69 protein-coding genes, 3 tRNA genes and 1 riboswitch (2 of these 73 cut by a window edge) are annotated in these 52,503 nt (G+C 59.9%); of the genes, 17 read left to right on the forward strand and 55 right to left on the reverse strand.

The genetic code is table 11. The features are described 5' to 3' along the window. The 3 genes in view from LJF34_RS09330 to LJF34_RS09340 are tightly spaced (at most 42 nt apart) and all read left to right on the forward strand, a layout consistent with a single transcriptional unit that may run on beyond the window. On the forward strand, positions 1–133 hold the 3' portion of the coding sequence (locus LJF34_RS09330; protein WP_231184697.1) for a hypothetical protein. It extends 170 nt beyond the left edge of the window; the window shows 133 of its 303 coding nt (coding positions 171–303); its start codon lies off the left edge, out of view; its stop codon occupies positions 131–133. Positions 134–175: 42 nt separating this feature from the next. Next, complete coding sequence (locus tag LJF34_RS09335) at positions 176–1,477, forward strand: ribonuclease R family protein (RefSeq protein WP_231184698.1); 1,302 nt, start codon at positions 176–178, stop codon at positions 1,475–1,477. A gap of 33 nt (positions 1,478–1,510) precedes the next feature. Continuing rightward, the gene (locus LJF34_RS09340; RefSeq protein WP_231184699.1) at positions 1,511–2,119 is read left to right on the forward strand and encodes a uracil-DNA glycosylase family protein; all 609 of its coding nucleotides are present in this window, start codon (positions 1,511–1,513) and stop codon (positions 2,117–2,119) included. Here LJF34_RS09340 and LJF34_RS09345 read toward each other — a convergent pair whose 3' ends face one another. Both LJF34_RS09345 and LJF34_RS09350 read right to left on the reverse strand, forming a co-directional pair. Next, positions 2,120–2,428: a HalOD1 output domain-containing protein gene (locus LJF34_RS09345; RefSeq protein WP_231184700.1), complete on the reverse strand. Its 309-nt coding sequence runs from the start codon at positions 2,426–2,428 to the stop codon at positions 2,120–2,122. Between the two features lie 108 nt (positions 2,429–2,536). Continuing rightward, positions 2,537–3,013, reverse strand: coding sequence for an Lrp/AsnC family transcriptional regulator (locus LJF34_RS09350; RefSeq protein WP_231184701.1), 477 nt, complete (start codon positions 3,011–3,013; stop codon positions 2,537–2,539). A gap of 569 nt (positions 3,014–3,582) precedes the next feature. Between LJF34_RS09350 and LJF34_RS09355 the strand changes: the two genes are divergently transcribed. After that, complete coding sequence (locus LJF34_RS09355; RefSeq protein WP_231184702.1) at positions 3,583–3,855, forward strand: hypothetical protein; 273 nt, start codon at positions 3,583–3,585, stop codon at positions 3,853–3,855. A 152-nt stretch (positions 3,856–4,007) separates the two neighbouring features. On the opposite strand, the gene LJF34_RS09360 is transcribed toward LJF34_RS09355, so the two are convergent. The 3 genes from LJF34_RS09360 to LJF34_RS09370 all read right to left on the reverse strand — a co-directional run bounded on the left by LJF34_RS09360 (position 4,008) and on the right by LJF34_RS09370 (position 6,183). After that, a complete protein-coding gene (locus tag LJF34_RS09360; RefSeq protein ID WP_231184703.1) occupies positions 4,008–4,688 on the reverse strand; it encodes a hypothetical protein in 681 nt (226 codons plus the stop codon). 1 nt (position 4,689) lies between these two features. Then, positions 4,690–5,619, reverse strand: a complete 930-nt coding sequence (locus tag LJF34_RS09365) for a hypothetical protein (RefSeq protein ID WP_231184704.1) — start codon at positions 5,617–5,619, stop codon at positions 4,690–4,692. 252 nt (positions 5,620–5,871) lie between these two features. Then, positions 5,872–6,183, reverse strand: a complete 312-nt coding sequence (locus tag LJF34_RS09370) for a hypothetical protein (RefSeq protein WP_231184705.1) — start codon at positions 6,181–6,183, stop codon at positions 5,872–5,874. Here LJF34_RS09370 and LJF34_RS09375 point away from each other — a divergent pair. After that, complete coding sequence (locus tag LJF34_RS09375) at positions 6,178–6,363, forward strand: hypothetical protein (RefSeq protein WP_231184706.1); 186 nt, start codon at positions 6,178–6,180, stop codon at positions 6,361–6,363. The genes LJF34_RS09370 and LJF34_RS09375 overlap by 6 nt on opposite strands. Positions 6,364–6,562: 199 nt before the next feature. Here LJF34_RS09375 and LJF34_RS09380 read toward each other — a convergent pair whose 3' ends face one another. Then, the gene (locus tag LJF34_RS09380) at positions 6,563–7,564 is read right to left on the reverse strand and encodes a site-specific integrase (protein WP_231184707.1); all 1,002 of its coding nucleotides are present in this window, start codon (positions 7,562–7,564) and stop codon (positions 6,563–6,565) included. 774 nt (positions 7,565–8,338) lie between these two features. On the opposite strand from LJF34_RS09380, the gene LJF34_RS09385 reads away from it, so the two are divergent. Both LJF34_RS09385 and LJF34_RS09390 read left to right on the forward strand, forming a co-directional pair. Further along, positions 8,339–8,542 carry a hypothetical protein gene (locus LJF34_RS09385; protein WP_231184708.1) on the forward strand — a complete coding sequence of 68 codons (204 nt, stop codon included), beginning with the start codon at positions 8,339–8,341 and terminating at the stop codon, positions 8,540–8,542. Positions 8,543–8,687: 145 nt separating this feature from the next. Continuing rightward, the gene (locus LJF34_RS09390; RefSeq protein ID WP_231184709.1) at positions 8,688–9,431 is read left to right on the forward strand and encodes a DUF4145 domain-containing protein; all 744 of its coding nucleotides are present in this window, start codon (positions 8,688–8,690) and stop codon (positions 9,429–9,431) included. A 180-nt stretch (positions 9,432–9,611) separates the two neighbouring features. Here the strand turns inward: LJF34_RS09390 and LJF34_RS09395 are convergent, their stop codons facing one another. From LJF34_RS09395 to LJF34_RS09500, 23 genes are all read right to left on the reverse strand, one after another. After that, the gene (locus LJF34_RS09395) at positions 9,612–10,010 is read right to left on the reverse strand and encodes a hypothetical protein (protein WP_231184710.1); all 399 of its coding nucleotides are present in this window, start codon (positions 10,008–10,010) and stop codon (positions 9,612–9,614) included. Beyond that, positions 10,010–10,375 carry a hypothetical protein gene (locus tag LJF34_RS09400; RefSeq protein WP_231184711.1) on the reverse strand — a complete coding sequence of 122 codons (366 nt, stop codon included), beginning with the start codon at positions 10,373–10,375 and terminating at the stop codon, positions 10,010–10,012. Before LJF34_RS09400 ends, LJF34_RS09395 begins: the two co-directional genes overlap by 1 nt. 1 nt (position 10,376) lies before the next feature. Beyond that, positions 10,377–11,312: a hypothetical protein gene (locus LJF34_RS28910; RefSeq protein ID WP_255665803.1), complete on the reverse strand. Its 936-nt coding sequence runs from the start codon at positions 11,310–11,312 to the stop codon at positions 10,377–10,379. Then, on the reverse strand, positions 11,313–11,738 hold the full coding sequence (locus LJF34_RS09410; protein ID WP_231184712.1) for a hypothetical protein: 426 nt from the start codon (positions 11,736–11,738) through the stop codon (positions 11,313–11,315). Next, entirely contained in the window at positions 11,722–12,078 is a 357-nt protein-coding gene (locus LJF34_RS09415) for a hypothetical protein (RefSeq protein WP_231184713.1), read from the reverse strand. Before LJF34_RS09415 ends, LJF34_RS09410 begins: the two co-directional genes overlap by 17 nt. After that, a complete protein-coding gene (locus LJF34_RS28915) occupies positions 12,078–12,203 on the reverse strand; it encodes a hypothetical protein (RefSeq protein WP_255665804.1) in 126 nt (41 codons plus the stop codon). The genes LJF34_RS09415 and LJF34_RS28915 overlap by 1 nt, the downstream gene beginning before the upstream one ends. Beyond that, positions 12,196–12,405, reverse strand: coding sequence for a hypothetical protein (locus LJF34_RS09420; protein ID WP_231184714.1), 210 nt, complete (start codon positions 12,403–12,405; stop codon positions 12,196–12,198). Before LJF34_RS09420 ends, LJF34_RS28915 begins: the two co-directional genes overlap by 8 nt. After that, positions 12,402–12,650, reverse strand: coding sequence for a hypothetical protein (locus LJF34_RS09425; RefSeq protein ID WP_231184715.1), 249 nt, complete (start codon positions 12,648–12,650; stop codon positions 12,402–12,404). Before LJF34_RS09425 ends, LJF34_RS09420 begins: the two co-directional genes overlap by 4 nt. Continuing rightward, positions 12,647–13,219 carry a hypothetical protein gene (locus LJF34_RS09430; protein WP_231184716.1) on the reverse strand — a complete coding sequence of 191 codons (573 nt, stop codon included), beginning with the start codon at positions 13,217–13,219 and terminating at the stop codon, positions 12,647–12,649. The genes LJF34_RS09425 and LJF34_RS09430 overlap by 4 nt, the downstream gene beginning before the upstream one ends. A gap of 1 nt (position 13,220) precedes the next feature. Continuing rightward, the gene (locus LJF34_RS09435) at positions 13,221–13,772 is read right to left on the reverse strand and encodes a hypothetical protein (protein ID WP_231184717.1); all 552 of its coding nucleotides are present in this window, start codon (positions 13,770–13,772) and stop codon (positions 13,221–13,223) included. 43 nt (positions 13,773–13,815) lie between these two features. Then, the gene (locus LJF34_RS09440) at positions 13,816–14,043 is read right to left on the reverse strand and encodes a hypothetical protein (protein ID WP_231184718.1); all 228 of its coding nucleotides are present in this window, start codon (positions 14,041–14,043) and stop codon (positions 13,816–13,818) included. A 6-nt stretch (positions 14,044–14,049) separates the two neighbouring features. Then, positions 14,050–14,796, reverse strand: coding sequence for a hypothetical protein (locus tag LJF34_RS09445; RefSeq protein ID WP_231184719.1), 747 nt, complete (start codon positions 14,794–14,796; stop codon positions 14,050–14,052). Positions 14,797–14,801: 5 nt separating this feature from the next. Continuing rightward, positions 14,802–15,350 carry a hypothetical protein gene (locus LJF34_RS09450; protein WP_231184720.1) on the reverse strand — a complete coding sequence of 183 codons (549 nt, stop codon included), beginning with the start codon at positions 15,348–15,350 and terminating at the stop codon, positions 14,802–14,804. A 2-nt stretch (positions 15,351–15,352) separates the two neighbouring features. Continuing rightward, a complete protein-coding gene (locus LJF34_RS09455; RefSeq protein WP_231184721.1) occupies positions 15,353–15,652 on the reverse strand; it encodes a hypothetical protein in 300 nt (99 codons plus the stop codon). 70 nt (positions 15,653–15,722) lie between these two features. Next, positions 15,723–15,887 carry a hypothetical protein gene (locus tag LJF34_RS09460; protein WP_231184722.1) on the reverse strand — a complete coding sequence of 55 codons (165 nt, stop codon included), beginning with the start codon at positions 15,885–15,887 and terminating at the stop codon, positions 15,723–15,725. A gap of 31 nt (positions 15,888–15,918) precedes the next feature. Further along, positions 15,919–16,722 carry an ATP-binding protein gene (locus tag LJF34_RS09465; protein ID WP_231184723.1) on the reverse strand — a complete coding sequence of 268 codons (804 nt, stop codon included), beginning with the start codon at positions 16,720–16,722 and terminating at the stop codon, positions 15,919–15,921. Further along, positions 16,719–16,970: a hypothetical protein gene (locus tag LJF34_RS09470; protein ID WP_231184724.1), complete on the reverse strand. Its 252-nt coding sequence runs from the start codon at positions 16,968–16,970 to the stop codon at positions 16,719–16,721. The genes LJF34_RS09465 and LJF34_RS09470 overlap by 4 nt, the downstream gene beginning before the upstream one ends. After that, the gene (locus LJF34_RS09475; protein ID WP_231184725.1) at positions 16,967–17,230 is read right to left on the reverse strand and encodes a hypothetical protein; all 264 of its coding nucleotides are present in this window, start codon (positions 17,228–17,230) and stop codon (positions 16,967–16,969) included. The genes LJF34_RS09470 and LJF34_RS09475 overlap by 4 nt, the downstream gene beginning before the upstream one ends. Then, positions 17,227–17,805: a hypothetical protein gene (locus LJF34_RS09480; protein WP_231184726.1), complete on the reverse strand. Its 579-nt coding sequence runs from the start codon at positions 17,803–17,805 to the stop codon at positions 17,227–17,229. The genes LJF34_RS09475 and LJF34_RS09480 overlap by 4 nt, the downstream gene beginning before the upstream one ends. Then, the gene (locus LJF34_RS09485; protein ID WP_231184727.1) at positions 17,805–18,329 is read right to left on the reverse strand and encodes a hypothetical protein; all 525 of its coding nucleotides are present in this window, start codon (positions 18,327–18,329) and stop codon (positions 17,805–17,807) included. The genes LJF34_RS09480 and LJF34_RS09485 overlap by 1 nt, the downstream gene beginning before the upstream one ends. Beyond that, on the reverse strand, positions 18,326–18,610 hold the full coding sequence (locus LJF34_RS09490; protein WP_231184728.1) for a hypothetical protein: 285 nt from the start codon (positions 18,608–18,610) through the stop codon (positions 18,326–18,328). Before LJF34_RS09490 ends, LJF34_RS09485 begins: the two co-directional genes overlap by 4 nt. Further along, positions 18,607–19,101: a hypothetical protein gene (locus LJF34_RS09495; RefSeq protein WP_231184729.1), complete on the reverse strand. Its 495-nt coding sequence runs from the start codon at positions 19,099–19,101 to the stop codon at positions 18,607–18,609. Before LJF34_RS09495 ends, LJF34_RS09490 begins: the two co-directional genes overlap by 4 nt. Continuing rightward, positions 19,098–20,306: a hypothetical protein gene (locus LJF34_RS09500; protein WP_231184730.1), complete on the reverse strand. Its 1,209-nt coding sequence runs from the start codon at positions 20,304–20,306 to the stop codon at positions 19,098–19,100. Before LJF34_RS09500 ends, LJF34_RS09495 begins: the two co-directional genes overlap by 4 nt. Positions 20,307–20,517: 211 nt before the next feature. On the opposite strand from LJF34_RS09500, the gene LJF34_RS09505 reads away from it, so the two are divergent. Next, a complete protein-coding gene (locus tag LJF34_RS09505) occupies positions 20,518–21,180 on the forward strand; it encodes a recombinase family protein (protein WP_231184731.1) in 663 nt (220 codons plus the stop codon). Between the two features lie 17 nt (positions 21,181–21,197). Here the strand turns inward: LJF34_RS09505 and LJF34_RS09510 are convergent, their stop codons facing one another. The 7 genes from LJF34_RS09510 to LJF34_RS09540 form a co-directional block, all read right to left on the reverse strand. Further along, positions 21,198–21,740, reverse strand: coding sequence for a hypothetical protein (locus LJF34_RS09510; RefSeq protein WP_231184732.1), 543 nt, complete (start codon positions 21,738–21,740; stop codon positions 21,198–21,200). A gap of 86 nt (positions 21,741–21,826) precedes the next feature. After that, positions 21,827–22,930: a hypothetical protein gene (locus LJF34_RS09515; protein ID WP_231184733.1), complete on the reverse strand. Its 1,104-nt coding sequence runs from the start codon at positions 22,928–22,930 to the stop codon at positions 21,827–21,829. A gap of 195 nt (positions 22,931–23,125) precedes the next feature. Further along, complete coding sequence (locus LJF34_RS09520) at positions 23,126–23,839, reverse strand: hypothetical protein (RefSeq protein ID WP_231184734.1); 714 nt, start codon at positions 23,837–23,839, stop codon at positions 23,126–23,128. A gap of 180 nt (positions 23,840–24,019) precedes the next feature. Beyond that, a complete protein-coding gene (locus tag LJF34_RS09525; RefSeq protein WP_231184735.1) occupies positions 24,020–24,544 on the reverse strand; it encodes a hypothetical protein in 525 nt (174 codons plus the stop codon). Continuing rightward, the gene (locus tag LJF34_RS09530) at positions 24,545–24,958 is read right to left on the reverse strand and encodes a hypothetical protein (RefSeq protein ID WP_231184736.1); all 414 of its coding nucleotides are present in this window, start codon (positions 24,956–24,958) and stop codon (positions 24,545–24,547) included. A 301-nt stretch (positions 24,959–25,259) separates the two neighbouring features. Continuing rightward, positions 25,260–25,871 carry a hypothetical protein gene (locus LJF34_RS09535; protein ID WP_231184737.1) on the reverse strand — a complete coding sequence of 204 codons (612 nt, stop codon included), beginning with the start codon at positions 25,869–25,871 and terminating at the stop codon, positions 25,260–25,262. Next, positions 25,868–26,197, reverse strand: a complete 330-nt coding sequence (locus LJF34_RS09540) for a hypothetical protein (RefSeq protein ID WP_231184738.1) — start codon at positions 26,195–26,197, stop codon at positions 25,868–25,870. Before LJF34_RS09540 ends, LJF34_RS09535 begins: the two co-directional genes overlap by 4 nt. On the opposite strand from LJF34_RS09540, the gene LJF34_RS09545 reads away from it, so the two are divergent. After that, complete coding sequence (locus tag LJF34_RS09545; RefSeq protein ID WP_231184739.1) at positions 26,196–26,393, forward strand: hypothetical protein; 198 nt, start codon at positions 26,196–26,198, stop codon at positions 26,391–26,393. The genes LJF34_RS09540 and LJF34_RS09545 overlap by 2 nt on opposite strands. On the opposite strand, the gene LJF34_RS09550 is transcribed toward LJF34_RS09545, so the two are convergent. The 7 genes from LJF34_RS09550 to LJF34_RS09580 all read right to left on the reverse strand — a co-directional run bounded on the left by LJF34_RS09550 (position 26,375) and on the right by LJF34_RS09580 (position 33,120). Next, positions 26,375–26,446 (reverse strand) — tRNA-Ala (locus LJF34_RS09550). The genes LJF34_RS09545 and LJF34_RS09550 overlap by 19 nt on opposite strands. Positions 26,447–26,451: 5 nt before the next feature. Continuing rightward, entirely contained in the window at positions 26,452–27,069 is a 618-nt protein-coding gene (locus LJF34_RS09555; protein ID WP_231184740.1) for a rhomboid family intramembrane serine protease, read from the reverse strand. A 114-nt stretch (positions 27,070–27,183) separates the two neighbouring features. Continuing rightward, the gene (rpsJ, locus tag LJF34_RS09560; RefSeq protein ID WP_007979652.1) at positions 27,184–27,492 is read right to left on the reverse strand and encodes a 30S ribosomal protein S10; all 309 of its coding nucleotides are present in this window, start codon (positions 27,490–27,492) and stop codon (positions 27,184–27,186) included. A gap of 3 nt (positions 27,493–27,495) precedes the next feature. Beyond that, positions 27,496–28,761 carry a translation elongation factor EF-1 subunit alpha gene (gene tuf / locus LJF34_RS09565; protein WP_231184741.1) on the reverse strand — a complete coding sequence of 422 codons (1,266 nt, stop codon included), beginning with the start codon at positions 28,759–28,761 and terminating at the stop codon, positions 27,496–27,498. 145 nt (positions 28,762–28,906) lie between these two features. Continuing rightward, positions 28,907–29,857 (reverse strand): homoserine dehydrogenase, encoded by a 951-nt coding sequence (locus LJF34_RS09570; RefSeq protein WP_231184742.1) that lies wholly within the window; start codon positions 29,855–29,857, stop codon positions 28,907–28,909. Further along, positions 29,854–30,393 (reverse strand): amino acid-binding protein, encoded by a 540-nt coding sequence (locus tag LJF34_RS09575; protein ID WP_231184743.1) that lies wholly within the window; start codon positions 30,391–30,393, stop codon positions 29,854–29,856. Before LJF34_RS09575 ends, LJF34_RS09570 begins: the two co-directional genes overlap by 4 nt. A gap of 540 nt (positions 30,394–30,933) precedes the next feature. Further along, positions 30,934–33,120, reverse strand: coding sequence for an elongation factor EF-2 (locus tag LJF34_RS09580; protein WP_231184744.1), 2,187 nt, complete (start codon positions 33,118–33,120; stop codon positions 30,934–30,936). A gap of 141 nt (positions 33,121–33,261) precedes the next feature. Here LJF34_RS09580 and LJF34_RS09585 point away from each other — a divergent pair, with 141 nt between their 5' ends. Further along, the gene (locus LJF34_RS09585) at positions 33,262–34,020 is read left to right on the forward strand and encodes a DUF5781 family protein (RefSeq protein WP_231184745.1); all 759 of its coding nucleotides are present in this window, start codon (positions 33,262–33,264) and stop codon (positions 34,018–34,020) included. A 53-nt stretch (positions 34,021–34,073) separates the two neighbouring features. On the opposite strand, the gene LJF34_RS09590 is transcribed toward LJF34_RS09585, so the two are convergent. The 9 genes from LJF34_RS09590 to LJF34_RS09630 form a co-directional block, all read right to left on the reverse strand. Further along, positions 34,074–34,691, reverse strand: coding sequence for a 30S ribosomal protein S7 (locus LJF34_RS09590; RefSeq protein ID WP_231184746.1), 618 nt, complete (start codon positions 34,689–34,691; stop codon positions 34,074–34,076). A 2-nt stretch (positions 34,692–34,693) separates the two neighbouring features. Beyond that, entirely contained in the window at positions 34,694–35,122 is a 429-nt protein-coding gene (locus tag LJF34_RS09595) for a 30S ribosomal protein S12 (RefSeq protein ID WP_007979666.1), read from the reverse strand. Between the two features lie 151 nt (positions 35,123–35,273). Further along, positions 35,274–35,843, reverse strand: coding sequence for a hypothetical protein (locus tag LJF34_RS09600; protein ID WP_231184747.1), 570 nt, complete (start codon positions 35,841–35,843; stop codon positions 35,274–35,276). A 331-nt stretch (positions 35,844–36,174) separates the two neighbouring features. Continuing rightward, complete coding sequence (locus tag LJF34_RS09605; protein ID WP_231184748.1) at positions 36,175–36,606, reverse strand: NusA-like transcription termination signal-binding factor; 432 nt, start codon at positions 36,604–36,606, stop codon at positions 36,175–36,177. Next, positions 36,606–37,787 (reverse strand): DNA-directed RNA polymerase subunit A'', encoded by a 1,182-nt coding sequence (rpoA2, locus tag LJF34_RS09610; protein ID WP_231184749.1) that lies wholly within the window; start codon positions 37,785–37,787, stop codon positions 36,606–36,608. Before rpoA2 ends, LJF34_RS09605 begins: the two co-directional genes overlap by 1 nt. A 44-nt stretch (positions 37,788–37,831) precedes the next feature. Further along, positions 37,832–40,762 carry a DNA-directed RNA polymerase subunit A' gene (locus LJF34_RS09615; protein ID WP_231184750.1) on the reverse strand — a complete coding sequence of 977 codons (2,931 nt, stop codon included), beginning with the start codon at positions 40,760–40,762 and terminating at the stop codon, positions 37,832–37,834. Between the two features lies 1 nt (position 40,763). After that, a complete protein-coding gene (rpoB, locus tag LJF34_RS09620) occupies positions 40,764–42,590 on the reverse strand; it encodes a DNA-directed RNA polymerase subunit B (RefSeq protein WP_231184751.1) in 1,827 nt (608 codons plus the stop codon). Next, positions 42,590–44,146, reverse strand: coding sequence for a DNA-directed RNA polymerase subunit B'' (locus LJF34_RS09625; RefSeq protein ID WP_231184752.1), 1,557 nt, complete (start codon positions 44,144–44,146; stop codon positions 42,590–42,592). The genes rpoB and LJF34_RS09625 overlap by 1 nt, the downstream gene beginning before the upstream one ends. Continuing rightward, complete coding sequence (locus tag LJF34_RS09630) at positions 44,146–44,373, reverse strand: DNA-directed RNA polymerase subunit H (RefSeq protein ID WP_231184753.1); 228 nt, start codon at positions 44,371–44,373, stop codon at positions 44,146–44,148. Before LJF34_RS09630 ends, LJF34_RS09625 begins: the two co-directional genes overlap by 1 nt. A 285-nt stretch (positions 44,374–44,658) precedes the next feature. Between LJF34_RS09630 and LJF34_RS09635 the strand changes: the two genes are divergently transcribed. From LJF34_RS09635 to LJF34_RS09660, 6 genes are all read left to right on the forward strand, one after another. Continuing rightward, a tRNA-Asp gene (locus tag LJF34_RS09635) sits at positions 44,659–44,731 on the forward strand. A 133-nt stretch (positions 44,732–44,864) separates the two neighbouring features. Further along, positions 44,865–45,284, forward strand: a complete 420-nt coding sequence (locus LJF34_RS09640; RefSeq protein WP_255665806.1) for a group I intron-associated PD-(D/E)XK endonuclease — start codon at positions 44,865–44,867, stop codon at positions 45,282–45,284. Between the two features lie 119 nt (positions 45,285–45,403). Next, positions 45,404–45,476 (forward strand) — tRNA-Asp (locus LJF34_RS09645). 366 nt (positions 45,477–45,842) lie between these two features. Beyond that, complete coding sequence (locus tag LJF34_RS09650) at positions 45,843–47,444, forward strand: COG1361 S-layer family protein (RefSeq protein WP_231184755.1); 1,602 nt, start codon at positions 45,843–45,845, stop codon at positions 47,442–47,444. 6 nt (positions 47,445–47,450) lie between these two features. Then, positions 47,451–49,901, forward strand: a complete 2,451-nt coding sequence (locus LJF34_RS09655; RefSeq protein ID WP_231184756.1) for an MMPL family transporter — start codon at positions 47,451–47,453, stop codon at positions 49,899–49,901. A gap of 81 nt (positions 49,902–49,982) precedes the next feature. After that, positions 49,983–50,420, forward strand: a complete 438-nt coding sequence (locus tag LJF34_RS09660) for a universal stress protein (protein ID WP_231184757.1) — start codon at positions 49,983–49,985, stop codon at positions 50,418–50,420. Here LJF34_RS09660 and crcB (LJF34_RS09665) read toward each other — a convergent pair. From crcB (LJF34_RS09665) to LJF34_RS09675, 3 genes are all read right to left on the reverse strand, one after another. Then, positions 50,417–50,779, reverse strand: coding sequence for a fluoride efflux transporter CrcB (gene crcB / locus LJF34_RS09665; RefSeq protein WP_231184758.1), 363 nt, complete (start codon positions 50,777–50,779; stop codon positions 50,417–50,419). The two genes, LJF34_RS09660 and crcB (LJF34_RS09665), sit on opposite strands and share 4 nt — an antisense overlap. Beyond that, positions 50,776–51,168 (reverse strand): fluoride efflux transporter CrcB, encoded by a 393-nt coding sequence (crcB, locus tag LJF34_RS09670; RefSeq protein ID WP_231184759.1) that lies wholly within the window; start codon positions 51,166–51,168, stop codon positions 50,776–50,778. The genes crcB (LJF34_RS09665) and crcB (LJF34_RS09670) overlap by 4 nt, the downstream gene beginning before the upstream one ends. Before the next feature lie 9 nt (positions 51,169–51,177). Next, a riboswitch (Fluoride riboswitch) is annotated at positions 51,178–51,246 on the reverse strand. Positions 51,247–51,255: 9 nt separating this feature from the next. Continuing rightward, positions 51,256–52,344 (reverse strand): DUF87 domain-containing protein, encoded by a 1,089-nt coding sequence (locus LJF34_RS09675; protein WP_231184760.1) that lies wholly within the window; start codon positions 52,342–52,344, stop codon positions 51,256–51,258. Between the two features lie 76 nt (positions 52,345–52,420). On the opposite strand from LJF34_RS09675, the gene LJF34_RS09680 reads away from it, so the two are divergent. Then, on the forward strand, positions 52,421–52,503 hold the start of the coding sequence (locus LJF34_RS09680; RefSeq protein WP_231184761.1) for a carboxypeptidase-like regulatory domain-containing protein. Its footprint extends 403 nt past the window's final position; 83 of the gene's 486 nt are visible here — the first part of the coding sequence; it begins with the start codon at positions 52,421–52,423; its stop codon lies off the right edge, out of view.

Consider the following 52,503-nt stretch of genomic DNA (forward strand, 5'->3'; position numbering starts at 1 on the left):
TCAACCACGCGACGAACTGGAGGGGTTGTTGGTGGACATCGACGCGGGGGGTGTCGAGCAGATGGAATTTCTGGCCCGGTACGAAACGGCCGTCAAAGACCGTTACGGCCCACTGGGAGAACGGGAAGGGTAGTCAGTCGATACGCCTAACTTCCCGAGACCCTTACCAGCGGCCATGACGAGCGATGCACAGGCCGAGGCGGGAACCGCCGAAGGCCAAGGGCCGGTCGAAATCTCCGAGGACCTCGCCGAGCGACTGGACAGCAAGCGCGAAACGCTGTTCGAGAAGTTCGAAATCAGGGACGGGTTTCCGGGGGCCGTGATGACCGAGGCGGAGAAGCGAACGGAGAACATCCAGCAGGAGATTCAGGACGAGGCCGACGAGCGAACCGACCTGCGGGACATGACGACGTGGACGACGGATCCCATCGACGCACAGGACTTCGACGACGCGATTTCGGTCGAAGAGCGCGACGACGAGTACGTCCTCTGGGTCCACATCGCCGACGTGACCCACTACGTTCACCCCGAATCGAACATGTGGGAGGAGGCGGTCAAACGCGGGAACACGGTGTACCTCCCCGGGTACACGATTCACATGCTGCCGCCGATGCTCGCGGAGACGGTCTGTTCGCTCGTCCCGAACGAAGACCGCCTCGCACACACCGTCGAGATGCACCTCGACAAGGAGAACCTCTCCTACGAGACCATCGACATCTACAAATCCGTCATCCAGAGCGACGAGCGACTCACCTACTCGCAGGCCGAGGAGCGACTCGACGACGAGGATGCGCCGCTTCACGAGGAGTGTAAACTCTCGTTCGAACTCGCGGACCGGATGCACGAACAGCGGAAGGAGGACGGCAGCCTCGTCCTGAACCCGCGACGCGACCGCGCCCACACCATCATCGAGGAGTCGATGCTGAAGGCGAACAAGGCCGTCACGCACGAACTGATGTGGGGCCGCGGCGTCGAGGCGATGTACCGCGTCCACCCGCAACCGACGCCCGACGAGTGGGGGAAGGCGCTGCAGGAGATTCAGGATTTGAACGGCGTCTCGATTCCGGGCAGCACGTGGGACGACCCGCGGATGGCCGTGAACGCCACGCTCGAGGACGCACCGGGGCGACAGCTCGACAAAATCCAGTGGGCCGTGATGAAGGTGATGCCCCGCGCCCGCTACATGAGCGACCCGTTCGGGGGGCACCACGCGCTGAACTTCGAAATTTACGGCCACTTCACCAGCCCGATCCGACGACTTTCGGACCTCATCAACCACTGGATCGTCTACACGAACGACGTGCCGGAGGACCTCGTGGCGCTGTGTGACCGCGCCAGCGACAAACAGGCCGACGCCGAAGCCTGCGAGCGCGAATACAAACAGTTCCTCGAAGAGGTCGGCCTCGACCCCAACGCGGTCAACAACCGCGGTATCGAAATCGTCGAAGACGACGAAGACGACGAAAACGAGGGCTGAAGCGGTCGGACGGCTGATTCCACGCTTTTATCCATGTTCCCCGACTCGCGCACCGTCCTCGAATCGAACTGTTCGCGGTGTCCCGAACTCGTCGAGTGTCGAAACCGTATCTCCTGGGGGACCGGCCCGCTTTCTGCCGACGTGATGGTCGTCGGCGAGGCACCCGGCGCTGGAGAACCGGACGCCGAGCGGTGGCAGGGCGGCAACTGGACGGGGATGGCCTACACCACGCGCCACTCGGGGCGCAAAATCCGGTCGTTGTTTGCCGACCTCGGCCACGAGGCGTACTTCACGAACGCCGTGAAGTGCTTCCCCGAGGGAGACGACGGGTCGAATCGGGAGCCGCACGCTGGGGAGTTGGAGAACTGTTTCGACCACCTGCGAACCGAAATCGAACGAGTCGGCCCCTCCGTCGTCGTCTCGACGGGAAAGTCCGCCACCGAAACCGTCCTCGGTTTCGAGTCGATTCCCGTGGACGGCTTCCTCGACCGGGTGCTGTCACCGGTCGAGTGCGAACGGCTCGGCGTGACGCTGTTGCCACTCTTACATCCATCCTACGAAAACATCTGGCGTGAACGACTCGGTTACGACCGGTCGGGGTACGTCGCTGCCATCGAGTCCGAGCTCACGGCTCTCGTTTGATCACTCGTCTGCAGGGGCCGCTCCGGACGTACCCGACGTCGAAGTCGGGTCATCCGCGATTCGAATCCATCCGTCGCTTTCGTACGTAATCTCGTAGCCACGGTATCTGAACACCGCTTTGCCACCGTCTCGAATCTTCCCATCGACCCGCTGTCGGAACAGCGAGTCGAGTGCGTCCGGGTCCACGGCGTCGTACAGGCGCGGCCCGATGTCGTTGGGTGATGACGTGCCCTCGTGCTCCGCGATCGCGTTGACGACGGCGGTACTGGGCCGTTCACCGTCCTGCAAACGGTAGGAAGTATGTTCCATTCCAGTACCTGCTTTAAGATTCGTCAATGGATAAGTATGTCGGATAAATCTGTGTAAATCGGATTCTAAAGATAGAATTTCCGCGATTTAGAAATAATCTCCTCGGTGTCACTCCGAGACGGACTTCTCCCCGAAATGGTCGAAGGGTCGGCTGTGCTCGTTTTTGACCAGCACTTCGTTCACGACGTCCAATCCGATTTCATCGAGTTTCCGGGCGACAGCGGTCACGTCGTCACGGGTCCGTGCGACCGCTTCGACGTGGAGGTTCTCCACACCGGCCATGATCTCCGTGACGTTGACGACTCCCGACGCGTCGAGCGCTTTTTCGCCCAACTCCTCGCGGTCGGGAATCGGCGCGGTGCAGATGAAGAGGACTCGAAGCGGAAATCCCGCGTCGTGGTAGTCGATTTTGAGATGGTAGCCGTCGATGACGCCCTTCTCTTCGAGTCGTTGGAGTCGGTTACCGACGGTGCTGGCGGAGACGCCCACCGCATCGCCGATTTCGGTCGTCGTCACGTTACGCGCGTCCTGTTGGAGCAGGTGAAGGATGCCCCGGTCAACGTCGTCGAGTGTGTCGTGGCTCATTGCTGTCGTCTGTAAATGGTCTCTCGGTTTTCGGTCCTAAAAAGTCGGCACGCGTTCGAGATGACAAACTTTCGTGGGAGGAATGGCCGAAACACGGCGAGAAGCCAACTCGCCACCAGAGCCTCCGGCACCGTCGAACACTTGCCAAGTCCGTCACACCCGGGCTTCGGGCGTATTTCATACGAGTACCGCTATCGGCTTTATTATATTCCATCTAATCCGGATACGGCGGGCGAGAACTGGGTGAAACGGTCGTCGAATCGAAGTCGAGGGTTCATTCGGATTCCGGGTTTCAGGCCGGTTTTCGCGGGGTTTTAGGGTGTGAAACGGTGAGGAAACCGACATATGGTGGGGGAGCGGGCGACTCACTGGAGAGCGACGACCGCCATCGGAACGGCGTCCCGGAGGGAGCGAATCTCACTTCGACTCGGTATCCTCGAACGGACGGCCGAACGACTCCGTAAAGCCGACGTTGAGCTACACATCGTTTCTGAGGGCCTCGTCATCGGTGCGGACGAAGAAGACCCCTACAGCGTGCACTGTTCCAGCTTCTCGGTGTCTTCGGGGAATTGGAGGCGAACATCAAGCGCCAGAACATCCGCGAGGGTATCGCCGCTCGGCAGGAGTCCCACGAGTACCGCCACGGCCCGGCTCCGATCGGGTTCGAGAAGCGGAACGGGAAGCTCGTCGAGAGTGCGGACTACGACCGCGTCTGTACCGTGCTCGACATGGTAGCGCGGGACGATATGAGTCAGCGAAAAGCAGCGGACGAACTCGATTCGTCACGCCGGACGATTCGGCGTGCGGTCGAAGAACGAGGAAAATTATATGGGCTGGTTTAGTTAGTGATTCGATGTTCTGGTGAACCCTTCAGAGTTTGACAAAAGCATAGCGCTGAATAAGAGAGTGTATTCAGCACTCGTTTGCCGCTGTTTTTCACGCTCTCGATGGCTAACCATTCAACTGACAGGCAGATGTAGATACAAAGAAGTGGTCAAGTAGGTTTGTAGTCACGGCTCACAAATACTAACTCAATGTGATCGATATTTGTGTGGTCCTCTATAACCTGTTTTACTTCTGGGTCGTCGAATTCCTTCGGATTGGCCGTCGTCAATTCGGTAAACCCTTCAACATTAGAGGCAATATCATGTGCATCAAGTATCATCCGCATGTCTTCTTCTTCGCCTCGTTCGACAAGCATCTGGAGTCGATCCTGAATATCATTGTATGATTTGAAACGCAACCACCCATTCATACGCTCGTATAAGGCAGATTGTCGGGCTTTCGCCCTAGCCTCAAGATCACGGATGACATCACGTAGACCTCTTGTCACTATGTGTACTTCCTGTCCTGCTTTTCCAGTATAGAAATCTTCTAGGTATCTCCATGCTGGGTTCTTCCGGCGGTTGATTTGCCCCCTAATCTTCTCTATATTTTCATCCGTCAATTGACCTTCGAACGTGCTAGTGACATTCTGTATATGATGGAGTATCGCTTCTTTGTGTTTCTTGATAATCTCGTCTCGTCGTCGATGGTATACCTCTTCGACTTCTCGTGTAGCGTAGTAATCTGTATCGCCAGTGTGGATGTATTTTCGACAAACCCGGTGCTGGGGATCACTTAAGAAGATATATCCAAGAGTGATGCTCTTGTCCAAGAAAGCGTTATCTGCCATTTCAGTGATCGTTAATTTCGTCGAGGATTGTCTCGTTGTATGAATCAGCAAGGCGATCCATCATTCCCGATTCTTCTCTGTGCTGGAGTGCGTCCTGCCGCTTTCGTTGAATTCTATCTCCGAGCTCGTGCAACGTATCTTCTTTATCTTCCTGCCATTCAACGAGGCGCTCATCAGGAATATTATCGTTGTGTTTGAATCTGAGTACAGTCTTTGCAAGACCCTCGATGAACAATTCTGTGAATTCTAAGAGAGATCGTGGACTATGCCCTTGCTCGTGCAGAAGACGAATTGTATCATCCCATTCGAGATAGGTATAATGGATCTCTTGATATTCATCTGATGGGAAAGTCCCTAGCATCCGATCTAGGTGATCCTCAATTACTGATTTCTGCTTACTACCAAGGAATTTGGTGAGAGTTCGCTGCTCGTCATCGATAGCGAACTGCGCTAAATACCATCGGAGATCGCCATATGCTTCGATAAAATCGTCAGGACGGAAGTTTTTGTACTGGTACTCCTCCAGTTCATCGACGGTCTTATCTCCATGTTTACCGATGACATCTTGAACGGCGCGAAAGACATCGTCTTTGAGATCTGCGTCCAGATGATCAAAATCCGTTTCACTGATTTGATCAGCTGGATAATATGAGTAGCCGAACGTTTTATCTGAGCGAGGCCGATGCGCAACGGAGGTGTTCAAGTCTGCTTCAGAAAGTGTTTTCCCATATTTATACCAGTAAGTGGGTAGGAGAACGTCTCGGTTGTACTCGGAGCGAAGCTCCCTATCAACGAGTACGCATAATTTGTGCGTATTAGTCCGGCCCGTTTCTTTATTATCTTGTTTATCCCGGGCTAAAAGGACATGATACAGAAGATACTCTGGAGGCCCTAACTCACCGAACTCGTCGCTGTTGGCCTCTGCACTCATTGTGATCCTCTTAGCCTAGACGGAGTGGGGTTAAGTAATTGTTCGTGTTACTATCGACACCAAAAATCGGCAAAATGGTCTATGACGAAGACATCACCTCAATTACGTTGTGGGGGGTTGCGCTCCCACACCTGCCGCAAGCGTGCTTGAACGTCTGATTTTTCGGGTCTTCATCCGGATTCGTGAACCAGTTGGATTCGACCCGCCGAACGGTGACCGCGTGACACCCACAGCAGACGACTCGGGCCTGCATCACAGAAATCGACACCACGCCACCTCCTCGTCGGGGAAAACTCGCGTGTGAACGATGTTCGTGGGGTTCCCTCGTTTCGTCGAGTGAGTCGCGTCCATCCAAGTGACGCGACCAACAACGCGTTCAAGGTCCCGAGCGCGGATGAACCGCGTTTTCTGGATGGGTTTTGGGAGCGTCGGATCGTAGACGACGAAGAGGTACACCGCGTCGTCCTCGACCAGCCGTACGTGGTCCGGGAGCCACAACCGATACCGGCCGCGTCGTCGCCCGCTCGCCGTCTTCGTCCATTCGAGACAGCCTTTGATTTGCACCTTCGTTCCGTCCGCCTCCATCAGGTCGATGGCGTTCGAAACGTCGAACTCGAGGTACGGGTCCTACTCGGCGTGGAACGTCGCGTCGAAGTAGCTATCGCGAACGAGTTCCATCGGGGGCGGTTGCAGAAGTCTTCCTCGAAGTTCTTTCGCGAGCGAAGCGAGCGGGCCGACGACTGAGCGGAACGGAGTGAAGCGAAGGAGGAGTGCTTTTGGTCCAGCTTTTACAGGGAACCAGCAAGAGCGATGGCTGGTGCCATCGCTCTTGCCTGTGACCGTCGTAAAAGGTGGGAGTGGACTCGCCGGGAAGTGGAGTGGCGCGTCGTGATTGCTTCCTGCGTCTGTTCTTCGATCTTTCGCAGATTTCTCAATGTCATTGTTACTCAGGTAGGTGCTCTTTCCGCACATCCATCTTCTCGCGGTTGCTCCGCACGTCGTAGTGCTTGTACAGAACATCCAACGAGACGTTCATCCGCTCCGAGACGACCTCAGGCGGAGTGCCTTCTCTCAGGTGATCCGAAATCGCGCCACGACGGAACGAGTGAGGCCCACGCTTGCACGGGCACTGTTCGGGGTTTCGCGTTCCCTCGCACTCCTCGATGTCGCGGCCGACCGGACACTCTCCGGTGTACTGGCAGGGTCGAGTCGCCCGGTAGCAGTTATCGGTTATTGTCGTAACGTGGGGACGACCGTACCGAGTCGTTAGCAGTGGCTCACGGCCGTTTTCGTCGGTCTTATCGAGCCGCCGCTCCGCAATGTAGTCCTCGATAATCTGGTACCACCTCGGTCCGAGGTAGATCCATCGCTCTCCATCTGCTCCGTTTTTCAGGTAAGTTCCCGAATCCGGGCGATGTTCAAGCACGATAGCCCGCTCGTCCGGTCGCAGATCGTCCACGTCGAGACTGTGGAGCGCTCCGCGACGCATCCCGGTTCTCCACAGGATTGCGACCATTGCGTGCATCCGACCCGCGTAGTCGAACCTGTCGAAGTGTTCGAGCATCCGCTCGACACGATGGGTCTCGATGACTACGTCACTCGATTCGGCCCCGTCGGGAAGCTCCGGCGCATGCAGCTGCTCGGCGAGTCCATCGCGTACCGCATCGATGTCCGCGAGCCACTGGAGGAAGACGCGTACTGTCGTCAGTTGCTTCTGCAGCGTGATCGGCGCGATTTCGTCGCGTCGCCACGCTACGAAGTCCGACAGCGTCCTCCCCGAGAGAACCGTCGTATCGTCTATCCCTCGCTCGTCGAGGAAGTCGAGCAGATGGCCTAACCTCGTCACGGCGTTGTTGTACGTCGAATCACGCCACGACGGTGCCATGTACGCGAGGAACCGCTCGACGCCTTCCTCGGGATCGAGGGGCTGAAGCTCAGCGCTCATCGCACGCGGTTTGTCCCGCCTGTGCGGTGACGGCAGGCTTTTGCCTCACGCTTCCATCGTTGTGAACGGGGACCCCGTTGCTTGCAGGCTCTTGGTCCCCTTTCATGCTTCTGTGGTGGCTTCTGGTTCCTTACGTGATAGTGTAGTTCGATCCGACACAAACGGCGTCCCGTTCGCTAACCTGATAGCTTCACGGATGTACTGTGCGCGGCTCATACCCTGTTTATCAGCCTCATAGTCGATTTCTTGAACCATCTCCATTGGCATCGAGACAGTTACTTGCACTGATAGCGACATTCATCATTCACTCAACTCTCTAATTGCTTAAGTGTTTCTTATCTCTAAGAGAGGTATTATCTATATATTCGTACAACAGGTAAAATAGATAATACGTGTAAGAATGTCTAATTCTTCAACATTATGGATTTGAGAAGAGTAATACACTTCTTAACCCGCAGAACTTTAGTCAGTTGATGAATCACTAACTATCAATGGCCAAACCGAGTTTCAATATCGACGATGAAGTAGAGGAATGGGTCTCAAGTCGATTGATCGCGGGTCAGTCGAAGAGTGTCTGGTATCGATATGCTGTCAAATCCATTATGCAATGTGACCCCGTTATCGACGAAATTTTCGAACGCTACCAATACGATGAGCGACAGGAGTTTATCGAGGAAGCTGTGAAACGAGAAGTCGAGCGACGGAAAAACGAGGTTAACGGGGGTAACTGATCTGATGACCCTCTGTTCGTCCTATCGCAGTGATCTACATGATATGGTAGAAGCACTCGGTGATCACGGCGTGTTTCGTCCTGGTGAGGCCGAGGCATGGTTTGAGGGTGTCGAGGAGGCCGAGCACCTGTCTGAACTCATGATGTGCAACGAAGCACTCGTCGAGGCGCTCGGTGACCGAGAAAGTTTCCAGCAGTTTAGGGAGCAAACGGATTTCGGTACCGAGAGTTCTGTCTTTTCACCTTGAAGTCGATCCTTCTGCTGTAATCCGTTGATGAGACATTGTTGAAATTCTTGATCAGAGATAGATTCAAGAATTGTACTAAATGCAAGATATATTCTTCATAATAAATCAGCTAGATATAAGTTACTTAGTTTAGAAATTGATGATAATGGCCCTACAGATTGATCCAAAAAAAGCGCGGAAGCGGATTGACGAATTTCTGGAACAAATAGATAGCTTGTTAGATAAGAGATATAATGAGGGAGAGGATGAAAAGCGGAGCATGAGCACGAAAATAGACAATTTTGCAGAAGTTGCATTTTCAGAGGGGAAAGAAAAGAAGAATTCGTTACATCCTTCCGTAAGGGTTGCGACTTTGGGGGAGAAATCTCCGGGAAGGAAACAAGAAGACTATGAAGAATCGTTGAAAAGGAAGAGGAGACATTTGGAGGCTTGGAAAGAACAGATCGAACTTGAAGAAGGAATGAGTTCTATTGATAACGAGAGAGGTACAAGATACAAAGATGTTGGTAAAGAAATATCGGGTATAAATGAAGAACTCCCTCTCTATGCAAATGATCTTGAACAAAGTCTTGAAGAACTAAGAAGTGACCATCTTCTTGCATCTGCCATGATCACTGGAAGAGTGATTGATCATACTCTTGACCAAATCAAATCGAGCCAAAACCTTGGAGGTCCCAAAGAAGTCCTTGACCACTTAGAAGAAAAGGGAATAGTAGATTCCAGGGAAGGCCAGATTACCGACGCGATAAAATCATATCGAAATGTATACACACATGAAATAGGGAAAAATCCGGATATCAGTGAAGCATTGATAATTCTCTTGGGTTGTGCAAAACTTCTCCATAACATACAGGAGGCAGGTGAAACCAGAGAATATGATCTAGCTTGAACTGTCTGAAGTACATTTAGTGAAAGAGAATGTTTATGCTGAATCTATGTTCTGTATTCAGCATCTGATTCGTGTCTTCCATGAAGAATTTCGACAGAGCCAGCGTTGAGCATGGTGTCACTCTACCCGATTATGCTCGCCGCCCGCGGTATCGGTTCCATCAATCAAAAGAAAAGTCGATCAAATGATGACGTGGCCCAACCAGACGCGCCAGAACCAATCTAGCGGCGTCCAGATGCCCAGCGCATGTGACAATCCATCGTCCCAGGCGACCGCCAGCGCGAGCGCGTAGCCTGCCTGTACGCGCCAGGGATATCCGCGCCATACCGGTCGATAGACCGCGAAAGAGGCGAGCGAGAGGCCCGCCAGCACGCCCGCCGCGCCAGTAACCGGGTAGTACCGCCAAACGAACACCCAGGCAAACAGCGCCACCGTGAGCGCTGCCAGCGAGTACGCGGGTTCGATACCGCCCCGGTCGTTCCAGACGAGCAGGACGACGACGAGCGCCGCCAGCACGCCGATGAGGAAGTGGTGCGGAGCCATGAGCGCGCCATCCGGAATGCGTTCGGCGGGGAACATCACAATTCCGCCCCCGTCAGGATTCGGTACACGTCCTCCAGCATCGCCCGGTGCGCGTCGAGCTGCACCTGCACGTTGCCCGCGTCCTTCGCGTCGAGTGCGGCCTGATGGCTGTCGCGGAAGGTCTGTTTCGATGTGTCGGACACCTTCGCGCGATCCAGCGCCTCGGGTTCGACGTAGTTCGGGATGGGTTCGAGCGTTCCTGTGTCCGTATCGACCTGCTGCCGGTCGAGGTCGCGGTGATCCACGTCTCCGGGGTCGAGCGCGAGTTCGTCGGCGTCCGGCTGGTAGTCGTCGTGCGGTTCGTAACGCCAGTCGGCGATGGTGCCGGTCGTCGGGTCGTAGGTGATGATGAGAGAGGCCATGTTAGTTGATTTGGACGATTAGCCCGGCGTATCCGTCACCTCCTGCGCCGCCTGCGCCGCCGTCGTTCAGGCCGCCCCCGCCGTTCCCACCTGCCCCGCCAGCAGCGGAGACCGTGCCGGAGAGGTCGAGCTTCGGGCTGACGAAGATGAGCACGCCGCCGGAGCCACCGCCGCCGCCGCCCCCGCCGCCGCCGTCGTGGGGGTCGCTGTTGTTCCCGCCCTGCTTTCCATCGGTGCCGTCGGTGCCGTCGGCGAGCACTGCACCGTTGACGACGACTTTCGGCGCGATGAGCGCGACAAACCCGCCCCCGTCGCCGCCGTCGCCGCCAGCGCCACCGTAGTTGATACTATCGTCCGTTCCCATCCCGCCGGAACCGCCGCCCCCGCCACCCGTCCCAGCAAGCGCCGAGAGGTCGTAAACGGAGTCCCACGCTCCGGAGAGAAACGTCGTCAGCGCAGCAGCGTCGGGCTGCGAGTAGTTCGACACACTGCCGGAATCGCCGCCCCGCCCACCTGAAAGATAGCCACAGCCACCGCCGCCGCCAGCACTGGGGCCGCCGGGGTCGCCCGCGACGTGGTTGTTCCGGTCGAGCGGGGCCGCGCCACCCGTGCCGCCGTTGACGAACCAGCCGCCGGAGCCACCGCCGCCAGGGGAGCCGTCGCCGCCCGTGTTCTTCCCCGCGCCAGTGCCGCCCGCGATAACGCCGCTCGCGTCGAGCGTGCCGTCGATGACGATCTCCTCGGTTGCGTGGATGACGAGGATGCCGTTCGAGACGGTGCGCGTTACTCCGGCTTGCACCTCGTAGCGCGTCGTGTAGAGATTCCCGTTCTCAGTGCCGTTCGCGGTGCGGATCAGTTCGCCGTCGCTGCCATCGCCGTAATGGAGCGCCCCGGCGCTCTCTCCGGCAGCAATCGGCGGGTCAGTATTCAGCACCATCTAGATCACCAGCACCGAGTAGTCGGCGGTGTTCGGCCCGCCGGATGTGTCCTCGATGTCGATACTGATGTGCCGGGAGACGGGCGTTGCGCTCACGAAAACGTCCGAACTCCCGTCACTCTGGTAATCCGGGTTGTCGGACGGACTGCGCGACGTGATGGGGTTCTCGTCGGCATCCTCGAAGTTCAGTTGAACGCGAAACGCCGCACTCGCCTCAACGTGGACAGCGATCCGCGACGGTCGCCCAGGGATGTAGGGCCTGACCGTCACGCCGTCGCCGCCGTTGTTGATGTCGATGTCGGTGCCGTACTCCCAGCCGTCGCTATCGCTCGCTGGCGCGTGTTTCGAGCCATCTGCCGCCTGCACCTGGTGCATTTCATGCACTTCAGAATCGGATTCGAGCGGCACGTCAGGCCCCTCCTGCACGTTCGTAGCCGACGGGTTGGATGTGGTACGACTTCGTGCTCGAACTGAAGTTCCGCACCCAGACTTCGAGCTTGCGCTGGAAGATGAGCGGCGGCGTGAACGTCGCCGTCGAGTCGTCGATGTCCGTGGGCGGGATGTTCGCCGGGCCGAACCGCGTGGTGCCATCGACGCGCACCTCGTACACGGTATCCGGGCGTTTCGAGATGGCGAGCGTCGGCAGGAAGAACTCGGTATCCGACTGCTTCGGCCTGAACGTCAGCTTCGCCTTCTCGTTCGGCCCGAGTTCGACGGTCGCCGGTTCGTTGAAGGCCGTCGCCTCACTGCTGCCACCGCAGCACATCAGTCCTCACCGTCCTGCGAGCGCACCTTCTGGTCGGTGTCCTGCTGCTCGTGCTGGCCCATCGACGCGATTTCAACGTCGATGTGCGCCCGATCTCGGTCGAGTCGGTCGGTCGTCTTACTCATCGGTGCCTCCTGCGTGCTCGTCCTGAATCTGGGCTTCCTGCTCGACGAACTGTTTCGGCGCGTAAATCGCCAGCGCCGACAGCCCGAGTTTCGAGCGTACCACTTCGATTCCGACGCGGGAGACTTTGCCCGCGTCGGTCGAAGCCAGTGCCGCTGCGCCCAGTGCCAGGTAGAGCGCCTGTTCGAGTGGAATCTGTGTCATTCTGCCACCTGCTTGAGTACCTGCGTGTTGCGTTCGCTGCGCTGTTCCACGTCGTCGAGGCGGTGGTCGTGCTCGCGCACTCGGCCAACCAGGCCCCGGTCGTCCTCGACGTTCTCCTCGCCCGTGAGTATCCGCAGCGCCGAACTCGCGTCGTGCGAGAGCGAGCGGAGATAGCCCAGGCCCGCGATGGCGCAGCCGGAGATGGTCGCCGTGCCCGCCGTCACGGCGATGTCCACGGGCGTCATGCCCGCGTCCCTCCGTCCATCGAGCGCGAAACGACGACGACGGCCACGATTACCAGGACGATCAGCATCTCGACTTCGCCGAGCAGCGCGTCGAGGCCGAGCGGGTCGTCGGTGTTCGGCGAGTCCGGCCAGGGGAGGCCGCCACCGCCGCCACCGCCGCCTGGCAGGTCGCCCGCGTCGCCAGCGACGGTGATTTGGTGCGAGTCGCTGCTGTCGGTGCCGCCGACGTGCAACGCTTCCGCCTTGGCGTTGAGTGTGTAGTCACCGGCAGGGAGTTCGACGCTGAACTCCGCCGTGGCGTTCCCGCCGAGTGCCTGGGATGGCTGCTGTACCGGCGCACAGACTTGCTGTTCGTACGTCTCGACGACGCTGCCGCCCCAGTCGCGGAACTCCAACGTGACGAGTACCTTGTGCCCGTCCGGCGCGAACACGCCTTTCGAGCAGAGGGCGTCAGCGCCCCACAGCGGCGCGACGATCTCCTTGTTGTTCACCTCGACGTTCACGGTGAAGGGTTGGTTCGCCGCCTGGTCGCTGCCGTACGAGACATCCGAGATTTCGATGTCGGCCATCTTATCGCCCCGCGCTGTAGGCGACGGCCAGGCCGAGCACGGCCACCGCAGCGAGTTGCTGCATCGAGAGGTCAAGCCCGACCGTCTCGTTCACGGTGTTGGTCGTGTCTTCGCCCCAGTCGGTGACATCGTTCGGCCACGTCCATTCCTCGGGTTCGAAGGCGTTGGGCGTGTCGCCCTCGGTGTGTTCGGGGTCGTTGTCGCCGGTTGCCGGGGCGTTTTCGTTGTCGTCGCTCGCCGGTTCCGTCGTGTTGCCGTCGTCGTCCCAGTCGTAGGGATCGTATGCGTCGCTGCCCGTCTGTACCCCGTCGAACGGATCGCTCGTGTCCGTCGAGTCGTCCGGGATGACTTCCGGGTCTGGTTCTGGCCCGCCTGCCTGGTCGCCTGTCTGCCCATCGTTGTCCGAGTCGTAGGGGTCGTAGACGTCCGACCCAGCGCCGTCACCGCCGAAAATCGGGTCGTCGATGGGGTCGCTGGTGTCGTCGGGTTCTTCGTACTCGATGGGATCAACGGACCCGCCGCCCCCGCTGCCGCTGTCGATACGTGGCAACATGGCTATGCACCTCCGGTGTTGATCTGTGTGGTGTGGTCGTGGATCATGCGTTCCTCCGGTCGTAGAGGTCAATTGCCAGCAGCAGCACCATGATCGCCGTCAGCACCAAGAGCGCGTCTTCTCGGGAGTATTTCGAGTCCTGAAAGAAGACATCGAACGGCGAGAGGTCGGAGGTGTCGGCCGTCGTCTCCAACCCGCCCGCGTTCTCGCTGTCGGGGCCGGTCATGATATGCGGCTGCTGGGTATCCTCGTAGTCGATGATACCCTGCATCCGTGGTTACTCCATGTCACTCTTGACTGTCGCCGCCAGGCCGCTGATGGCCTGCTGGGACTGGCGGGCGGGGAACGAGAGCAGGGCGTTCGTCGGTTCGGTGCCGTCACCGTCCGGGTCGCTAAAGCGCACCTGGTAGGACGCATCGACGTAGAGTTCAACCGCCCAGTCGGTCGGGACGACGCCCTGCAACGGCGAGCGCGAGAAGCCCAGCCGTTCGGGCTGCTCGCTCTGGTTTGTCGAGTGCACGAGCGCCAGGTTCGCGTTGTAGAGCGGCTGCGTGCTCTTGCCGCCCGCGTTGGGCGTCGTCTTCACGAGTTCGACGTCAGCGCTCTCGCCGCTGATGTAGTAGACGTGCAGCGTGTTGTTGGTGCCGTCGTCGGTGTAGTCGAACGTGTCGTTCGCGTAGTCCACCGCGTCGAGCGCCGCTTCCCCGCCGACGTACGTGCTCCCTTCCCAGACGACGATGTTGTCCGTGTTCGGGGAGTCGAGCAGGTCGTGCGCCAGGTTGAACGTCTCGACGTTACCAGCGGTGCCATCGGTCGCAAAACTCTCGTAGGCCGGGAGCGCGAGATCGACGCGCTGGCCGGGGACGAGACCGGTCGCCGCTGGCGCTTCAAACTTCGCGAGCAGCGACCGCTCGCCTGCGGTCGTTGCCTGCACCTTCCCTTCCTCGCGGAAGCGCGCCACGTTGAGGCGCTTCGTCGCCGATGGGACTTCCCGTAGGCGCTTGATGACGTTGTTCTGTGCCATCTGTGTTACCTCGACGAGTGCTTGCTGACAGCTTCAGACTCGACGAAGAACTCGGACTCGGCCCAATCCACCTGCGCCTGACTCTTGAGGTAGAGGTGGAGCTTCGCCGTCCCCGGCACGTTGATGTTTTTCGGCGCGTCCGACGTCTCGGGGCCTGCGAGCACGCTGGGGGTCTTGAATGGGATTTTCACCGCGTCCACGTTCTCCGTGTCGCGCTGCGTGGTGATCGAGTTCGTGTTCCAGTACGAGATGTTGTCTGCTTCTTCGCTGATGACGATTGGCTGGTCGTCCGTCACCTGCTCGATGCGCCAGTCAACCTGGCTGTTGACCGGGATGAGCGCCCCATTCGTATCGCGGAGCTTCATGTAAAGCGGTAGGCCGATCTGCTCACCCTTCGAGACGCGATTCATGAACCGGAGGAACGTGCCTCGTTCCGGGTCGATTGTGACGATGGGGGTCGCGTGGCCGACCGAGTTCTGCTTCGCCTCGACGATGTCCGGCTGCGAGACGGCGTAGCCGCCTGCACCGTCCTTGACGATAGAGATGCCCACCATCGTCAGTTACCTCCGGCGTTCTGGAGCTTCGCCTTGATACCGACGCGCCGCGCGAGAGCGTCGAGCGTGTAGAGGCCACCGCCGAGCATTCCGAACTTTGCGGTTTCACCGCTCGCGGCGTAGTTCGCCCCGCCTGCGACAGCGATGCCGTAGGCTTCGTCGGGGACGTCGATACTCATCCGTCCGTCGATGGTGTTCTTCAGAATCACTGCGGCCATATAGGCACCGCCGAGCGTAGCGATGTCCTGCATGGTGTCGGTGTCGGCCAGCTTCTCGAAGCTGGCGGTCAGGTCAGATGCCATTGCAGCCCAGTCTACAAACAGGGGCTTCAAAGTCCAGCGCGTCCGAAAACAATCAATCCGGTGCGATTGACTACGATTCTCGTATATCCTCAGGGGAGACGTGCGCCATCATCATCCCGACCACTTCGGGTTTCGTCGGTTCGTAGCCCAGGCGCTCCTCGACGGCCTGTTCGAACTCGCGGAATCGGCGCGCTTTGCCTCCGTACAGCGTGATGGGTTCTTTCGTGTTCGGCATAGTGGGGTGTCTCGGTGTCGTGTGTCGGCTGCTATCCGTAGGTCGGCATTTCGAGCGGGTTGCCCTGGCTGCCGTAGTGCGTCGAGTCCATCGAGATGTTGCGCGTATCGACGCGCTGACGCTCGCCCTTGTTGTTCGAGTAAATCCACTCGCTCCCGATGGTGTTGCCGTCGTCGTCCTCGTGCTTTTGCAGCGACCACGGCGGCGGGTCGCGATGCGTCGGCGCGAGTTCGTCCGGAATCGACGCGCTGAGCGTGCGTACCTGGGGATTGTGGAGGTCGGCGGGGTACTCGACTAAATCCTCGACCTTGTTCTTGTCAGCGGTCGATTCGAACCCGCCTAACATCCGGGCTTGGCACTGGGATGCCACCGTTTCCTCTATCTTCGCGAGCCGCTGGGTGATCCAGACCCCGCTCGCGCCTTCGCCGCGTCCGGTCGTCGCCAGGCCCTCGATCTCGTCCGGCACCTTCCCCGACTGGGGCGCGACGAAGTGCGCCTCGTCGATGGCGATGAGACACGAGTCCATCCGTCGCCCCGCCGCAATCGCGCGCCGACAGATTTCCTGCCACTCCTCGGTCGTCAGTTCCTCGTGGCGGGCGAGCACGACGTGCTGGTTCTGCCGGAGGAGCGTCATGAACTCGGCGGTGCTCCAGGTCGCGAGTTCCTTCGGGCCCGCGATGCAGTAGCGACACAGGCCATGCTTCACCAGGCCGCGATACTCGTCCTTGAAATCGAGGATGATCGACGTCTCGTAGTGCGGGATGTTCTGCTCTAACCACGCCTGCGAGTGGAAGGACTTGCCCCAGCCCGATTGCGCGGCGAACAGCAGGTTCATGCCGTTGCGCCACCCCCGCCGCGCCGCTCGTCGTCCTGGTCGCCAGCGAGCAGCGAGAGCGCCGCCGAGGTGAGTTCCCCCGCCGCCCCGGCGATGAGCGCCTGGCGGTCTTTCTGGCGACGTTTCCGCCGTTCGCGTTCGTAGCGCCGTCGCCAGCGAGTCGCTGCTTTCTGGTTCGAGTAGGCGATGAGCCAGCCAACGATCGCGACGTACACGGCCACACCCAGCGCGACGAGTTCGAAGCTCATGCCTGACCCCCGTCGTCGCTCGTGCCGTCCTCATCGGCGTGTGTCGCCCCCCACTCGTCGAGCGCGTCGAGTGCCGCCTGTGAGGGGTCGCCGTCCTCGACGTACCGGCGCGTGCCGTCGCCCAGGAGTTCGAATGTGTGCTCGTACTCGTTCCCGGCGGCATCCGTCACCATCACCCGGCGATAGGTGCGCTGCTTGCCGGTTTCGCGGTCGTTCTCGTGAAACGTTGCTACGGTCGGGGTGTCGTCGGTGTTGCTCATTCTGCGGTCTCCGTGAGTTCTGCGGTCGCTGCTTCGATGCCGGTACTGACAGCCTGGAAGTTGCTGGCGAGCAGCCGTTCGAGTGCGCTGCCCATCGACCACTCAACGATCTCGCGCTCGAACTCGTCAAGCGAGCAGCCGAACTTCATGGTGACGTGCTGCTGCGCGATCTCGCGGTCGCTCATGTCGGCGGTCTGCTCCGGTGCCTTCTCGCGGTAGTCGGCGGCCCAGTTCGCCTGCTGCTCCTCCCATTCGTCGGGGGACAGCCCCAGGTACGATTTCGCCGCGACCGGGTTCTCCAGGTGCTCGCTCGCTACTTCGTTGAGCCAGTAGCCTTTGAGATTCCCGGCGGCCAGCGCGTCGATCAGCTCTATGAGTTGCGCTTCGCGGGCGGTCTGGTCTTTGGTGCGCTCGATGCCGTCGATGTCGAGCGCGGCGTGTAGCTGCTCGACCTGCGCGAGTTGCTGGTGTTCGAGGGCGGCGATGATGTTCACCAACGCCTGCACCTGCTCGCTCTCGGTCGGGTTCTGTGCCATCTGCGTAAATTCCTTCATCCGCTGCACTTGTCCAAACATCAGATGTCTACCTCCGCCAGCAGCTTCGCTGGCAGGTCGGTTTTCGTTCCCACGACCGTCACCAGGAACATCGCCGTTCCCAGAATGAGCGCCTGTTCGGGCGGCATATCCTCGCGCTTCCCGCGCGACGCCATCCAGTCGTTGAAATACTCGTCGAGATGCTGCTGGCGCGCCAGCGACTCGTCGATGGTATCGGCGTCGTCGCCGTACTCCTCGATGAGCGCGTTCGAGACGGTCGTGAGTGTCCCGACGTACATATCGCCCCAGGTGTCGCCGTCGCTCGACGGCGCAACATCGCCCGGTTCCTCAATCGCCGGGCCACCGTTCGGGGGTTCGCTGTACTTGGTGTCCGTGTCGTCCTGGTCGTCGTCCGTCGTCGCGTCGCGGCCCGCGTCTTCCTCGACGGCGTCGGCCAGGTCGCCGAGTTCGACGAACTCCTCCGCCTCGATCTCCGGCTGCGCGTCCTGGTCGTCCGGCTGCTCGTCGCCGTCGTCCTCGACGGGTTCCGTGTCGGCGGCACTCATACGTACCTCGCAAACTGCCTGAGACGCTGGTTCTTCTCCTCGCGGGTGTGGTCGTCGAAGACGTGCTCGCCGCTCCGTTCCGGTATCCAGGCAGGGATATTCGTCGGGTCAGGCCGGACGTGATAGCTCACCTGGCCGGTCGGGAGTTCGATAGCAATCACCGCCCACTCGTCATGGACGTAGGAACATACTTCGAAGCCCAGTTCGTGCGCCATTCGTGCTGCGGCTTCCGCCAGGATGTTGCGGTCTTCGTACACCTCGGCGATGCTTTTCTCGCTCATTCGATGATCCCCACTGAACCGCTGGTCGTGGTCGGTTCCGCCCGGTCGTCGTCTTCCGTCGTCGCCTCGATGCGCTGCTCGTCGCCATCATCCTTGTTCAGATAGGCGTAGAGCAGCACGCAGAGCACCACAAAGCCGACCAGCATGGCCATCGTTTGCGTGTTCATCTTCGGGAGGAAGCCCCCCGAACTGCTGGTCGTGTCCTGGTCGGACGGAGCGCTGCCGTCGCCGCCTTTCTGCTGGCTGTGCTGCTGGTCGTACTCAGTATCCGTTGGCATGGCGTCGTCGGTGTCGTCCTCCGGCTGCTGGTCTGCCTGGTCGTCCTGGTCGGAATCGGCTGCTTGCGCCTCGACCGTAGGTTTCAGTGCGCTCCAGTCGTGGTCTCCATCGCTGCTCGCGTTGATGTGAGACCGAACCGCAGCGAGGCTTTTCTCCTCGTTATCGCCGTAGTCGCACCCCTCGATGGGGCAGGTGTGAGTTATTTCAGTCATAGGGTTTCCTGGCCGCCTTCAGCGACCCGGAATTCGTCGGGTATCTGCTGCTCGGTGCTGCTCGCGCCGCTGGTCGTCTCGCGGCGGTCGGCCGCGAGGCCGCCGGGATTCTCCTCGACCACCTCCTCGACTTCGCTTTCGACGGGGCCGCGTTCGCCTCCAGCAAACCGGGTCTGGTCGCTCGCGCGCTCGCCGCCGAGTGTTCGCTGGTCGTCTCGCTCGATGCCGGTCTCGCCGTCCTTGTCGGTCTCCTCGCCCGCGAAGTGTGCCAGCGTGCGTGTTTCGGGGATGCTCGCGGGCATGGCATCGAGGGCGTCGAGGAGGTCGTGCAACTTGTCGGAGTGCAATTCGTCCTGGTCGTGGTGGGTACGGATCGCGTTGATTGCGCGGAACGCCTGCCGGGCGCGAATGACTGACTGTCGAACGGTGGAAAGGTGGCGGTCGAGCGCTGCGGTTGCTCCCTTGTATCCCTGCCAGGAACGGTGTAACGCGCCTGCTTCTTCCGGCGTTACGTCCATCGTTTCGCCGTGGTACTCCAGCGTCACCAGTTGCTCTTGCTGGGTAGTATCCTCGGTTCGGGGGTCCGACAGTAACTGCTCTACCTCGTCAGGCGAGTAACCGCATACCTGTTCGAGATGTTCGCAGGCTCCGGCGTCGCCATGCTCGCAGTGGCCGCGGGCGTGGTCGCAGCCTTCGCTTTGGGCGCGTCGAGCGGCGTCTGCCGCTCGTTGCTGGTGTTTGATGTCCTCCTCACCGACGTTGTAATCCCCCCCGGCATGCGTGCCTTGATGTTGGGCGCTCGAACGGTGGTTAGCTATCCACTCCTCCGCGCCTTCCTCTGGATCGTCCCAATCGACCAGTGCCGGAAGCGCGTCGGACCACATGTTCATCAGTCCCTCCCGCTCGAACACGCCCTTTGCCTTGCGCCAGTTGTACGTGCTGGTGCCTTTCCCGAAGCCACCAAACTCGCTGATTTGTTCGCGTTCGCCCTCGCCGAGTGGGCCGCTCATCCGGGCGCTTTTCGACTGTTCGGCGCGGGAATCCTCCGCTTCAGCGTAAGCGGCGTCGAGGACGCCGTCGGGCGTGTCACCTTTGAAGGCTACCGTCTTGAGACGGCGGTCGTCGTTCGGACACAAGTTGTCCGCGAACTGCTCGCGGATAGAATCCGCGCTCGTCTTGTCACCAAAGGAGATTTTCGTTGGCATCAGCCACCTCCTTCTGTTGTGTTGGTCATACGTGGTTCACGACCGAGAAAAATATCTACTCAGACAAATGGATAACCGCTGAATGAATCACTAATTCAGCCGTTCAGCAAGGATATCAGAACTAAATGACAAACAATCGCTGCGACATGAACTTTAGTAACTGCCCAGACTGGGCGTAAGTCTTATACTTTAAGTCACGAAACAGGTGGGCATGACAGTAGCCTGTTACACACGAGTTTCGACTGCAAAACAGAATCTCGACCGACAACTGACATCGACTCAGCAATATGCCGAGGATCGACTCGGCGCGAACCTATCCGACATTGAAATCTATCGGGACAAAGCGACCGGGACATCCACGACCGCCCGCGACGACTACCAACGCCTGATGGATGATGCCGAAAGTGGAGAAATTGATGCCGTTGTTGCTCACGAGGTTTCTCGGGTTGCTCGATCCATCTCCGACCTCGAACGAACCGCCGAACGACTTCGGGAGGTTGACGTTGAGCTACACATCGTCTCGGAGGGCCTTGTCATCGGCGCGGACGAAGAGGATCCATACCAGCGCGCGCTGTTCCAGCTTTTGGGGGTGTTCGGCGAACTGGAGGCGAATATTAAGCGACAGAACATCCGCGAGGGTATCGCCGCTCGGCAAGAATCCGACGAGTATCGCCACGGTCCGGCTCCGCTTGGGTTCGAGAAGCGCGATGGCCATCTCGTCGAGGGTGCGGACTACGACCGTGTCTGCACTGTGCTCGATATGGTGGCGCGGGACGACATGAGTCAGCGAAAAGCAGCGGACGAACTGGATTCGTCACGACGGACGATTCGGCGTGCAGTCGAAGAGAGGGGGGAATTGTACGGACTTGTTTAACTAATGTTCTGGAAATGTCATTGTTGAACATCTGTTATCCTATTATTCAGCTTAAACAGAACTATCAATAGAACTATTAATGTAATTGATATGAAGACAGACATCCACCCGGAGATATCATATATTATCAGCTTCACTACAATATTCATGACACCTATAAAAACAAGTAGAAGTGTGAGCATTGTATATTCAGCACTTACTCCAGCTTCTCCAGTTTGGTTTTCGTCATCAAGAGATTTTCTTCGTATCATCTCTTGTTCGTGGGCAACTTGGTAACCCTCTGGAGTGAGTATGTATTCCGGCAAATCCTCATCATCTGTCTGCTCGATTAACCCGATTCGCTCAATTTGTTTTCGAGCGTTTTTAACATCATCTACAGACAATTTGATCCTTGAAGCCACAACTTCTGACCAACTACTGTCGGAGTCCTTTCCTTCTGAACCCAGTGGGTTCGAGTACATCATTTGAAGAACATGGGTTTTTGGATTAGACTCCGCAATGGAGCCGTTCTCTCCTGTATCAGATTTGAAATTACTCCTTTCCTTTTGTTTCTGTTCCATGACCAATTGGAAAGGAAATGAGTCCCATCAGTAAAGTAATTTCCGCAAATTCAGAAATCGTAGCGAATGGATCCAGTCGTGTGTCCCTATTCCTCTAGATCATTATCAATTAGCGACATAAACCGTTCTGCTTTAGCGATTCCTTCGTTTAATATGCTTTCGAGATTTGAGAGACAGGTGGTCAAATTGTTAATCGAATGATCTAATTCTCTATTCAACCCCCTCAAATTGGACATCTCCTCTTGGAATTGACTAATCTCCCCCGTAGTCGTTTCCATCTCAAGAATAAATTGATCCAGTTCACTATACAAATCATTGAGCATCTGACGGTGCTCTTCCTCAGACACGTCAGAAAATTTGATAAACGACTGAATGCCATCCATCATAAAGGTCAATCTTTTATCAATTGGGTCTATTTGATTTTCAATTGAATCAGAGTAGGTAGAAATGCTGTCAGCCATGTTTCTTGCTATTTGGTTGGCTCTCTTGTGACTGGCCCGTGATTCCATTGTGGATACTTCTTCTATCTCTTTAACATGATTGGTTATTTCATACCCGAAATCATCGGATTTGTCTTCTATGTTTTCGAATATGTTCTCCAACTCGGCCATCTTATCATCTATCTCCGAAATAAACTCGAGAACGCCCTTTTCAAGTTTATCCTCATCTTCCACTACTTCATCACTGCTTCCGGATGGGTTTGGAAGATCATTCTCTTCATGCGGTTGGGAACTACTGGATGCTATCTCTACCTCTCCATAGTCAGAAACAGGACTGCCAAACTCAATATTGCCGCTGAAATGATTCTCTCCAATTGAAGACAGTTCCTCTTCAAATTCACCAATTTCATTAAATAACAGTGAATATTCTATCGTTTTATAAGCCGCTAGATCAAACGGTAGTTCGTCGATATCTTGTGCAATAAGGACAGTTGGAACTCCTAATCCGTGAGCGATACCAAGTTCATAGAAAACATTTGGATTCGTTCCGGTTAGATCAGCAATGATTAGATCCGCATTTGTGATGCCATTAATGATATCCTCGATAATAGCTCTCTGGGAATCAATTGAGTCCGCCTTATTGACGCTGTAACCTTGACTCTCCAAAATTGGAACTATTTTTTCATCGTACAATTGTTCAAATTCATCTTCGAAAGGTAAAATCACGAAAGCATCTTGAGAGTCTGTCATTCTATCTTGTATTCAATATAGTTTATACAGTGATCTTATGAATCTATTGTATAGTTTGTGTTAATTAGAGGAAGTTAGAAAAAATTCATATCTTTGATTGCAAAATTTCACCAGATCGAAATTAATGACGGTTCTGGGAGATTTGCACTCTCAACTGACGTGCATTCGTTCTACCCAGTTTTCGTTTCCTATTTCTCAGACACGGTTCGACACCTCGGTTATTTTAGCTTGGTCTGGCTCGACCGAGCGGGGCGAAGGGCCGTTGTTGTCCTGTGCCTTCTTACCGTCACGTTCGTTAACCGACCGAAGCCACGCACGGAGCAGCACATCGACATACGCGAGCGGGAGCGCATTCTTGGCGAGATGTTGCTTTGGGTAGTCTCCACGAACACCTTTCACCGACTTCCACCACTCGGTCGTTCTGTCGCTGTAGTAATACGGACCACACTCGGTTTTTAACGTCCGTTCTCGCGGTGGTGCCCGAACGGAGAACGAGGTTTCGAACGCACGTTCGTACTTGATGGGAAGGCCGAACTGTTTTCCGTTCAGAACTACCGGATCCCGCAACGGGGCGCGTGGCTTGTTCTCGATGATATAATTATCTGCAATCGAATTCGCTAACTCCCGAGCACGAGGTATCTGGTTCTCGTGGTCATCGGGGTCAACGTTCGGCATATCCGTCCACTTGGAACATTTCGGATGGAGGACTGCAAGATGAGCGCGGCGCTCTGGCGTCTCTGTCATCAAGTCCATCGCGGTCGTCGTTTCGTAGACTGGGTTCGGTTTCGGGTCGATAGTGAACCGATGAACGTCTCCGTATGCCGCGAGCGCTTCGCCCTCGACGCCGTAGTCCGCGTACAGATGGAAGATTACCGTCTGCTGATTACCTTCTACGGACAGCTCACTCATGAGACACCACCTCGATTACGTTGTGAGGGGTTGCTCCCCCACAGTTGCCGCAAGCGTGTTTAAACGTCTGATTTTTCGGGTCTTCATCCGGATTCGTGAGCCAGTTGGATTCGACCCGCCGAACTGTGACCGCGTGACACCCACAGCAAACGACTCGGGCCTGCATCACCGAAATCGACATCATGCCACCTCCTCGTCGGGGAAAACTCGCGTGTGAACGACGTTTGCGGGCTTCCCTCGTTTCGTCGAGTGAGTCGCGTCCATCCAAGTGACACGACCAGCAACGCGTTCGAGATCCCGAGCGCGGATGAACCGCGTTTTCTGGATGGGTGTGGGTGCTGTCGGGTCGTAGACGACGAAGAGGTACACCGCGTCGTCCTCGACCAGCCGGACGTGATCCGGGAGCCATAACCGATAGCGACCGCGTCGTCGTCCGTTCGCCGTCTTCGTCCATACGAGACAGCCTTTGATTTGCACCTTTGTCCCATCCGCCTCCATCAGGTCGATGGCGTCCGTCGTGTCGAACTCGCGGTACGGGTCGTGCTCAGCGTGGAATGTCGCGTCGAAGTAGCTGTCTCGAACGAGTTCCATCGGGAAGCGGTTGCAGAGGTCTTCCTCGATCTTGTTGGCGAAGAACTTCGCACTCGACTGGTATTCTTCGCGGATCTGCACCTCGTTGATGGCGGTCTGAACGTTTCCGCTCATCTACTGACCCTCCTCTGCCACCTTCACGACGATGAAAACCGCATTCACGTGCTGCGAGAGACCGATCAGCCCCTCCTTTTTCAGCGGCCGGAAGACGGTAGAGCGGACTGTGTCCTTCTTGATGTTGCACTCGCTCGCTACGAGCGATTCAGCGGCCGAGACGGCAATCATGCCGCCGTTCTGGTCAACCGCTTCAGCGAGGCAGCGGTATCCCCGTCCCGCCAGCCCGCCAGGAACCTCACCTGTGGTGTCAGTCTCGCCGTCGAGTAGTTCGTTACGGAGCGCGTCACGAACCACATCTGCCATCGACAGATCGCTCGTTGCGTCGTTGATTGCCCGGACGAGATCAGGGTCTGAGACACGGGCCTGTACTCGAACCTGCTCGGCTGCATCGCTGGCTTCGGTGGTGCTCATTTCGCCACCTCCAATCCGCTCGCGGCTTCGTGCACGCGCGCCCCTCGGCGTGACGCGCTCGCCCGAATAAGCCGCCTGCCCGCGCAGCAGCGCGCGCGCCGCTTAATAACCGCGCGTTGGCACGCATACGTGTGCGAACCTCGTCGTATTCGACTGCCCCCCTGTTGAGTACAGAAGGTAGATGCCCGCCGAGAAGCCATTTCACGCTCGATTTCTTTGCTTCCGTCTGTATTACAGCACTCGGGATTTGACTCCGATTCTCCGCTCCAGTTGTTCCAGTCGAAACAATCGAAACGAAGGTTCATCGGCGGCCCTCCCCCGGCACACGCCGGTCACCGTGGAGTGCATCTGACCGGGTTGCTTGGTCGATCTGACCACCATCTGCAACCAACTCTTGCTGGCTTTCCTCCAGCTTTCTCTCGGCACGGCTCAGTAGGTTGCTGACCGTTCCAGGTGACGAGTATCCACGCTCCCGCTGGTACTCTCGCACGCCGACATCGCCGATTCTCGTAGCGACGTAGGCGTTTCTCTCGGCACGAGTGAGTACGGACAGGTCGGGCGTCGGAGGCGACTCTTTGACCTCCGTGGTGGCGATCTTCACCGGGTCGCCGTAGATGTCCTTGGCACCGACGAAGTCCGCTTTCCTGAGGGTACACAGGTGAGCACACGCCCCTTCATGGAACTGGAATCCTTTGCAGTCACACCGTCCAACGTAGCGGTCTCGCTGCTTGGCGATGGCGACGACGTGAATATCTCCGTCCGGGAGCTTAACCCGGAATCCGTAGCTGCTAATCGGGTCGATGACCGCGTTTTGAGGATCCGCACGCTCCCACGAACTCCGCCCGTTTCGGGCCAGTACGCCGAAGTTCAGTAGGTCGCCTGTCTCGGCGTCGTTTTGAGAAACAGCGCTCATGGAGGCGAACACCTCCTGACGAAGACACCAGCTTCTCCTGCTGCTGGATCCTTGATGTGGTCACGAACCGACTCAACGACGGTCTCCGCATCGACCACATCGAACTTGATCCACCCCTCGCTTTGCCGGTGCCAATTGACCTCGAAAAAATCGCCATCTTCAACCAGATATCCGCTCCATCCGGCGGCGTCTTGCCACAGCCGCAGTTCGCCGTTCTCGTCGAAGAGGTCAGTTACTTGGCGACGCTTGACGACTTCGACGGTTGCCTCGTTCTCATCGAGGTCAACATCAACTCTCGTTCGCCTCTTTCCGTGGCGTCCACTCATGCCGACCACCCCCTCGATCCTTCGATCCAATCGGGTGACGGCTTCGACCCGGTTGGAGTCGCCACTCGAACTCTATCTGAAAGAGGTCTTCTTCTCACCCGATGGCGACGTGAAACAGGAACGTTACGGTAGTCACTCGCCGATTTTCTGGGTCTTCGCAGGAAAGTGGAACTTCTATGGACTCGCCGGGATTTGAACCCGGGGCCTCTTCCTTGCGAAGGAAGCGATCTGCCACTGATCTACGAGCCCTCGAATTATTGTACCGCCCGGTCGTTACTTGTAGCTTGTGTTTCGACGCGCAGGATGTGAAGGCGTCCCGCGATTAGGCCGACCGCGAAGCCGGTGAAGTGGGCGAGGAGCGCCACGCCGGGCGCGGCCGTCATCAGCGTGATGAGGGCGGTGAAAACGACGACGATGGCGGCCTGTGCGCGACGCGAGAGATGGAGCCGACCGAACACGGCGTCCGAGACGGGGTTCCCGGCGAGGAGGTAGCCGTACAGGCCGAGGACAGCGCCGCTGGCTCCGAGGACGGCGGGGGCACCGGCGGAGAACAGGCCGCCGACCCACACCTGCACGAGGCCGGAGAGCATTCCGACGGTGATGAAGAAGGCGTGAAAGCGCGCCGTCGTCGTCACGCGTTCGACGAGGAGGCCGGCCACCACCAGCGCGATGGCGTTGGAGAACAGGTGGCCGAAGTTGGCGTGGGAGTAGACGCTCAACGGGAGCGTCCATGGGCGAACCCCGACGGGAGGTGCGAGTGCGAACAGGCTGACCGCCCAGAAGGGTCTGATGAACCCGAGCGCGGACTGGAGGGCGAACACGACGGCGAAGGCGACGAGCGTCTGTATCGTCGGCGAGCGGGGGAGACGCATACCACTACTCATCACCGAAACCACAAAAAACGAACCCACGGAGCGACCGCTGGTCGGCGGGTGAAAAACGAAAGAAGATCGCGCGGATTTCCGAGAACGGGGATACGGGGTATCTTAGTCCTCGAGGACGATTTCGATGCTCACGTCGTTCGGGACCTGAATGCGCATCAACTGTCGAAGCGCGCGTTCATCGGCGTCGAGGTCGATGAGGCGCTTGTGGACGCGCATCTCCCAGTGTTCCCACGTCGCAGTGCCCTCTCCGTCGGGCGACTTGCGCGTCGGGATCTCCAGCGTCTTCGTCGGGAGCGGAATCGGACCGCTCAGGGAGACGCCGGTTTTCTCGGCGATTTCGCGGACATCGTCGCAGATGTCGTCGAGGTCCGAGGGGTTGGCTCCCGCGAGTCGGACACGTGCTTGCTGCATCGTTTACTTCTCGTTGACTTCGAGGACTTGACCGGCCGCGACGGTCTGGCCCATGTCACGGATTGCGAACGAGCCGAGTTCCGGAATCTCGCCCGCAGGTTCGATGCTGAGTGGCTTCTGCGGTCGAACCGTGACTTTTGCTGCGTCACCGGACTTGATGAAGTCGGGGTTCTCCTCCGCGACTTCACCGGTGGACGGGTTGATCTTCGCGTCGATGGACTCGATGGTACACGCGACCTGCGCCGTGTGGGCGTGGAAGACCGGCGTGTAGCCGGCCGTGATGACGCTCGGGTGCTGCATCACGACGATACGGGCCGTGAACGTGTCGGCCACTTTCGGCGGGTTGTCGGCGGGGCCACAGACGTCACCGCGACGGATGTCGTCCTTGCCGATGCCGCGGACGTTGAATCCGACGTTGTCACCGGGTTCCGCTTTCGGAACTTCCTCGTGGTGCATCTCGACGGTCTTCACTTCGCCGCCGACGTCGCTGGGCTGGAACGAGACGTTGTCGCCCGTGTTGAGCGTACCGGTCTCGACACGTCCGACCGGCACCGTACCGATACCGGAAATCGTGTAGACGTCCTGGATGGGCAGACGGAGGTCCGCGTCCGTTGGCGGTTCGGGTGCTTCGAGGTCGTTGAGGGCCTCGAGCAGCGTCGGGCCGTCGTACCAAGGCGTGTTGTCCGAGGACTCGGAGACGTTGTCACCCTCGAACGCCGAGGTGGGGACGAACGTCGCGTCGTCGGACTTGAAGTTGACCTGCTTCAGGAGCTTCGAAACCTGCTCTTTGACGTCGTTGTAGGTGTCTTCCTTGTAGTCGACGACGTCCATCTTGTTGACCGCGATGATGAGCTCGTTGATACCGAGCGTCTTCGAGAGGAAGACGTGCTCTTGGGTCTGTGGCGCGACACCGTCGTCGGCGGCGACGACGAGAACCGCGTTGTCGGCTTGGCTCGCACCCGTGATCATGTTCTTCACGAAGTCACGGTGGCCCGGACAGTCGACGATGGTGAAGTAGTACTCGTCGGTGTCGAACTCCTGATGGGCGATGTCGATGGTGACACCACGCTCTCGCTCCTCCGCGAGGTTGTCCATCACGTAGGCGAACTCGAAGCCGCCCTTACCCTTCTCTTCCGCTTCTTCGCGGTGCTGTTCGATTACGTGCTCCGGGACGCTCCCTGTCTCGAAGAGGAGTCGCCCGACCATCGTGCTTTTACCGTGGTCGACGTGGCCGATGACGGCCAAGTTCTGGTGTGGTTTGTCGCTCATTGTATATCTCACGCGCAGATGCGCTCTGGAGGAATTATTTGGCAGAAGCGGTTAAAACCATTTCGATACGCTATGCAGGCCATCTCGCCGCCGTCTGGCGGTTAATGGCAACAGATGTCATGGTGGAACGGAACACGGACGGTCGTCACGACTCCCGGTCGAGACGGGTCACATCGGCCAAAACGGCGGTGGCGGTTTCGTCGCCGCCGGCACCGCGGCCGCTGATGTTCAACTGTCCCGCGTGTTTCGTCTCGAACTGGACGATGTTTCTCGTTCCCGAGACCGCAAGCGTCCCGTTTTCGGGTACCAGACGTGGACCGACGCTGACCCCGTTCGGGGACACTTCGCCGACCAACCGAATCGTCCATCCGTCCTCCGCCGCGAGTTCGAGCGCGCTTCCCGGCAGGTCTCGGATGCCCTCGATGTCGGCGTCCGCAATCGTGTAGCCTCCGTCGAACAGCACGTTCGCGAGGATGGCACATTTCAGGGCGGCGTCGGTGCCGTCGACGTCGAACGACGGGTCGGCCTCCGCGACGCCGAGGTCCTGTGCTTCAGCGAGGACGTGTTCGTAGCTCAGCCCCTCGGTCGCCATTCGCGAGAGGACGAAGTTGGCGGTTCCGTTGAGGACGCCGCGAACCGCCGTGACGTTCTCGGTGCCGACGTCGGTGATAGTCGAGAGGACGGGAATCGCACCGCCGACGGTCGCCTCGAAGAGGAGGCCTCCCTCGCTGTCGCGTTCGAGTTCGCGCAGTTCGTCGTAGCGCTCCGCGACGGGACCCTTGTTCGCCAGCACGACGTGTCGGTCGGTCGCGAAGGCTTCGCGTGCGTGGTCGAATCCGGGTTGTGCGTCCCCGAGCGTCGTCGGCGTCGCCTCGACTAACACGTCGTACCCGCTTTCCAGTGCGGTTTGCGGGTCGGCGTCCCCGACGGTGCCGTCGCTGGCCTTGCGTTCGAGCGTGTCCGCCACGTCGATGCCGCTCTCGTCCACGACCGCACCCGACGAATCCGTCAGCGCCGTTACGGTGTGTCCGTACTCCCCCGCCAGTTCGACGACGGACCGACCGACGGCACCCGCACCGAACACGGCGATTTTCATGCGGCTTCCTCCCCATCGGTCAGCGGTCCGATGACGCGTAACTCCTTCTCGTCGGCGACCGAATCCACGGTATCGAGGACGTCGCGCGTGTCGGCCGAATCGGTGGCGAGGCGCAACCGGGCGCTCGATACGTCGCCCGTTCCTTCGGGTGCGGACAGCGAAATATCGACCACGGACGCGTTCGATTCCGTCGTAATCCGGGAGAGGGTATCCGACACGTCGGTGTCGATGATGTGTCCGGTGAGAATCACCGTGACCTCCTCGTCGTATCGCTCCGCCCCTGCGCGAATGACGTTGATGCTCGCCGTTCGGAGCGCGGAAACGATGGTGTCGAAGCGGTTGGGGTGACACTCGAAATCGACTTCGACCGGAATGTTGCCGCGAGGGGTAAGCGACCCGCGTTCGTGAAAGACACTGAGTAAGTTGCCGCCGTAGTCGGCAATGGGTTCGAGGGCCCGGAGCAGTTCGCCCGGTTCGTCCGAGAGTTCCAATCGAACCGTATACGCCTGCACCGGTCCGCCGCCGTGGTCGGTCATACTGACAGGATTGGGGGACGGGGAGCAATAAACCTTCAGTCGGGCGCAAAATTCTCCAATCGAAGGAGGGTAACGGGATGCAACGGAGACGAACGGTACGAGACCGAGATTAGTCCGATCCTATGACATGCGTTAACGGGGTCGTAGTAATATCCCTCGACCGTGAACGCCAAGTCGGTGATAGATGATGCAATTTACCGATGCCATCGGTGCGAGTAGTACCAGTGCGACCCGGAATCACGTGTGTGCGTTCTGCCAAACGGCGTTCGATAGCCGCGAACGCGTCTGCCCCGTGTGCGATGCGGAAATCGTCTTCCGGGGTGACCGATAGCTGAGCGCAGTAGTCCAAATCGGATACTCGACGGGACAGAGACGCGACTGAGTGGACGATACCGCAGAAACCGATACATGCTGTTCTTATGTACCCCTGACCGCGAGATGCATCTCAGCGCACCCATAGCGGGGAGACGGGAGAAATCACTCGGCCGATTCCGGCGACGGCACAAAAGATCGCGGTTCGAGAGCGTCGCGCGGCGTCGATTAGAAGTAATCGACGGCCTGCGGCAGTTCCAACTTCATACCTTTGCGCTCGCGGATCTCCATGATGGTCTCGGGTTGGAGATTGTCCGCCATGACGCGGAATCCGGCGTTCTCCGTGTTCCACGACGCACGACCTTCCGTCGCACTGCGGATGTCCGAGGAGAACCCGATCATCTCGTCGACGGGCGCGATACCTTCGACGACCATGAGGTCACCTTCTTGGTACATGTCGTCCACGCGGCCACGGCGACCCTGAATCTCGCCGGACGCGGCGCCCATGTGTTCGTTCGGCACGTCGATACGGACGTTCTGAATCGGTTCGAGGAGTTTGACGTGACCGTGGATGAGTGCGTTGTGCACTGCCTGCCGGACCGCAGGGATGACCTGTGCCGGACCACGGTGGATGGTGTCCTCGTGGAGACGCGCGTCGTGGAGTTTGATGAGCGTCCCCTGTACGGGTTCTCCCGCAAGCGGACCGTCGTCGAGCGCCTCCGTGAGGCCCTCGATGACGAGTTCCATCGTCTCGTTCAGGTGCTGGATACCCTTCGTGTCGTCGATGAGGATGTTCGTCCCGTGGATGTGTTCGACGTTCTGGCTGGTGTCCTTGTCCATGCCGGCTTCCTGCAGAACCTCACGCCGTTCCTGCTCGGGCATGTCCATCGACACCTCGCCGAGTCGAACCTTTTCGACGATATCTTCGCTGAGGGGTTCGACGGTGATGTAGAACCGGTTGTGGCGGTTCGGGGAGATACCTTCGACTTCGGTGGTCGCCCCTTGGACCTGTTCGCGGAAGACGACGATGGGTTCACCAGTCGTCACCGGGATACCCTGATTACGCTCGATACGCTGGGTGATGACTTCGAGGTGGAGTTCACCCTGTCCGCTGATCAGGTGTTCTCCCGTGTCCTCGTTGATATCGATCTGGATGGTCGGGTCTTCCTTGGAGACCTGTCGAAGCGTTTCGATGAGTTTCGGCAGGTCGTCCATGCTCTTCGCCTCGACGGACTTCGTGATGACGGGTTCGCTGATGTGCTCGATGGACTCGAACGGTGTCATCTCCACGCTCGATACCGTGGAACCGGCGATGGCGTCTTTCAGACCGGTGACGGCCGCGATGTTCCCTGCCGGGACGCGCTCCACTTCCTCGCGCTCGCCACCCATGTAGATGCCGACGCTCTGGACGCGGTTCGTTCCGACGGTTCCCGAGATGTAGAGGTCTTGGCCTTTCTCCAGCGTACCGGAGAAGACACGACCGGCGGAGATTTCGCCGGCGTGCGGGTCGATACCGATGTCGGTGACCATCAGGACGACTTCGCCGTCCGGGTCGACGAGTCGCATCTGCTCGGCGAGTTCGGACTCGTCGTCGCCACGCCAGACGCGCGGGATACGACGGGGCTGAGCCTCGATGGGGTCCGGGAAGTGCTCACAGACCATGTCGAGGATGACGTCCGACAGCGGCGTCTTCTCGTGAAGCTCTTGGCGCTTGTCGTTGCGTTCGAGGTCCATGATGTCCGCGAAGTCCATGCCCGTCGCTTGCATCGACGGCATGGAGACACCCCACTTGTAGAGCGCCGACCCGAACCCGACGGTTCCGTCTTCGACGGAGACGGTCCAGTCGTCCACGTCGTCCATGTCCTCGGTCATGCCGCGAATCAGCTCGTTCACGTCGTCGATGACGTTGAGCAGGCGGCGTTGCATCTCCTCGGGACCCTCTTGGAGTTCCGAGATGAGTCGGTCGACCTTGTTGATGAACAGGGTCGGCTTAACGCCCTCGCGGAGCGCCTGTCGAACGACCGTCTCCGTCTGTGGCATCGCGCCCTCGACGGCGTCGACGACGACAAGCGCACCGTCGACGGCGCGCATCGCACGGGTCACGTCGCCTCCGAAGTCGACGTGGCCCGGCGTGTCGATGAGGTTGATGAGGTGGTCTTCGCCCTCGTACTCGTGAGTCATCGAGACGTTGGCCGCGTCGATGGTGATACCGCGCTCCTGTTCGTCCTCCTCCGTGTCCATCATCAGCTGGGTGGCTTCGCCTTGGTCGGCGATCATGCCCGCACCGGCGAGGAGGTTGTCCGTCAGCGTCGTCTTGCCGTGGTCGACGTGGGCGGCGATGGCGATGTTCCGGATTCGCTCCGGGTTGTCCATAAGCCGCTCACACTGTTCGACGATCTTCTTTCGTCTACCCATATATGGGTATCCCTACCTGTACGAGGTTGAAAAGCGTAGTGTTTTCCCGCCCGAAAAACGGCCGGAAACGGTCCATTTCCCTGCTAAACAGTCACATATGGCACAAGAGTAATGGCCGTGTAGGCCGTGCCAACAACACGCATGGATATTCGAGTACACGGTTTGACGTCCCCGAGCCCGTTCCTCAGCGCTTCCGATATCTTCGAAACCGAGCTCGACCTCGAACGACCGGTTCACGTCCGCGTTCGCGACGACCCCGACGAACGAACGTGGACCGCCCATCCCGACGACCACCACGTCCTCAACATCTCTCGGCAGGCCGCGACCAGCGTCATGGCCCGGGAACTCGCGCTCCACGAGTACTCCCACATGGCGCGTAACGAACAGGACCATCCCTCGCACACCCAGTCCACCGCCGAGGCGCTGTTCCTCGCGTTCGCCGGTCGGTCGGTCGAACGTCGGAAGCTCACCCACTGCTACCAGATCGCGAACCACATGAAGGACATCTACGCCGACGATATCACGCTCCGCGTCGGCCCGAGCGACAAACTCGTCACGTTCCTCGAATCGGAACTCGCAACGGCCGTCGCGGACCGCCCCGCCGAGGTTCGTGGACGACGGCTGACCGCCACGTCCGACCCGGAAATGACCGCCGTCAACGCAGCCTTCGCTCTCGCAATGGTCGAGCGCCACGACCTCGTCCCGCGCGATCACCGACTCTACGACCTCGCCCGCACCGCCTCGCGCGACGCACCGACCGTGGACGTACAGGGGTTCAAATACCGATTCCTCTCGCTGTCGGATGACCCGACCGAGAGCGAATACAGGAAAACCCTCGTGGACACCGCTCGGGAGTACGTTCTCGGAAGCGGGAACGCACCCGAACGGGCCGCGGACTGAAACACGGAGTCGAAACTCACGAACGGGATAAACGAGAGAATATCCGAGAGAATTTAGCGGGCCGCGGCGGCGACGCGTTCTTTCTCTTCCTTCTGGTTGACCGCGTAGGTCTGCACGTCGTAGTCCGCAGCGCCGATGAGCTGGGACGCGAGTGCCTCCTCGGCATCGGTCGACGACTTGAAGGATGCGCTGTGGGCACCTTCCGCGATGAATTTCAGGGCCTGGTCGACGCGACGCTGGGGAGCGACGTCGACCGCCTTCGGGACCGAGATACCGCCGTATTTCAGGCGAACCGTCTCCTCACGCGGAGCGGCGTTCTCGACGGCACGGACGAGAACCTGAACCGGGTTCTCCTCGGTGCGGTCGTGAACGATGTCGAACGCGCTGCGGACGATCTTCATCGTCTGCTGTTTCTTGCCCGTGTTCTCCTCCGTCTGCATGAGACGGTTGATGAGGCGCTCGACGATGCTGACCTCGCTCTTCTGGAACTGCTTCGATGCGTGGCGGCCCATCGTGTGCGCGACGGGCGTGATGGTGATGTAGCGCTCGGTGCTCGGGTCGCGGAAATCGATTTCCGAAACGTCCCACGTTCCGAACAGCTTCGCGGCCATCTCGTCGCCTTCGGTGCCGACTTCCTGTTCCGGCTCTGGTTGTTCTTCGTCTGCACTCATGGTTATCGGACCGGTTTCTCCGCGTTTCCGCGAACCAGTTCTTTCAGGCTCACGCCGTTGACCTTCTCGACCTTGTAGTTGACACCGGAGATGTCACCCATCGCACGACCTTTCGCACCGCCGATACCGGCGATGGTGACCTCGTCGTGTTCGTCGATGAACGAAATCGCACCGTCGCCGGGACAGAACGCGGAGACTTGCTTTCCGTTCTTGATGAGCTGGACACGGACACATTTCCGGATCGCGGAGTTGGGCTGTTTTGCCTCGATGCCCACTTTCTCCAGCACGATACCTCGGCCCTGCGGCGCGCCTTCGAGGGGGTCGGATTTCTCCCCGAGACCGCGCTCACGTCGGGCGTAATCGGAGTCAGACCACCGATGCTTCTGGCGGTCCTTCTTCAGCTTACGAGCTGCGTACTTGCCGTTCGCCATATGCAGTGGACTATCCGACGAAGGTACTTAAGCGTCCCCTTTTGGAAGCGGCGAAACGCCCGCAGGTCGCTCGAAAGGGGTCGATAAAGCGATTTGAAAGCGTTTCAGTGATTCTAAGCCGAGCCAACGGTTTCGTTCGAACCGAACCGTGTCATCGGCCCGTCGGGGAATCGGTCCCCAGCGACCGTGAAACGGCGTCCGCAAACCACCCGAACAGGACGAACAGCCACGCCACCGACAGCGAGACGCCGACGGCCACAGCGGCGAATTGGACGCCGAGAGAACCCCGAAAGAGCACGCTCAAACCGAATCCGACGAGGTACGCCGCCATCAGCGGCCACCCGACGGCGACTCCGAGCAATCGCTCGACGTCACGAAGCCACACCGGCGTCGTCGTCACGTCAAGTAGTTGAATCCAGAGCAGCAGCGAAACGACCGCAAACAGCGCAAGTGCGCGGTTCGAAGGTGCAAACAACCAGCGCTTCCACGTCGAAGCCGAGTCCGAATCCCCTTCGACCACTTCGACGACCACCACTGCGACGACGTAGCTCACGACCACGGCACCGGTGACGAATCCGAGTGTCCGCGGAACGACGCCGGATACTCCATACGCCGTCGTGACGTCCGCGTCCCGAACGATGAACCAGAGGAGCGGGTACAGAACGGCGACGAACGGAAAGGCGAGCGCCCGGCGAGGACGGAGGAGGGAGCGGAGGCTCATACCACGAAAATAGTGGTTATCTGAGATAAATCTTGATACGGAGACTACTCTCGGCGGGTGCGAACCGGCCATCCTCGGTACTCGGAGAACTGCCGATGTGCAGTTCGTCCGAACGTCCCAAAAATCAGCAATCTGTACAGCCGCCGCACCGACGAACACTCGCCGCGAGCGGGAGCGTAGCGACCGGCGAGCGGGCCAAGCGACGACCAAAGCGAACGCAGTGAGCGGCGGGAGGAGCGCGGGCTTTTGGTCCAGCTTTTGCCAGGGAGGTAGGCCGAGAGCGAGCGCAATTTGCGCTCGCTCTCGGCCCCCGACCGCAGCAAAAGGTGGTTCAGGTCAACTGGATGTCGTCCACCTCGAAGTGGCGCGCTACCAGCAGTTTCGCGGCCTCGATGTTGCGGCCGTTCGCCCCGATGGCGACGCCGGTGTCCTGCTGTGCCACCTCGGCGTAGGCCACCGTGTCGTCGTTCTCGCTGATGGTGACGTGCCGGACTTCCGCCGGGGCCAGCGCGTTGACCACGAACCGGTCCGGTTCGTCGGCATCCTCGACGAGTTCCACGTCCGCGCCGAGTTGGTCCTCGACGTTCCGAACGTGTTCGCCGCCCGGCCCGATGGCCTGTCCCATCTCGCCGGGTTTGACGACGAAGATGACGCGCTTTTCGTCGTCCTCACCGAGGACGATACAGTCCCGGGCCGTCGCGCCCGTTTCGTCCTCGAAGAGGGCGATGTACTGGCGGGCCGTGTCGGTGAGTGTGACCGTCATCAGTCGGACGGTTCCGCGCCGCGACTGACCGAACCCATCCGGAGGTTCACGTCGCCCGTTCCGAGTTTGATCGGTTTGCCGACGATGACGTTCTCGATGACGCCGTTCAGGTCGTCGATTTCGCCGTGGATGGCGGCGTCGAGCAGGTGGTTCACCGTCACCTCGAACGCCGCACGTGCGAGGACGGACTCCTTGCTGCCCGAGATACCGTGGCGGCCGATGGACTCGATGGTTCCGCGGTTGGTCATGATGTCCGAGACCAACATTAGGTGTCGGACGTTCACGTCGTCGAGACCCTGTTCTTCCAGCGTGTCCATCGTCTCCTCGATGATGGATTCGCGCGCCGCCTCGACGCCGAGCGTTCGGTAAATCTCGTGGATGTTGTTACACGTCGTCCGGGAGGCGTCGACGCCCTCGATTTCGAGCGCGTCGGCGAACGCCGACCCCTCGGTGTAGAGGACGAACTCCTCGCCCTCGTCGAGGGATTCGCGCCGAATGACGACGCGGGAAATCTCCTCGATGCCCTTGAAGACGATTTCGCGGAGTTCCTCGACCAACTGGAGGAGTCGTCGGTAACTCGGCTGGTCGGGACCGAACTCGATGACCGACCCCTGCTGGGTCGTCTTGACGCCGAGGCTGTCCTCGATGGTGGAGGAAACCTCGTCGGGGGTGATCATCCGCTCTTCGAGCGTGTCCTCGTTCAGGTTGATGGACACGATCATGTCGGCGACGTTCGTCGAGATGTCGCCGAGTGCGAGGATTTTCGTCGCCTCGATGTTCCAGACGACTTCGTGAGCCTTCTCGCGGTTTTCGGCGTACTCGTCTTCGAGATACACCGTCATGATGGGCGTGTCGGGCGTCTTCCGTGCGTCCACCAGTTCGATGAGGCGCGGAAGCCCTTGGGTCACGTCCATCTCCGCCACACCCGCGTAGTGGAACGTGTTCATCGTCATCTGCGTTCCCGGTTCGCCGATGGACTGGGCGCTCACCGTCCCCACGGGGTCGAGCGGGTCGACGCGCGTGTCGAGGTAGCGGTGTTCGACCGCTTTGGCGATGTCCGTTACCTGTTCGAGCGAGACGCCATCGCGCGATTCGACGGTATCGTACACTTCGTCCTTGAGTCGTCGGGGAAGTTCGGTGTCCTCGACGATGGCTTCCATATCGTTTGTTACGTTAGTCATCGTTCACCTGAAGTTTGCTGAAGGTGAGCTTGATTGGGCTCCGCTCAATCATCGGATTCCACCTGCCGTGCGTCCGCGTGTTCGGACAGATTCGTCGGCGGCCGTTGTTCGCCCAGGAATTCGAGTTTTCGTGTCTCGCTGTCGAACTCCTCGTCCAGAATCTGGTCGGCGATGCTTTCGACGTCTATCGGATTCTCCTCGTCCGAGGAGACCTGAACCGGCGAGGTGCCGTCCTCGCCGAACTCGAACTGAACGATGTTGTCGCTGGTGTCGCGCACCGTGCCGTCGTACTGCGTTTCGAGTTCGGACAGGGCGTTGATGAGACGACGCTGGAGGTATCCGGACTTGGACGTACGGACCGCCGTGTCCACCAGACCCTCGCGTCCACCCATCGCGTGGAAGAAGAACTCCAACGGCGACAGACCGCCGGTGTAGGAGTGCTCCACGAAGCCGTGGGCGTCCGCCGAAAGGTCGTCCGCCTGATAGTGCGAGAGCGTGCGGTCCTCGTATCCGCGGTTGATGCGCTCGCCCCGAACTGCCTGCTGTCCGACACAGCCGGCCATCTGGGTCAGGTTGAGCAGCGACCCACGCGCACCGGAGTCTGCCATGATGACCGCCGGGTTGTCGCTGGCGAAGTGATCCTCCGCGATGTCACCGGCCGAGTCACGCGCCTTGCCGAGCGTCTGCATGATCTTCATCTCCAACGTCTCGTCGACGGTTCGGCCCGGAAGCGATTCCAGTTCGCCGTTCTCGTACGTCTCGATGAGGTCCTGAACGCGCTCGTAGGCGTTGTCGATGGCTTCGTCGATCTGTTCCTGTGCGCCCACCGGAATCGTCTCGTCGTCGATACCGATGGAGAATCCGAAGTGCATGATGGCGCGCATCGCCAACGTCGCGACCTCGTTGATGAAGTGACGGGCGCGGGTCTCGCCGTACGCCTTACAGATGGTGTCGACGATCTCCCCGCCGAAGGCACCGACCGCGTCCTCGTCTATCGTCCCTTCGAGGAGTTGGCCGTTCTCGATGATGACCGTATCGCCGGTCGAACTCGTGAATTCGAGTTCGAGGCCGTCGGGCAGGAGTTCCGAGAACAGCGTCCGACCCGTCCAGTACGGGGTGCCGTCCTCGTCCGTGCCGTCCTCTTCCGGCAGTTCGTCGATACGCGTCGCACGGAGCAGGTCGAGCGCCTGCGTCTCGTTGAAGTGCGGATTGTGGTGGGTGAGGAGATACGTCCCGGAGATGTGGTCCTGAATCGCGCCGATGATGTTCTCACCGAAGCGCGGGGACAGGATTTGTTCCTGCACGCGCATGAGCACGCGCGCTTCCGCGCGTGCCTCCTCGTTCTGGAGGGCGTGCATGTTCATCTCGTCGCCGTCGAAGTCGGCGTTGTACGGCGGACAGACGACGGTGTTCAGTCGGAACGTCTTGTACGGCATCACGACCACTTCGTGGGCCATGATGGACATCCGGTGCAGGGACGGCTGTCGGTTGAAGATGACGATGTCGCCGTCGATGAGGTGTCGATTGACCTCCCATCCCGGTTCGACCTTCTCCGCGAGTTCCTCGCAGTTCTTCTCGGTCACTTTCAGGCGACGGCCGTCGGGTCGCTTGACATAGTTCGCGCCGGGGTGCCCCTCGGGTCCGTTTCGAACGTAGCGTCGGGCCTCCTCGATGCTTCGCGGCGTGACGTTCATCGTCTGGGTCATCTCGCGGGCGACCCGTTGCGGGACGCCGACTTCGTTCAGCGAGAGCGTCGGGTCCGGCGAGATGACGGTCCGCGCCGAGAAGTTCACGCGTTTCCCGGACAGGGAGCCACGGAATCGCCCTTCCTTACCCTTCAACCGCTGGGAAAGCGTCTTCAGCGGACGCCCGGAGCGGTGGCGGGCGGGCGGGGTACCCGAAATCTCGTTGTCCATGAACGTCGTGACGTGGTACTGGAGCAGTTCCCACAGGTCCTCGATGATGAGCTGCGGGGCACCAGCCTCGCGGTTCTCCATGAACCGCTGGTTGATGCGGATGATGTCCACCAGTTTGTGGGTCAGGTCGTCCTCGGACCGCTGGCCGTTGTCCAACGTAATCGACGGACGGGCCGTCACCGGCGGAACCGGAAGGACGGTCAGAATCATCCACTCGGGACGCGAACGATTCGAATCGATGCCGAGCGCCTCGATGTCCCGGTCCGGGATGTCCTCGAACCAGTCGCGGATGTCCGACGGCATCAGCTTGTTCATGTCCTCGGTCGTGAGGTCGATGGAGAGCGCCTTCTCGATGGCCTTCCGGTCCGCTTCGCGCGGTCGGAACTCGCCCGAGATGATCTGGTTGATACGCGAAAGGTCGACGTCCGTCTGGTCGGCCAACTCCTGCGGCGAGACGGGTTCGAGGTCCTCGTCCTCGTCGCCTTCCTCGTTTCGACCCTGCATACGGGAGGCGATTCGCTCCGAGTACTCGCTCGTGAGGACCTGCTGAACCTCGTAGTAGGTCGTCGGCTTCTCGTGGTTGATGTCGTACTGGACCTCACCGCAGTGAGGACAGCGGTCCTTCTTGCGGGCCTCGCGAATCGCGGCCTTCGTCACGTCGGTGATATCGTTGCCGAGTTCCTTCGTCCGCGTGAGCATGCCGCGGTACTTCTCCTTTTCCTCCTCCGTGAGGAGCAGGCGCGAACAGTCGCGGCAGGTACCGCGAAGGAGACGGCGGATGAGTTTCGTGAATCCGACGTGGATGACGGGGGCGGCCAGTTCGATGTGGCCGAAGTGACCGTTACAGGACCCGGAGTGTTGCCCGCAGGTCTTACACTCCAGACCGGGGTCGATGACGCCCAATCGCGGGTCCATCAGCCCCATGTCGATGGGGAATCCGTCGTCGTCGTAGGTGTCGGCGGTGATGATTTTCGTCGCCGACATCTCTCGGTACTCCTCCGGGTCCATCAGACCGAAGCTGATGGAGCCGATTTCCTTGGGAGTTTGACTTGTTGCCATGTTAGACTGCGTCCTCCAGTTCGAGTCGCGGCGCGATGCCGAGCGCCTTCATCTCGTCGAGCAGGAGCTTGAACGCGTAGCTCATCTCGATTTCGTGAATATCCGTTTCTTCCTCACAGTTCGGGCAGTACACGCGGTTCTGGTCGATGTTCTCCACCGCGCTCATACCGCACTGCCCACAGACGTAGATCCATTCGCGGTCGGAGGAGTCGAGGAGACGCTCCTTGAGTGCCAACGCGGCACCGTGTCCGATGAGCACCTCGCGCTCCATCTCACCCACGCGGAGACCACCCTCGCGGGCGCGCCCTTCCGTCGGCTGACGCGTCAGCACCTGCACCGGGCCACGGGACCGGGCGTGGAGCTTGTTCGACACCATGTGGTAGAGCTTGTGGTACAGAATCGTGCCGACGAAGATTTCGGCCTCGATCTTCTCGCCCGTCACGCCGGAGTACATGATCTCCTTGCCGGACGATTTGTAGCCGCGCTCCTGCAGCGCCGACCGGAGTTCCTCCTTGTCCTCGCCGGTGAACGCCGTCCCATCCACGCGACGGCCTTCCATCGCTCCGACTTTGCCGCCGATCATCTCCAGCACGTGACCGACCGTCATGCGCGACGGCAACGCGTGCGGGTTGACGATGAGGTCCGGGACGACCCCCTCCTGCGTGAAGGGCATGTCCTCCTGCGGCGCGATGTGACCGACGACACCCTTCTGTCCGTGCCGCGACGCGAACTTGTCCCCGAGTTCCGGGATTCGCTCGTCGCGCACCGACACCTTGGAGAGCTTCGAACCGTCCTCGCCCTCCATCAGTGTCACGGTGTCCACGACGCCGGATTCGCCCGAGCGCATCGTGACGCTCGTCTCGCGGCGTTTCTGTGGCGACAGACCGCCCATGTCGTCCGGTTCTTCGAGGAACCGCGGCGGACTCGTCTTGCCGAGGAGCACGCTGTTCTCGTCCACGCGCGTCTCGGGGTTGACCAGACCGTCCTCGTCGAGGTGCGTGTAGGCGTCCTCGCCGCGGGCACCGCGAACGTCGTCGCCCGGAATCTCGAAGCGATCCTCCTGTCCACCCGGGTAGCGGCGTTCCTCGCCCTCGTAGGTGCGGAAGAAGTGCGAACGAGCGAGCGCGCGCTCGACCGACCCTTTGTTCATGACGAGCGCGTCCTCGATGTTGAACCCTTCGTAGCTCATGACCGCGACGGTGAAGTTCTGTGCGGCGGGTCGGTCGTCGAAACCGATCTGCTCCGTCGTTTGCGTCTTCACCATCGACAGCTGTGGGTAGTGGAAGAGGTGCTGACGCGTGTCCGGACGAATTCGGTAGTTCGCCGACGGCAGGCCGAGCGACTGTTTCATCATCCCCGCACCCATCGTAATACGGGGACTGGCGTTGTGTTCCGGGTACGGAATCATGCCCGCGCCGATACCGAAGATGAGTTGCGGGTCGATTTCGAGGTGCGTGTGGTCCTCGTTCAACTCCGCGTCATCGACGGCGACGTAGATGTCCTCTTCCTCCTCGGCGTCGATGAACTCGATTTTGCCGCGTTCGACGAGTTCCTCGAACGAGAGGTCGCCCTGATTGAGCGCTTCGACTTCCTCGTCCGTAATGCGGGTTTCGCCGTCCTCGACCACGAGGAGCGGTCGACGGGCGCGTCCCGCGTCCGCGTTGATGATGACTTCGCTGGTACGTTCCTTGACCGAGACGTTCACCATCTCGCTCACGTCGCCGCGTCGTCGCGCCTCACGTACCTGATCTGCGAGCTGTTCGGGGTCGGGGTGTGTTCCGACCAGACTGCCGTTGACGTATACTTTCGCTTCTCGTCCCTGACTCATCAGTCTGCGCTCCCTTCGATGCTCTCGATTCCGGGAATCCCCTCGACTCCCATCGACGACAGTTCGTGTTTGAGTTCCTGTTCGTCCTCGATGTTCTGGCTCAACTCCATCGCCTGCGCGAAGTTCTTCACCAGACCACAGTTCGGCCCTTCCGGCGTCTCGGACGGGCAGATGCGACCCCACTGGGTCGCGTGCAGGTCACGCGCCTCGAAGTGGGGTTGCGAGCGACTGAGCGGACTGCGGAGGCGGCGAAGGTGTGACAGCACGCCCATGAAGTCCGTCCGGTCCACCAACTGCGAGACGCCGGAGCGGCCGCCCACCCAGTTCCCGGTCGCGATCGGGTGTTCGAGACGCTCGGTGAGAACGTCGGATCGAACCACCGTGTTGACGGACAACTGCCGGTTGCGCATGTTCGCGCGTTCGAGCTGGTACTTCACGTCGCGTGCCAGCTTGTTCAGCGCCGTGCGGAACAGGTCCTTCATCAGGTCGCCGGACACCTTCAGCCGTTTGTTGGCGTAGTGGTCCTTGTCGTCCGAGTCGCGGCGGCCCAGCGCGAGTTCGAAACACGCCTCGGCCATCCGCGCGAGGTAGTACGCCTTGTTGATGCGAACTTCCTCCTCCTCGACGCCGTCCTCGTGGAGGTGCGGCAGGAGGTAGCGATCGATGACGTAGTTCGCCCGCTTCAACTGGTAGTTCTTGCCCTGTCCGGAGGCGACGCGCTTCCCGAGCGTCTCGATGGCCTCCTCTTGGGTCTGGACCTCCGCCGCCTCCAGATTTTCGAGCATGAACTTCACGATTTCCGGGTCGTCGGAGACGCGGTGGACGATCTCCTCGTCGGATTCGAGGCCCAGCGCGCGAACGAGCGTGACGAAGTTGACGCTCCCGGACACCGACGGGAACGACACTTCGAGCAGGCCGTCGCGCGAGCGCTCGACGAGGACCAGCGCGCGGTAGCCACGGCGCTGGCTGAACGTCTTTGCGACCTGAATCTCGTCGCCGTACTTCGTGTCGTACTCGGCGAGAATCTTGTTCGGCGCGAGGTCCTCCGAGGTCATCAACACTCGCTCGGAACCGTTGACGATGAAGTAGCCGCCGGGGTCGGCGGGGTCCTCGCCGATTTCGACCAAGTCCTCCTCGTCGAAGTTGGCGATGTTACACTTCTCCGAGCCGACCATTATCGGCATCCGACCGACTTTCGTTTCGGTCGAATCGACGACGCGTTTGTCGTCACCCTCGCCCTTGACGATGGTCATCTCCATGAAGACGGGTGCGGCGTACGTGATGTTGCGAAGACGTGCCTCCTGCGGGTAGAGGAGTTCTTCGCTGCCGTCCGCTTCACGTACGCGCGGGGTGACCACCCGGATGTCGCCGAGTTCGACGAACACCGGTTCTTCGCCCTCCTTGTCGCCGATGTCCGTGTCGATGATTCCCTTCTCGGTAACGACTTCCTGCATGCCGCGGGTCAGGAAAGCGTTAAACGAGCGGTAGTGATGCTCCGCGAGTCGTTCTTTCGAGAAATACTCCCTCGATAGTGTGCGTCTGTCTTCCTGTTGCATTATTCCACCACGAGTCGATACACGACGGCGTTCTCCGTCGTTCGAGAGTCGCGGACGATTTTGATGACGTCACCCGTATCTGCGTCGTCGGGCAGTGCCGGGTCGGTCCGCTTGATCTTTGGCAGGTCTGTACTCTTGATGTCGTATTCCTCGAGCACCTCGTCGAGTTCGTCCGGGTCGACGATGGAGTGCTCTGGAACCATTTTGTGTTGGCTTACGTCTACCATGTGTGCGCGAGTTTTCGGCTAACGGGAGAAATGGCTATCACGAGATACTACAGGGTATTACACGCAGCACTCATTTAAGACTTGCTAAGTAGGTTCGCACACGCTCGGCTATCCCGAACCTCCACCCACGAAGCGGAGGCGACCAACTGAACACCTCTATCTACTTCGTTCTGGTATAAATGGTTTGGGCATTCGGGATGTGTTAACATCCCTCGGTACAAACCCACATCCGGCGCGTGTTTGGAAAGCCTTAAGAGTACAAGCCAGAAAGGAGTGAATGCGAAGGCCCGGGTGGTGTAGTGGCCCATCATACGACCCTGTCACGGTCGTGACGCGGGTTCAAATCCCGCCTCGGGCGCTTTTTAACGAAACGATACTTGACGAGTGGCGACTCTCCATGGGCCGTCTTTTGCCGAGAGGAATTCGAAACAGGCAGAGTGACCCACGTAGGTTCAAAAGGGAGAGAGAACCATCCACGACCGACTGGAGAAATGAACTCGTCACGGAAAGGGGATGAAACGGAAAGTACTGTTCTGAGCAGGCTCATGGCAGTCGGGCTGTCGGTGTCCGTTCCGTTCGGGGACAGCGATAGGTACGACCTTGTGGCCGACGACGGGCAAACCCTCTATCGGGTACAGTGTAAAACTGGAAGTTGGATAAATGGTACAGTTCGGTTCAACCTCTATACGTCGACGGTCAGTGCTGGCGGGCGTGTGGACTCAAGGTACACCGCGGAGGAGATAGACGTGTACGCGGTGTACTCCCAAAGAACCGACGATGTTTATTGGATACCAATTCACGAAACCGGTTCCGGGGAGATGCGTCTTCGAGTCGAGGAACCGCATCCGAAAGCGCCCACGTCGAAAATCAACTGGGCAAGTGACTACACGCTGGCGACGGTATTCGACTGACCAACGCATCATTCTGTCACACTGAAACAAAGCAAACACCCACATCGAGTCAATCATTATCACTGAGCGACGAAATCGACACCCCTTAATAAGGTCGGCAAAAAGGAGATAATACGAAGGCCCGGGTGGTGTAGTGGCCCATCATACGACCCTGTCACGGTCGTGACGCGGGTTCAAATCCCGCCTCGGGCGTTCTTCCTGATTTCGATCCGTGAGCGACGCTTGCGTCGAGCGAACATCAAATCAAGAGGACCTCAAAGGGGTTTGAAGCAGACCGAGGTTCTGCACGTAGTGCAGGTTCTCGGGCGTGGTTCAAATTCCGAAAGACGCGGAGCGTCTTTCGGCCCTCGCAAACGCACGCGTTTGCTCAGTCCCGCCTCGGGCGTTCTCCCTGATTTCGATCCGTGAGCGACGCTTGCGTCGAGCGAGAAGTCCTCGGAAACCCGCCGCTCAGTCCAGTCCGACGGGGGTAACCTATAGGAATCGCGACGACGTGACAGCAGAGCGGGGGAAACGAATGGCACAAACGGGGGAGACGAGTTCGGTGGGACGCGGCGGATGAACGGGCGAACGGGACTCTCGATAGGACTCCTGTTGCTGGTCGTACTAGCGGGCGTGTGGCCGGGAGCAGTGGGTTCGAGCAGCGAGTCGGCTATCGAGCAGGGAACGCCGGGACCGACGGGGGAGTTCAGAATCGTCTCCGTCGCTTCGAACGTCCCGATAAACGGGACGGGGAACCTGTCCATCACGTTCGAGAACACGGGAGAGGACGTTTCGAACGCGAGCATTCGGGTGCGGTCGCCGAACGAGAGCGTTCGGTTCGGGCCGTCGCAGACGGCGCGTAAATTCGTCGGAAATTGGTCGGCGGGCGAGCGGCGGACGGTCAAATACGGCCTGCTCGCCGAGGAGTTCGCGGAGGCGAGACAGTACCCGTTCGAGGCGGTCATCTCGTTCACCGACGCCGACGGGGAACGTGAACGGGCGGGACCGTACACGTTCGATGTGCAACCGACCGACCGAGTTCAACTGGAGCGGTTCGAGGTGACGAGCGTTTCTTCGAACGTTCAGTCCGGCGATACGGGGGTAGTTTCGCTGAGCGTGGAGAACACGGGACGCGACGTGGACGACGCCGTGGTGTCGCTTCAGTCCGCGAACGAACAGCTCACGCTCGGACGGTCGCAGAACGCCAGTCAGTTCGTGAGCGAGTGGTCGTCGAACGAACGGGAAACCTTCCAGTATCGGGTGACGGCGAGCAACGACACGGTCGGCGGGAACTACCCGTTCAGCCTCTCGATTTCGTATCGCGAGAACGGAACGCGGAATCGGACGGAACCACACCTCATCGGCGTCATACCGGACCCGGAACAGTCGTTTTCGCTGGGGAACCTGAACAGCACGTTGCATGTGGGACAGGAGGGGACCGTCTCCGGCACCGTGACGAACGAAGGGCCACAGCGCGCGCCGAGCGCCGTTCTCGTGCTCGTGTCACGCGGAGGGAATACCACCGTGTCGCCGAAGGAGACGGAGTACGCGCTCGGAACGCTCGACTCGGGCGAATCGTCCCCGTTCGATTTTCAAATCGACGTGAGCGACGCCGCCGACCGCGGCCCGCGACAACTGTCGTTCGTGGTGCGATACCAGAATCAGGACGGCGACCCGCGACAGAGCAAATCCCTCGACGCCCAGGTGACGGTGGGTCCACGTCGGGACGAGTTCCGTCTGGACGCGAAGCGAACCTCGGTCGAATCGGGTTCGACGGCGACGGTTTCGTTCGTCGTCACGAACAACGAGAATCGGACCCTCCGAAACATCGACGCGCAGGCGTTCGTGGACAGTCCATTGACCATAAACGACAACGGGGCGTTCATCGAGAAACTGGAACCGAACGAATCGGCGACCATCAGATTCGACGTCGGTGCAGACGGGGGAACGCTCGCGAACGCGTATCCGATGTCGGTCGATTTCCAGTACGACACGCCGGATGGGGAGACGAAACTCACCGACACGTACGAGGTTCCGGTTCGAGTGACGACACCGAGACAGGGCGGAGTGCTGTCGTTTTCGAGCGGGTCCGGTGGGCTCATCGTGGTCGGTATAATCACCCTTCTGTTCGCCATCGGTGTCGTCCTCTTCGTGCGCCGTCGGCGGCAACGGCGGTGAGTCCCGATGGTGGACTACCAGCGCGTCATCGATTGGCTCGACGTGTGGATCGCTGACCGGTCGAAAACGGTGATTCTCGTCTTTCTCGTCCTGACGGTCGTTTTCAGCGTCGGACTGACCCGCGTCTCCACCGAATCCGGGACGAGCCAGTTCACCGAGAACAGCCCCGCACAGGAGGCGTTCGATGCCGTCAACCGCGAGTTCACGCCGCCGTTCGCGGTCGAAAACGGGAGCACACAGCTCATCCAAACCGGTCGGAACGTGCTCTCGAAGCCGGAACTGGTGGCGATGTTGGAGGCGCAGTATCGGCTCGAACGCCGCGCCGACCTTCGGGTTTCCTCGACGACGAGCGCGGCGAGAATCGTCGCCGTGACGCTCGACCCGAACGCGACGACGCTCGAAGCCCAACTTCGTGCCGTTCGGCGTGCGCCCGACTCCGACGTCGAAGCGGCGGTCCGGCGTGCGGCGACGGATCCCGGATTTCGCGCCCTGTTGAGCAAGGATTTCAACCGCCGCTCCGCCTCCGCGTCGGCGACGATAGGCATCGTGGAACACGAGATTCCGCGGGGGCTCGAACAGCAAGCAGGCGCTGAAGCGAGCGAAAACGATCCTTTGACACGAATTCAAGTGCGGTCCCAGTCGGTCGTCGGCAGCGTCGATAGCGACGTCCGCGTGTTCGGAAGCGGCATCATCTCCTCGGAGCTGTCCAGCGTCACCTTCGACTCGCTCATCATCGTCACGCCCGCGGCGGCGGTACTGATACTCGTCTTCCTGCTCTTCGCCTACCGCGACCCTCTGGACCTCCTGCTCGGCGTCGTCTCGCTGGTGATGACCATCGTCTGGACGCTGGGATTCATGGGGTGGTTGGGCATCCCGTTCACGCAACTGCTCGTCGCGGTGCCGCCCCTGCTCCTCGCGGTCGGCATCGACTACGGTATCCACGCCATCAACCGCTACCGCGAGGAACGCGTCACCGGACTCGAAATCGGACGGTCGATGCGGCGAACGACGGACCAACTCCTCGTCGCCTTCTTCATCGTCACCGGAACGACCGTGTTGGGTTTCGCGTCGAACCTGACCAGCAACCTGCAACCGATTCGGGAGTTCGGACTGGTCGCCGCGATAGGAATCTCGGTCACGGCGCTCATCTTCGGCATATTTCTCCCGGCGGCGAAGGTGGCGACCGACAGGTTCCGATACCGCGTCGGACTGCCCGTGTTTGGCCTTCGACCGCTCGGCGAGGAGGGGTCCGTTTTGGGCCAGTTCCTACAGGGAAGCGTCACGCTCGCCCGCCGCGGTGCCCCGGTCGTTCTCGCCGTCGCACTCCTCACCACCGCCGTTTCGGGCTACTACGCGACCGGCATCGACACGTCGTTTTCGAACGAGGATTTCCTGCCACCGGAGCAGACGCCGGGATATCTGCAATCGCTTCCCGAACCGTTCGCGCCGGGGACGTACACCGTCACCGAGACGACGAACTTCCTCGACGAGAAGTTCGCCCGCGTCGAGGGGGATACCGTGACGATATACGTACAGGGGCCGCTTCGCGAGGATTACGCGCTCGAATCGATTCAGCACGCCAACCGAAACCCGCCGAAGTCGTTCGCCCAAACGGACAGACGGGCGGAGTCCGAAAGCATCATCACAGTCATTCGGAATTACAGCAGTCAGTCACCCGAGTTCCGGCGGTTGGTCGCTCGGAACGACGACGACGGGGACGGCGTTCCCGACGACGACCTCGGAGCGATTTACGACCGATTGCTCTCCTCGCCCGCCCGTGGGCAAGCGCTCCAGTACATCACGGAGGACCAGCGGAGCGCACAGGTCGTCTACACGATGAAAAGCGGTGCGTCGCAGGGGGAAATCACTCGTGACGCACAGCAAGTGGCCGGACGCTACCGCCTCGATGCGACCGCGACCGGCGAAATCGTCGTCTTCCAATCCATCGCTGACATTATCTTCGCGTCCGCGTTGCGAAGCCTCGCAACTGCACTCATCGCCACGGCGGTTTTCCTCGCGCTCGTCTATCGCATGCTCGTCGGTCGGGCCGCCTTCGGCGTCATCAACCTCTTTCCCATCGTCGTCGCCGTCTCGCTCTTGGCGGGTACGATGCGGTTGTTCGGCATTCCGTTCAACGCGCTGACGGCGACGGTGTTAGCGATCGCTCTCGGACTGGGAACGGACTACTCCGCCCACGTCGTCCACCGGTTCACCGACGAGTTCGAAGACGAGTCGGACGTGTTCGCCGCCCTCACCCGCACCGTTCGAGGAACCGGTGGAGCGTTGACCGGCAGCATGCTCACGACCGTCGCCGGAACCGGGGTCCTCGTCCTCGCCATCACGCCCGTCCTCGGCCAGTTCGGACTCGTGACGGCATTGAGCATCTTCTACTCCTACCTCACGGCACTCGTGCTGACGCCATCGGTCATCGTCGTATGGCAGCGCTATTTCACGTGAAGATTCGGGGAAGCATGGAGTTCACGTGAGGAATCCGGAACCGGGGTACAGTTATGCCGTTTCCCATCCAAATTTCCGGGGATGTACGACGAGATACTCGTTCCCACCGATGGCAGCGCCGAAATCGAGGACGCCATCGCGGAAGCGCTCGACCTCGCGGGGTTCACCGGCGGGCGCGTTCACGCGGTGTCCGTCGTCGATACGCGTGAGTACAGCACACTCTCCGACGCGAAGTGGCTCAGCATCGAACGCGACAGAGCCGAGGGGGGAGAACACGCGATTTCGACCGTTCGAGAGCGGGCAAACGAACGAAGGGTTCCGGTGGAAACCGAACTCCTCAGAGGACTGCCCCACGAGGAGATACTGGCGTACGCGGACGACCACGGAATCGACATCATCGTGATGGGAACTCACGGTCGAAGCGGATTCCAGCATTTTCTGAACGGGAGCGTCACCGAGAAGGTCATCAGAAACACCGATTTACCCGTACTCGTCGTTCGAGTGGCGGCGGAATCCTAACCGAGGAGTTGGACCACGCCCCACGCCAGCCCGATGGCGACTCCGGCACCGACGAGGGTGCCGACGGAGTTGACAGTGGCACGGAGGCGTTCGCCGGTCTCCCACAGTCGAAACGTCTCGAAGGAGAACGACGAGAAGGTCGTAAACGACCCACACGCGCCGGTTCCGAGCAGGAGCGCGATTTGATTGTCGACGGAGAGGAACGTGATGAGGCCGAGGACGAAACTCCCCACGACGTTCACCGTGAGCGTCCCGATGGGGAACTCCTCGGCGTCGATTCGTTCGCCCACGAAATGGCGGCACAGCGCACCGATCGCCCCGCCGGTTCCCACGATATGCGCGGGGTCGAGTGAGGTCATTCGCCGACCCCCCCGTTGACTCGTCGGGCGAGCGAACGACCGAGGAAGACACCCAAAAGCCCGAGTCCGTAGTTGGCGACGACGTTTCCGGCCATCCAAAGCGGCGACGCCGCCTGCGTGGTCTGAACGGCGAACGTGCTGTACGTGGTGAACGAGGAAAGAAACCCCGTACCGACGACGAAGTGGGTCTGGTCCGCGAGGTAACCCATGTAGATGGCCTCGTACAGGATGAACCCGAGCGCGAAACAGCCCGCGACGTTCGCGATGAGCGTTCCCGTCAATCCGGGTTCGGCGAGGCTGACGAAGTACCGAAGATTGGATCCCGCAAACCCGCCGACGCCTATCAACAACAGGACCTCTATCGTGTGGAGTGGATGCTTGCTTCCCATATCTGTGGCTCTCGAAAAGGAGTCATCAGCCGACGTGTTCGGCGGTTGGGGGAGGCGGACTCCATCGCCCGGTTACTCCGCTACTCCTTATCGAACGCACTTAACGGACTCGAAAGGACGCGGCGATTCGTTCTCTTCTCCTGTCTCACTGGTCAGTGCGCTCGCACTCGGACTGCCGCCGCCGTGTTCGACCCGTCGCGTGCGAATTTGCACGGCGTGAACGCTTTCGGTCGCGTCATCCACGACGAGCGCCGACCCCGGTTTTTCGGGCATTCGGTCGGTGAACGGCCCGTGCATGTAGGTCGGGCGGGCGCGGGCGAGCGCCTCGCGGTCGGCCTGTGAGGTCAAACGATGGGCCACGAGGATGTCGGCCTGTGAAACCGCATCCTCCGGAAGCGCGGCCGGGCGTTGGGTCGCGGCGACGAAACTGACGCCCGGCCGCCGTCCACGGGTGAGGACGGTTCGAAGCGCCGGAGCGGCGATTCCGTCGAAGAAGGCGTGTGCCTCGTCCACGACCAACCACGGGAGCGTCGCCACCGAGTCCGTGACCCGAGCGCGGTACAGGTCCTCCACGACCGCTCGAACGACGGCGTTCATCGGCGCAGCGTCGTAGCCCGAACAGTCCAGTATCGTCGCCGTCGCCCCGGAGAGACAGTCCGCCGCGGTGAGTCCATCGGGAGAGAACACGCCCCAGGAATCGGCGAGCGCAAGGTGATTCCGGGCCGTCCGGCGGGTTGCCTGCACCGCGTCCGCGTTTCCGACGTATTCCTTCATCGCGGCGAGTGTGTCCGTCTTCGCGGCCGCCTGCCAGACCAGCGACCCGGCCGAACTCTCGTGATCGAGGCCCAGTAACGCACACCACGCTCGCGGCGAGAGTGCGCCCGCGGACACGCGAGGTTCGTCGACGACCGAGAACCCCGGAACGTCCGCGAACGTACGAAACGCGCCCATCGGGTCGACAACGACGGGGGAAACCCCCGCGGCGGCCGCGAGTTCTTCAACCAGCACGCCGAGGGTGTAGGACTTTCCGTACCCGCGTTTGCCGACGACCAACGCGGCGTGTGGCCCGTCCAAATCGATTTCGACGGCGGCACCCGCGCTGCCGTCACGTGCCCGGTAGGTTCCGAGCGCACCCGAGATACCGCCGTCGTCCGCTCGCCCCAGAACGTCCGTCATGTCCGGTGCTGGTCCCGGCTTCCATGATAAACCCTCGGACGAAGGTTTATGTCCGAAACCGGAACCACTCCGGGGCATGTCAATCCGTCAGCGGTTCGAGGAGGTACGAACTCACCGCACGGTCCAGTTGTTTCGGTCGGACGACCGCGCCATCGAGGG

Source organism: Haladaptatus sp. DYF46 (assembly GCF_021083305.1).
Lineage (GTDB): Archaea > Halobacteriota > Halobacteria > Halobacteriales > Haladaptataceae > Haladaptatus.

Coding starts and splice junctions, on each gene's coding strand:
- LJF34_RS09400 (WP_231184711.1), bottom strand. CDS start 10,375: ATGGCCTCTCTCATCATCACCTACGACCCGACGACCGGCACCATCGCC.
- LJF34_RS09435 (WP_231184717.1), bottom strand. CDS start 13,772: ATGTTGCCACGTATCGACAGCGGCAGCGGGGGCGGCGGGTCCGTTGAT.
- LJF34_RS09395 (WP_231184710.1), bottom strand. CDS start 10,010: ATGTTCCCCGCCGAACGCATTCCGGATGGCGCGCTCATGGCTCCGCAC.
- LJF34_RS28915 (WP_255665804.1), bottom strand. CDS start 12,203: ATGAGTAAGACGACCGACCGACTCGACCGAGATCGGGCGCACATCGAC.
- LJF34_RS09595 (WP_007979666.1), bottom strand. CDS start 35,122: ATGGCGAACGGCAAGTACGCAGCTCGTAAGCTGAAGAAGGACCGCCAG.
- rpoA2 (WP_231184749.1), bottom strand. CDS start 37,787: ATGACTAACGTAACAAACGATATGGAAGCCATCGTCGAGGACACCGAA.
- LJF34_RS09460 (WP_231184722.1), bottom strand. CDS start 15,887: ATGCCGAACACGAAAGAACCCATCACGCTGTACGGAGGCAAAGCGCGC.
- LJF34_RS09465 (WP_231184723.1), bottom strand. CDS start 16,722: ATGAACCTGCTGTTCGCCGCGCAATCGGGCTGGGGCAAGTCCTTCCAC.
- tuf (WP_231184741.1), bottom strand. CDS start 28,761: ATGAGCGACAAACCACACCAGAACTTGGCCGTCATCGGCCACGTCGAC.
- LJF34_RS09450 (WP_231184720.1), bottom strand. CDS start 15,350: ATGGTGGGCATCTCTATCGTCAAGGACGGTGCAGGCGGCTACGCCGTC.
- LJF34_RS09600 (WP_231184747.1), bottom strand. CDS start 35,843: ATGAGCCTCCGCTCCCTCCTCCGTCCTCGCCGGGCGCTCGCCTTTCCG.
- LJF34_RS09390 (WP_231184709.1), top strand. CDS start 8,688: ATGGCCCTACAGATTGATCCAAAAAAAGCGCGGAAGCGGATTGACGAA.
- LJF34_RS09570 (WP_231184742.1), bottom strand. CDS start 29,857: ATGAAAATCGCCGTGTTCGGTGCGGGTGCCGTCGGTCGGTCCGTCGTC.
- LJF34_RS09350 (WP_231184701.1), bottom strand. CDS start 3,013: ATGAGCCACGACACACTCGACGACGTTGACCGGGGCATCCTTCACCTG.
- LJF34_RS09490 (WP_231184728.1), bottom strand. CDS start 18,610: ATGAGCGAGAAAAGCATCGCCGAGGTGTACGAAGACCGCAACATCCTG.
- LJF34_RS09385 (WP_231184708.1), top strand. CDS start 8,339: ATGGTAGAAGCACTCGGTGATCACGGCGTGTTTCGTCCTGGTGAGGCC.
- LJF34_RS09475 (WP_231184725.1), bottom strand. CDS start 17,230: ATGAGCAACACCGACGACACCCCGACCGTAGCAACGTTTCACGAGAAC.
- rpoB (WP_231184751.1), bottom strand. CDS start 42,590: ATGAGTCAGGGACGAGAAGCGAAAGTATACGTCAACGGCAGTCTGGTC.
- LJF34_RS09535 (WP_231184737.1), bottom strand. CDS start 25,871: ATGAGCGCTGTTTCTCAAAACGACGCCGAGACAGGCGACCTACTGAAC.
- LJF34_RS09520 (WP_231184734.1), bottom strand. CDS start 23,839: ATGAGTGAGCTGTCCGTAGAAGGTAATCAGCAGACGGTAATCTTCCAT.
- LJF34_RS09660 (WP_231184757.1), top strand. CDS start 49,983: ATGTACGACGAGATACTCGTTCCCACCGATGGCAGCGCCGAAATCGAG.
- LJF34_RS09585 (WP_231184745.1), top strand. CDS start 33,262: ATGGATATTCGAGTACACGGTTTGACGTCCCCGAGCCCGTTCCTCAGC.
- LJF34_RS09420 (WP_231184714.1), bottom strand. CDS start 12,405: ATGACACAGATTCCACTCGAACAGGCGCTCTACCTGGCACTGGGCGCA.
- LJF34_RS09365 (WP_231184704.1), bottom strand. CDS start 5,619: ATGAGTGCAGAGGCCAACAGCGACGAGTTCGGTGAGTTAGGGCCTCCA.
- LJF34_RS09445 (WP_231184719.1), bottom strand. CDS start 14,796: ATGGCACAGAACAACGTCATCAAGCGCCTACGGGAAGTCCCATCGGCG.
- LJF34_RS09510 (WP_231184732.1), bottom strand. CDS start 21,740: ATGGAACAGAAACAAAAGGAAAGGAGTAATTTCAAATCTGATACAGGA.
- LJF34_RS09425 (WP_231184715.1), bottom strand. CDS start 12,650: ATGACGCCCGTGGACATCGCCGTGACGGCGGGCACGGCGACCATCTCC.
- LJF34_RS09415 (WP_231184713.1), bottom strand. CDS start 12,078: ATGTGCTGCGGTGGCAGCAGTGAGGCGACGGCCTTCAACGAACCGGCG.
- LJF34_RS09485 (WP_231184727.1), bottom strand. CDS start 18,329: ATGAGTGCCGCCGACACGGAACCCGTCGAGGACGACGGCGACGAGCAG.
- LJF34_RS09525 (WP_231184735.1), bottom strand. CDS start 24,544: ATGAGCGGAAACGTTCAGACCGCCATCAACGAGGTGCAGATCCGCGAA.
- LJF34_RS09430 (WP_231184716.1), bottom strand. CDS start 13,219: ATGGCCGACATCGAAATCTCGGATGTCTCGTACGGCAGCGACCAGGCG.
- LJF34_RS09335 (WP_231184698.1), top strand. CDS start 176: ATGACGAGCGATGCACAGGCCGAGGCGGGAACCGCCGAAGGCCAAGGG.
- LJF34_RS09630 (WP_231184753.1), bottom strand. CDS start 44,373: ATGGTAGACGTAAGCCAACACAAAATGGTTCCAGAGCACTCCATCGTC.
- LJF34_RS09575 (WP_231184743.1), bottom strand. CDS start 30,393: ATGACCGACCACGGCGGCGGACCGGTGCAGGCGTATACGGTTCGATTG.
- crcB (WP_231184758.1), bottom strand. CDS start 50,779: ATGACCTCACTCGACCCCGCGCATATCGTGGGAACCGGCGGGGCGATC.
- LJF34_RS28910 (WP_255665803.1), bottom strand. CDS start 11,312: ATGGTGCTGAATACTGACCCGCCGATTGCTGCCGGAGAGAGCGCCGGG.
- LJF34_RS09340 (WP_231184699.1), top strand. CDS start 1,511: ATGTTCCCCGACTCGCGCACCGTCCTCGAATCGAACTGTTCGCGGTGT.
- LJF34_RS09500 (WP_231184730.1), bottom strand. CDS start 20,306: ATGCCAACGAAAATCTCCTTTGGTGACAAGACGAGCGCGGATTCTATC.
- LJF34_RS09590 (WP_231184746.1), bottom strand. CDS start 34,691: ATGAGTGCAGACGAAGAACAACCAGAGCCGGAACAGGAAGTCGGCACC.
- LJF34_RS09495 (WP_231184729.1), bottom strand. CDS start 19,101: ATGACTGAAATAACTCACACCTGCCCCATCGAGGGGTGCGACTACGGC.
- LJF34_RS09505 (WP_231184731.1), top strand. CDS start 20,518: ATGACAGTAGCCTGTTACACACGAGTTTCGACTGCAAAACAGAATCTC.
- LJF34_RS09360 (WP_231184703.1), bottom strand. CDS start 4,688: ATGGCAGATAACGCTTTCTTGGACAAGAGCATCACTCTTGGATATATC.
- rpsJ (WP_007979652.1), bottom strand. CDS start 27,492: ATGCAGCAAGCACGTGTCCGACTCGCGGGAGCCAACCCCTCGGACCTC.
- LJF34_RS09640 (WP_255665806.1), top strand. CDS start 44,865: ATGAACTCGTCACGGAAAGGGGATGAAACGGAAAGTACTGTTCTGAGC.
- LJF34_RS09555 (WP_231184740.1), bottom strand. CDS start 27,069: ATGCGTCTCCCCCGCTCGCCGACGATACAGACGCTCGTCGCCTTCGCC.
- LJF34_RS09545 (WP_231184739.1), top strand. CDS start 26,196: ATGCCGACCACCCCCTCGATCCTTCGATCCAATCGGGTGACGGCTTCG.
- LJF34_RS09625 (WP_231184752.1), bottom strand. CDS start 44,146: ATGCAACAGGAAGACAGACGCACACTATCGAGGGAGTATTTCTCGAAA.
- LJF34_RS09650 (WP_231184755.1), top strand. CDS start 45,843: ATGAACGGGCGAACGGGACTCTCGATAGGACTCCTGTTGCTGGTCGTA.
- crcB (WP_231184759.1), bottom strand. CDS start 51,168: ATGGGAAGCAAGCATCCACTCCACACGATAGAGGTCCTGTTGTTGATA.
- LJF34_RS09345 (WP_231184700.1), bottom strand. CDS start 2,428: ATGGAACATACTTCCTACCGTTTGCAGGACGGTGAACGGCCCAGTACC.
- LJF34_RS09675 (WP_231184760.1), bottom strand. CDS start 52,344: ATGACGGACGTTCTGGGGCGAGCGGACGACGGCGGTATCTCGGGTGCG.
- LJF34_RS09615 (WP_231184750.1), bottom strand. CDS start 40,762: ATGGCAACAAGTCAAACTCCCAAGGAAATCGGCTCCATCAGCTTCGGT.
- LJF34_RS09380 (WP_231184707.1), bottom strand. CDS start 7,564: ATGAGCGCTGAGCTTCAGCCCCTCGATCCCGAGGAAGGCGTCGAGCGG.
- LJF34_RS09530 (WP_231184736.1), bottom strand. CDS start 24,958: ATGAGCACCACCGAAGCCAGCGATGCAGCCGAGCAGGTTCGAGTACAG.
- LJF34_RS09605 (WP_231184748.1), bottom strand. CDS start 36,606: ATGACGGTCACACTCACCGACACGGCCCGCCAGTACATCGCCCTCTTC.
- LJF34_RS09655 (WP_231184756.1), top strand. CDS start 47,451: ATGGTGGACTACCAGCGCGTCATCGATTGGCTCGACGTGTGGATCGCT.
- LJF34_RS09580 (WP_231184744.1), bottom strand. CDS start 33,120: ATGGGTAGACGAAAGAAGATCGTCGAACAGTGTGAGCGGCTTATGGAC.
- LJF34_RS09540 (WP_231184738.1), bottom strand. CDS start 26,197: ATGAGTGGACGCCACGGAAAGAGGCGAACGAGAGTTGATGTTGACCTC.
- LJF34_RS09515 (WP_231184733.1), bottom strand. CDS start 22,930: ATGACAGACTCTCAAGATGCTTTCGTGATTTTACCTTTCGAAGATGAA.
- LJF34_RS09440 (WP_231184718.1), bottom strand. CDS start 14,043: ATGCAGGGTATCATCGACTACGAGGATACCCAGCAGCCGCATATCATG.
- LJF34_RS09455 (WP_231184721.1), bottom strand. CDS start 15,652: ATGGCATCTGACCTGACCGCCAGCTTCGAGAAGCTGGCCGACACCGAC.
- LJF34_RS09470 (WP_231184724.1), bottom strand. CDS start 16,970: ATGAGCTTCGAACTCGTCGCGCTGGGTGTGGCCGTGTACGTCGCGATC.
- LJF34_RS09480 (WP_231184726.1), bottom strand. CDS start 17,805: ATGTTTGGACAAGTGCAGCGGATGAAGGAATTTACGCAGATGGCACAG.